The organism is Aliiglaciecola lipolytica, assembly GCF_018860635.1.
GTDB classification, from domain to species: domain Bacteria; phylum Pseudomonadota; class Gammaproteobacteria; order Enterobacterales; family Alteromonadaceae; genus Aliiglaciecola; species Aliiglaciecola lipolytica_A.
In genome coordinates this window covers 57672-100649 of sequence record NZ_JAHKPT010000012.1, presented here as the reverse complement: position 1 = coordinate 100649, position 42978 = coordinate 57672, and the positions used below count along the sequence as shown (strand labels likewise).

Below are 42978 nucleotides of genomic sequence, written 5' to 3'. Positions count from 1 at the left end.
AAAGGCACAGACTTCAATAGAAAAGACAGTGGACAAAAACAGTAACCTATCTTCAACCCATTGACGGCGATGCTCGAAACTTTTTCCTGTAAATTTATCTTCCCCGCACAAATAAGCACGGCGTACACAGCGAGAAACGCAGTGGTAGTAAGGTGTATCTGTCAAACAGATTTGACGCTTCCTTGCTAAGGGCATTGTTCTTCCTTATAAACCTTATACCTATAGCTTAGTTGATAGTGTCAAAGTGCTAGTCTAGTTTGTGGCTGTCTAAATTTTAGATACCTGTCTAAATACGAGATGTTGTGGCTGTCTAAATATTAGATATTACTAGTCTACTCCTTTACTGGAATGTCTTGGAGTAACTTTATAATTGCGCTGTTGTTGTTCAGGTTAGCTAAATCTATTAGGTAGCTTTTTTCGAGTTCTTGCATTGGATGTCCACAGATAAGATCTTTTATGGTTTGAACTTCACCATTTACAATTGCGGTTTTAAGGGCTGCAAAGTGGGCAATGCTATTATCATTTTGATTCGATGTGCTAGATGTCATTTGTTGTCCTCCAATTTATATTCAAATATTAACCTAGCATATCAATCTGTGTATTAACAATTTCCTCTTCATGCCTTACGACGCATATTCTCAAACAGAGATGGTTCCCAAGGTCGCATTGCCATCAGTATGCCCATGTGTTGACGCTTCGCTAGCGGTAACGCGGCATCTTCTTGGTTGAGGTCAGATGCTTCTTTCGTGAGTTGGTTTAATTTACGCTGAATTATTTCTATTGATGTTTGTGAATATCTACCACGGATATATAACCTAAAATTCCATTTTTCATCTTTTTTGGGAGCCATAAACTTAACCATGACTTCTTGTTCCATGAACTTTTCCAAAGGTCCACCCGGTATCCATCTGAAGTCTTGAGCGATTAAGGTCTTATAATGGTTATTGGGCAACAAACTGATAATTTTAAGCTTGTCCAATTTCGCTAATAGACGAGTGCATTCGAATTGATCAATATCGTAATGTTCAATTAACTCATTATAAGTCCACGAGTCCCGCACACAAACTGCCACTAACAATAGTTTAGGGTCAGCGAGTAATTGTTTTTCCTGCTCAACTGTTAGCTGACTGAGTTTGTCTGTTTGTTGTTGGGCAACAGAAAATAGATCGGATAGTGATATTTGTAGCACATCGCATATTTCTTCTAAACGCTCCAATGTAAAACTGTTGGTTGAAAATATACGTTTTATATTGGCCTCGCTCATGGCTAATTTCTGAGCTAGATCGCGATAGGTAACTTGTTGCTGTTTTAAAAGTTGCTTGAGTGTTTTGCTAACTAGTCCAATTTGACTCATGGTTACTCTTTAGTATTGAATTAATAAACTATTGGTTGAGTTTTAGTATACATAAAACAACTTTGTTTACATAGGGTATACCTTTTCACTATTGTTTATCTCGTTCACAACAAACAGGAAAAACAATATGAAACATTTAACAACTGCATTAATTATTATTTTATCGGCGTCATCGCTAAACGTATATGCAAATGGATCCGCTCACCATAGTGGTCAAGCGAGTAAACATTCTGCATTGGCAGCATCAGAAGGCGCAGCCTCTACAGCGAAAGTGGCAAGCGTTGTGATGGTAACGCCGGTGATTGTCGCCGGTGGCGTGAGCTTAGTCGCTGGAAGTGTTGTTGCCGAAGCCGGAGACGCATTGAGTGATAGCGCAAGAGCTTCACACGCGACTTCTCATCACCAGCATCAACATACGTTGGTTATAACAGAACATACAATCACCGCTGATCCTGCTCCAATCCAGGTGATTAACGAAAAATAAATTAAAACTAGCAATATGAGTCTTGTCATTAAAGTTATTAGGAGAGTAGGGAAATGAAAATTAGCGCATTGTATATATTCATCGTTGTTAGCATTTTTAGTTTTACCGTGCCCAGTGCTTTGGCGGGAAGCCAAAGTGATGCACCCAATCAGCATGAGCCCGAAGAAATTGTAAAGTTCGCTAAAGATGTTGAAAAATATGCGGCATCAAAAGGCGCTCGAGCATTTATCATCGCCAGAGTAGGCAGACCAGAGAAAGATTTGCCTAAAGGAATTAAGTTCACGCATACCGCCATTGCCTTGTATTCAAATATCACCTTAGATAGTGGTGAAGTTGTGCAAGGTTATGCAATTCATAACCTTTATCAACAAAACGGAAAAGCGGATAAAAGTGAGCTAGTCGTTGACTATCCCGTAGACTTCTTTTGGGGAGTACATGAGTTATCTGCAGGAATTTTAATTCCTAATATGGAAGTTCAACAGAAATTAATAGACTTGATCGGTTCAGGTAAAGATAAAACCTTGCATAACCCAAACTATTCGGTCATTGCTAATCCGTTCAATTCGATATTTCAAAATTGCACTGAGTATACACTCGATTTGCTTAACTCGGCTATTTACAACACTCAGGATGTCGCGCAATTAAAGGTCAACGCAAAAGCACACTTTCAAGCACAACGAGTGAGAACCAGTCCATTTAAATTACTATTAGGATCTATGTTTATGGATGGTGTCACCACCAAAGATCACAGTGGAAAAGTATATACCACTACGTTTACAACCATTGGTCAGTATCTACGTCAAAATGAACTCGCCAGCGAATTTGTTACTTATTCAGCATCTGGAGACATAAATACATTGTAAAGTATAATATTAATAAACTTTAAGGCTTGAAATAATCAACATTTTATAACTGGGTTTATCATTAGTGTTTTTGAAGGCAAACTGCATTCATACTTTCAGCAACACTCGAAACAAGTGAGAATAATCATGACAACACAAACGTTAAATACTGCATTACAAGCTCCAACTAAATCTTATACTTATGCCGCGGTTGCAGCATTAATCATTGGCATAGGGGCTTACGGTGTTGGACTTTTTAACGCACAAATGTTACTCAATGAAAAAGGCTACTATTTGATAACCTTACTTTATGGTTTGTTTTCAATAGTATCATTGCAAAAAAACGTGCGAGACAAAGCTGAAGGCATTAACACTTCTTCAATTTACGGAAGCCTATCTTGGATATCAACAGGGTTAGCCATAGCACTGTTGGTGATTGGGTTGATTAATGCTGATTTATTATTAAGTGAAAAGGGATTCTACGCTATGGCATATACATTGAGTTTGTTTGCTGCTGTTACGGTTCAGAAAAATGTTCGGGATAAACAAGCTGCGACAAATGAAGGAATTGAAAATACCGTGAAAAATAAACAAACCTCAGAATTAGCCGCAGAATAATCTGCGATCTAGCAAGGTATTAAAGCCTGTTTAGTCACTAAACAGGCTTTTTCAGTTTATAACTCTTCAACTCTATATGACGTGGTAATGTTCACATTGCCTGCTAACATCAACATCACTGAACAATATTTTTCACATGATAGCTGCACCGCGCGAGCTAAATGTTTATCACTTATTTTTTCACCGCTAACCACATATTCGGCATGAATATCTGTAAATACTTTCGGGGCTGATTCGGCGCGAGTGGCTTTGAGTTCACATCGACAACTACGTAAAGGCAGACGAGATTTTTTCATGATCTCCACCACATCAACTGAAGAACAAGCACCTACCGATAATAAGACAGTTTCCATCGGAGTTAATTGCTCGCCATTTCCGTCTAATTGAAGGGTTTTTCCTGAGTCGGTTTCACAATCAAACAGCATATCTTTTTGCCAGGTAACAGTCGCCTGCATTACATGTTCCTTATTCATATCGTAAGAGCTTTACTTTACGAGAGTGATTTTATTTTTGTCGATTAAAATTCGTTTTTGCTTAAACAATGAGCCCAGCGCTTTTTTATAAGCATTTTTACTGGCGCCAAAACGCTGAGTTATTTCATGAGGTGGGCTTTTGTCTGTTAAGGTTGAAAGACCGTCATGGGCAATCAAATCGTCGATGATCAAATCGGTTAACTCTTTTCTGGCGCGCTCACTATGGAATTGAAAACATAAATCGATTTTGCCATCTTCGCGAATGCGTTTCACAAAACCTTTCATCTTTTGGCCAGTACGAATTGGTTTAAAGACCTCATCTTTAAAAATCAAACCGAGATGGGTACCATTAATTACGGCTTTGTAGCCTAAATCAGTGCGGCCACAAATAATTAAATCTGCTTCTACGCCGGCTTTAAGGTCGTGGCCGTCCTCGGTTAAAAAATCACGAAGCTTGGTGGATGCAGCAAGTCGTCCAGTTTCCGGATCCTCAAAAACATATACAACGTATTCGATACCTTCTGACATTGGTCGTTCTTGTTCACTAAACGGCACCAATAGATCTTTTTCCAATCCCCAATCTAAAAATGCGCCAACACGGGTCAGGCTTTTTACTTTTAGTACCGCCACTTCATTTACTTGGGCGAAGGGAATTTTTGAGGTCGCAATAATACGATCTTCGCTGTCATGGTAGATAAACACATCGACCATTTGACCTACTTCACAGCCTTCAGGGGCAGAGCCATTTGGCAATAAAATACGCTCTACTTGCGAACCATCGAGATAAAATCCAAAGGGTAATTTGTCAACCACTTCTAAGTGATTCATTTTTCCAATTTGTAGCATACACCTGACTTTTTTTAAGAATGAAGTAAACTAGCGAATCTCGGTCGTGATCTTGGTGAAAATCTTCATTTGGAATTCGCCTTAGATCATCATTATATCTGAATTTACTAGGAGCAATAAGCGCTTGATCAAACTAAATTGTGACTTAGGCGAAAGTTATGGCGCGTGGCGCATGCCACATGATGATTTGATCATGCCATATGTTGATATGGCAAATATTGCCTGCGGTTTTCATAGTGGCGATCCGCAAGCCATTCAATCAGCCATACAATCCGCTAAAAAACATAATGTAAAAATAGGGGCACACCCTTCCTATCCAGACTTACAGGGTTTTGGCCGTCGGAGTATGGCGCTAACTGAAACTGAGCTTATTCCACTCATGCATTATCAAATAGCGGCATTAGAGGGCATGGCAAAACTACAATCTAAAACCGTTGATTATGTGAAACCTCATGGCGCTTTATACAATGACATGATGGCCAGTAAAGGTTTATTTGAGACAGTTTTAAAAGCGCTGAGCAGTTATTCCGAAAGATTAATATTAGTTATTCAAGCCGTGTCTAATTGGCAATCCTATCAACAATTAGCTGATCAATATAAAATTGAACTTCAATATGAAGCCTTTGCAGATAGGCGTTATGCAGACACGGGCTTACTGTTATCCCGCGCTAAACCTGGCGCAGTGTTGCAGTTAAATGATATGTTTTCGCAAGTGAGAAGAATGGTTGAGCGTCAAGAAGTGGTATCTGCTACTGGACAAATTTTACCATTAAAAATTGATACTCTGTGTGTACATGGTGATAGTGCAGGGGCAGCAGAGGCTGTTAAACACATACGTGAATTATTGTCCTAATGTTTCCGATTGAACCAATCAAAATAGATGTCGCCAGCGAAAATGCGCTTATCGTGTATTTTGCAGGGGCAACATTGAATCGTAAAAATCAACAGGTGAGTATGTTTGTGCATTTATTGGAACAAGCAAATTCGCCTTGGTTGTTAGATGTGACTCCTGCTTACCACTCTGTACTGATTACCTTTGATATTTTGCAAACCGATTATTTTGCAGTAAAAGCTCGAATAATCGAATTGGTGAAAGCTTTAAAAGATGGCCAAACAAAACAAATATTTGCGAACCAAGAGACGAACATTGTGGAGCTGCCCGTTTGTTATGGGTTGAGCGAAGATAACGATTTGCAGCGGATCGCGGACCACAATCAGATCACGGTCGAACAAGTTATTCAGTTGCATCAACAAAATAGTTATCGTGTTTATTGTTTAGGGTTTTCTCCTGGTTTTGCATTTCTAGGAGAAACCGATGAAAAAATCGCAACGCCTAGACTAACCACTCCTCGCAAACAAGTGCCTAAAGGTGCTGTGGCTATCGCTGACAGACAAACTGCTGTTTATCCAAATGTCTCACCGGGTGGATGGAATATCGTCGGTGTGTGTCCATTAGCGTTATTTGTTCCAGAGCGAGCTTCACCATCGCCTTTTAAAGTGGGTGATACGGTTAGATTTAAGGAAATTAGTGAACACAAGTATTACCAGTTGTTGGAGGCAAATAGGTGACTGACTTTGTTGAGGTAATAGCGACCGGATTGCAAAGCATATTAGTGGATTCAGGTCGCAGCGGTTATCAGCACCTTGGAATTACCACAGGCGGTCCAGCAGATCGTCGTAGTTGCTTGTGGGCTAATTGGCTTTGTAACAATCAAAATATAGCCGCCAGCATTGAAGTCATAGGTTGCGGGTTTAGCCTCAAAGCACATTCTTATTGTGAAGTGGCTATTACCGGCGCAGCAACACAGATCACGATTAATGGCCTAAGTTATAGTCCTTGGCGCAGTTTTGCATTAGGTGCTGGCGATTCTTTAACGATTAACAAAGCGGATAATGGACTGCGCAGCTATGTTGCAATCCAACAAGGTTTTCGAGTCCCAGAAACATTTGGGAGCTGTACAACAGTCACAAGAGATAGGTTAGGGGGATTAACTCAAGACGGGCAACCTTTGAAACAAGGCGATCGAATTGCATTCTATAGTCAAACTCATGCCATTCACCCCGTAACCGCAAAAATCGCTCCTCTTGAAGCACAAAGAAATGCTATTGTTGACCCTTACAGTGAATTGACCTTGCGTTTAATCGAGGGTTATCAAATTGATGATTTTACACCTACGGCACTTAAACAATTTTATCTTAATCAATATGTTGTAAGCCCTGACTCAAGTCGGATGGCTACCAAATTAACGGGTAATCCTATCAAAGCGCCGAACAAGCCTATGTTATCTGAAGGTATTACCCGAGGGGCTGTGCAAATTCCTCAACAAGGTTTACCAATTATAATGTTGGATGATCGGCAAACTGTGGGAGGCTACTTTAAAGTCGGTAGTGTGTTATCCATTGATTGTGATTTATTGTCACAAGCAACACCTGGTTGCAGAGTCACTTTTTCACCAATTGATATTCATACTGCGCACAACTTGGTTAATTTAGCTGAGGTTAAGCACACAAATCTGTTCACTCAAATTAATTTTAATTAATACATTTTTGGCCAGAATATGACGGAAACAATTGTATACCTAAACGGTACTTTTATGCCTCAAAGCGAGGCAATGATATCTCCATTAGATCGTGGATTTTTGTTTGGTGATGGGATTTACGAAGTCATACCTGCTTACGATCGCAAAATGGTCGGTTTCACTCCGCACATTGCACGTTTGCAAACGAGTTTATCCGCTATTGGCATTACACTAGATTGGTCTGTCGACAAGTGGCGTAAAGTACTGAATGAATTATTGGAGCACAATAGTGGAGATAGCCTAGCGGTTTATATCCAAGTGAGTCGTGGTGTCAGTCCAAAACGTCAGCATGGATTCCCAGATAATGTTAAGCCCACAATGTTTATGATGTGTTATGCCATAAAACCACCGGTTAACTATGATGATTCTGATAACAAAGGATTAGCCTTAGTCAGTCAACAGGATCTGCGTTGGCGTCAATGTCATATTAAGTCTACGTCTCTACTGGGTAACGTTTTGCATTATCAAAGTAGTCAAGATCATAAAGTAGATGAATGTTTACTTTATAATGAAAATAAGCAGATTACTGAAGCATCCTCATGTAATGTTTTTGTGGTGAAAGACAAACAAATTTTCACTCCGCCGTTAGACTCTCAATTATTACCCGGCATTACTCGCGCGATCGTACTAGATTTATTAACCACTCAAACTAACTACCAAGTTTTTGAGCAGAATATTAGTCTACAACAAGCCCGTTCAGCTGATGAAATATGGTTAACCAGCTCGACCAAAAATATCGCTCCAGCAGTGAGTTTAGATGGTGAAGCAATAGCAGATGGAAAAATTGGTGAAATATACAAAGAACTAAACCTGTTATTTAATAAATTTAAATACGATTACTGATTTCTAATTTTAATCGTTAGACATTCCCTTTGCTGTAGGACAGGTATACTTAATGAGTCGCCCCACCGAAATTACTATTGATTTGAACGCGTTAGTGGCTAATTGTAATTATGCAAAATCACTTTCTCCAGACAGTCAGACTGTCGCTGTAGTTAAAGCAGATGCCTATGGTCATGATGCTGTCGAAATCGCTAAAGCGCTGCAACAGCATGTGTCAATGTTTGCCGTTTCTAGCCTTGAAGAAGGTCTCGAATTGAGGCTGCAGGGCATCAAACTACCGATTCTGTTATTGGAGGGCTGTTTTCACCAAGAAGAACTATTTATTGCGTGTAAACAAGGGTTTAGTGTGGTTATGCATAACCAGTTGCAGTTGCAGATGTTACAAAATTTGAATGCTGAAGAAACGGTTGAAGTGTGGTTGAAAGTTGATACAGGTATGCATCGGCTTGGATTTCAACCTGAAAATGTAACTGCTATTTTTAGCCAGTTAAAAAGCACTAAGCAAGTTAACAACGTGGTGCTTATGACGCACTTGTCAGTGGCTGATGAAATCGATAACCACTTTACCAGCTCTCAACTAAAGAAATTTATTGCTTGTTGTGAACAATTAGAAGGTAAATTTTCAGAGACAATTTATACCAGCATAGCGAACTCGGCTGCGATAAAAGCATGGCCGTTAGCCAGAGGAACATGGAATCGTCCGGGGATTATGTTGTATGGCGTGTCGCCATTTATGTCTAATCACGATATGCAGCAACAACTAATACCAGTTATGACGTTAAAGTCAAAGGTCATTGCACTGCGAAATGTTTCGCAAGGTGAAAGTGTAGGCTATGGCAACACTTGGAAAGCCGAACAAGAGTCTGTAGTGGCAACAATCGCTGTGGGGTATGGTGATGGTTACCCCCGCACAGCTAAGCTTGGAACACCGGTACTGGTGAACGGTCAAAGGGCTAAGCTGTGTGGCAGAGTGTCTATGGATATGATCACGGTTGATGTTACCGGATTGCTAGATATAGAAGTTGATTCTGACGTTGAATTGTGGGGAAAAAGTTTATTGGCTAACGAAGTTGCAAGCTGGGCAGATACCATTGGTTATGAATTGGTAACACGGATGCCTAAACGAACTCGTCGCCGAATCATTAACCTATAGAAGATTGAATTTCTACTTCAATCTTCTAATTAAGATTACATGTCTTCGTCACAATTCCCATCGGTGCACTCACCATAAAGATACAAGCTGTGATGAGTTAACTTCATTTTGTTCTGACTAGCGACTTCGTCTTGACGTTTTTCAATAATCGGATCTTCAAATTCGATTACTTTGCCGCATTTTAAGCAGACTAAATGATCATGATGTTGTTTGTGGCTAATTTCAAATACAGACTTACCGCCTTCAAAGTGGTGTCTATTCAAAATTCCCGCATCATCAAACTGATTCAAAACACGGTAAACAGTCGCTAAACCTATTTCTTCACCTTGCTCAATCAATAACTTGTATACGTCTTCAGCACTAATATGTTGGTTCGCAGGTTCCTGCAAAACCTCGAGGATTTTAAGTCGTGGCAGGGTAATTTTTAGCCCTGCTTTTTTTAATTCTTTATTTTGATCCATCTGTTTTTCTAAACGATAATTGGTGGGTTCATTATAGGGAAGTAATTCAAATATGAAAGGGATAGCGAACAAACTAATCACTAAAGGGATTAAATATTTCAATTACATCAACATTTTTTTAACATAGCGTGCTTTCTGAACAGATTTACGAATTTAAACTCACAAACTGAGTGCTTGTCCAAATGTTCTATACTGAATTATTTCAAATTGAAAATTACGTCAAATTTAATATCCATTCTTGATTAGAAGGGATAAATCGTTTGGCTAAGTTTAGGATTCGATATGAGACTAAATGTAGTAGGTAAGATTATTGCTGGTTTCGTTTTGGTCGGTTGCGTGATGGTGGTCACCAATATAGTGTCTTATTTTGGATTGGCTGATATTCGTGATTCCGCGCAAAGTGTAGTGCAACAGAAAATGCCGGTGCAAGCCAGCATGTTGCAAGTTCAAACCGGAATTTTGTCACTGGCTACAATATCAACAAATGCTTATTTTGAACAATCCATAAAGCAATTGCAGAGTAATCAACAAACCTTCGATCGGTTGTCCACAGAGTTCACTGTTAACCTCAAAAACCTTAATCAAATAATTGGTGAAACAAATACTGCGTTTCAACTAGGCGCACAGCATGCATCCGCGTATGTTACACAGTCTAAGAATATGTACCAAGCGAGAGTTCAACAGCTGTTATTGACAGCAGAGATCGACCAAAATGCGGCTAATATTATTGCTGTGGCTGACGAAACTAGTGCGCTATTAGGTGACTTAACCTTCTTAGAAGGGGATGCTCCCAATCTCGATATCTTAATTGGTACGGCGATTAATGCAGACAATAAAATTATGCCGTTATTTAGTGCAATAAAAGAGTACATAACAACCAATAACACTGAAATAAGTGAAACGATTAAAGGGGATATTGAATTTACCTTAAGTAATGTAGCAGTCGATATTGACTATTTAAATAGATTATCAGAAACAGTAGACACCCAAGGTTACATTGACGGGCTGAATGCACAATTCTCACAATTACAAAAACTACTGTTACAAGATCCCGGTTTATTCTCAGCTCAACAGGAAAAAATTTCGTTACTTGTTAAAGCAAAAGATTTTAATGTTATTGCCAATCAACATTTAGATAGCGCTAAACAACACTTTTCGACGGTTTTTTCCGAAGTTAACCAAGATACTTTATTAGGGCAAAATGCCATTATCGAAACGGTTAACTCTAACATTTGGAAAGGTCTTATATTTTTAGGTATTGCTGTTGCTGCGGCAATAATCTTTGGAAGCATAACGACGCGCAGCATTGCAGCACCCATCGCAAGAATTAATCGTAGTTTAGGACTAATTAGTAGCGGAGATTTAACCCATAAGGCGTATTCAACCAATCAGGACGAATTTGCTATATTGGCAACCAACGTTAATAAAGTCACTGAAAGCTTGCGTGCGGTTGTTGAAAAAATTCTATTGCAAGAAGCGTCGTTAGAAAATGCCATGCAAACAACAGCCAATTTGAGTGAACAAACGTTAATTCAAGTTGAGCAGCAAAAACAACAACTCAATTTAACCGCCGCTGAAACCAATTCTATTCGACAAGCGAGCAAATCTAACACGCAACAAATTCAGCATGGTATGCATCAATTGCAACAGGTGAGTAAACAAAGTGCCAATGTGAGTAAATTAGTTTCTTCAACTCATAAGCAAATATCTGAACAAACTCAACAAGCAGAGCAATCCTCTACCATTATTCATCGATTAGACGAAAACAGTAAAAAAATTGGCAGTATATTAGACGTGATTAAAACAATTGCACAGCAGACCAATTTATTAGCATTAAATGCCGCAATTGAAGCTGCAAGGGCAGGTGAGCAAGGGCGTGGTTTTGCAGTCGTAGCAGATGAAGTGCGTACACTAGCAAATCGTACCCAAAACTCGACGGCCGAAATTGAAGCTATGATTGAAAGTTTGCAGCTTGATGCAGAGCAAGCTGTCAAAGCGATTAGCAGTGGTAATGAATTTGCCAAGCAAAGTGAGCAGCAAATTTTTGACGTGGCACAACAAGTAACACAAATAAATGAAACCATAGATAGTTTACGAAAAATGAATCAAGAAATTGTTAGCTCTACTTTGGAGCAGGATAGCTTGTTTGAGAAAATTGCAATTAAACTGAACAATGTCGTCGATTTGGCTGAGAAAAGTGCGGAATCTACGCATTCTTCAACCGCGGCAAACCAAACATTAACTGATTTGATGGTTGAAATGAAAAAGGCAGTTAGTCAGTTCAAGTTGTAAACGGGGTTGTTTAAACCCCTTGTTGTGCGAGGCACAACAAGGGGGCAACTTTACAAGTACATTCAACACTTTGTTGCCGTGTTGATAAAAGGATAAATAATTCTAGTAATTTATGCCAGCTCAGACAAACAAAGCTCTTCGTGAATCTGTTTGCACCAGTCTTTCACTCGCTGCTCGGTTAGCTCTGGTTGACGATCTTCATCGATGCCAAGCCCAACGAAGTGTTCGTCGTCTGCCATGCCTTTAGATGCTTCAAAATCATAACCTTCACACGGCCACTGTCCTACCAAAATCGCACCTTTGGCTTCCACAATATCCCGTATCATACCCATCGCATCTAGAAAGTATTCAGCGTAATCTTCTTGATCGCCACAACCGAAAATAGCGACTAGTTTGTCGTTAAAATCAATTTCTTCCAGCTCAGGAAAAAAATCATCCCAATCACATTGAGCTTCGCCGTAGTACCAGGTAGGGATCCCGAATAAAAGTAAATCGAATTCGGCAATGTCTTCTTTACTGCTTTTAGCAATATCATGAACATCAATGAGATTCTTACCCAGTTCTTTTTGGATCATTTTCGCAACATGTTCTGTGTTGCCTGTATCACTTCCAAAAAATAAACCTACACTTGCCATTCCAACTTTCCTTTACTTAACTAATTCGATGCCTAATTATATTAAATGCCACTGTTTTCCCAAAAGATCTGGATCAAACCTTTAGCAATAAATCCGGCTGCACCTAAAAATAAAACAAGATAAACAACTGCTCGACCAAGGAAGGGCACATTGTTCTTTTTTAATACATCGTGTATCGCAAACCCCATAAGGGCAAATAGCGCGACCAAAGTCAGGTTTAACACGATTGCCTCTATTTGCTCATAATATTCATTTAGCATCGCAAAACCTTCAGAATAAAAAAACGCGCAGAATATACCACACAAAGTGACGCAAGCGAATTACCCACAAGTATCATTTTGCAAAAAATCGCTGACTAAACGATTAAAGATGACTGGTTTTTGTGCATGTAACCAATGTCCAGCTGAACCAATCACTTTTGCACTGCTATTTGGAAACAATGCGCTAATGGCAGATTTGTGTTCAGGTAAAATATAGTCTGACTGACCACCTTTAATAAAAAGTACCGGTACCGAGCAAACATTATCACTGCTAATTCCTTTAGAAATTGCGGGGTAATCCCGTTGCAGTAACTGTAAGTTAAAGTCCCAGCGCCAGTTACCATCAACTTGTTTTAAACTTTTTAATAAAAATTGACTTACACCAGGCTCTTTTAAATATTCAGACATCACAGCATCAGCATCACCTCTTGACGTTATACTTTTTAAGTCAACGGCATTTAATGCTTTAAATACATTCTGGTGGCGAGGTGTATAGCTCACAGGAGCAATATCAGCAATGACCAACTTGTCAATTAGTTGCGGGTTATCGAGGGCTGTTTTCATGGCTATTTTGCCGCCTAAAGAATGCCCTAAAATGGATACTTTTGTTATGTTCACAGAAGCTATTAACTGTACAATTTTGTTAGCATAGCTAGTGAATGAAAATGCATCAGTAAAAGCCGATTTACCATGGTCAGGTAAATCGATACTCAAAACATTGTGACTGTCCTCAAGTGCTTTTCTTACCATAGACAAATTATCTAGGCTGCCAAATAGGCCATGTAAAAGCGCTAAATAAGGTTTTTCAGCTTGATTGCTGCTTAAATGATAATTAATAGATTGCATAAGTGTTTAGATAGGGATAATTGCTTGCTAAAACAAGCAATTTAATTGAATTAATTGCACATAGCCAGAAATTAGCCACATTCTGACTATGTGTTTAACAGATTACTTACATATTAGGGTAATTAGGTCCTCCTGCACCCTCAGGTGTTACCCAAACAATATTTTGCGTAGGATCTTTAATATCGCAGGTTTTACAATGCACACAATTCTGCGCATTAATTTGCAGCTTTTTGTCACCCTCAGGGCTGTCAATAATCTCGTAAACGCCAGCAGGACAGTATCGTTGCGCCGGTTCATCGTATTTCGGTAAGTTTATGACGATGGGAGTTGCCGGATCTTTTAAACGCAAATGGCAAGGCTGATCTTCTTCGTGATTGGTATTCGATAAAAATACTGATGAAAGTTTATCGAAACTAATTACGCCGTCAGGCTTAGGGTATTCAATTTTCGGAAATTCACTGGCTAAGCCTATAGCGCCATGATCAGTAGTCGTATCTTTAAGCTTAAAGAGGACTTTACCACCAAGGATATTTTGCTCAAACGTATTGTAAGCACCCCCTAAAAAGGTACCAAACTTGTGTAATGCAGCGCCGAAATTCTGTGAACTATAAAGTTCTTTGTACAACCATGAATTTTCGAATTTTTGTGCATAGTCGGTTAAATCTTGACCCACTTTATCTTGGCTGATTGCCTCAACAATGGTTTCAGCGGCAAGCATGCCCGATTTCATCGCTGTGTGATTTCCCTTTATTTTTGCAAAGTTAAGGGTGCCAGCATCACATCCTACAAGGATCCCCCCTGGAAATGTCATTTTGGGAAGGGAATTATATCCTCCTTTAGCAATTGCTCTGGCACCATAGGAAACCCGCTTACCACCTTCTAAATATTGCTTTAGCACTGGATGCTGTTTAACTCTTTGGAATTCGTCAAAAGGACTCAGGTGTGGATTCTTGTAGTTAAGATCAATAATGATCCCCACTAAAACTTGGTTATTCTCTGCGTGATATAAATAACTTCCACCGGTTTCGCTATTGAGTGGCCAGCCAGCAGTGTGAACCACCAAACCTTCTTGATGTTTGCTTGGGTCGATATCCCAGATCTCTTTAAAGCCAATACCATAATGTTGAGGTGCTTTGTCTTTATCGAGTTCAAACTTAGATATCAGTTGTTTGCCCAAGTGACCACGACACCCCTCGGCGAAAACTGTGTACTTTGCTCGTAATTCCATGCCAGGCATATAGCTGTCTTTGTGTTCGCCAGAAGCACTTATGCCCATATCGCCGGTGATAATTCCGCCCACGCTGCCATCTTCGTTGTATATTATTTCTGAAGCGGCAAAGCCTGGAAAAACCTCTACGCCCAATTGTTCCGCTTGATCGGCTAACCAACGGCATACATTCCCCATACTAACGATATAATTACCTTGGTTGTGCATGGTTTTTGGGGTCATGAAGTTAGGTAATTGCGTCGCTGAGCTTTGATTCTTTAAATAGTAAATGTGGTCCTCAGTGACTTTTGTGGTCAGAGGGGCCCCTCGGTCATTCCAATCAGGAAAAAGTTCGTCCATAGCTTGGGTTTCGAAAACCGCACCAGAGAGAATATGGGCACCAACTTCTGAACCTTTTTCAACTACACATACCATTAACTCTTGTTCATTTTGTTGAGCTAATTGCATAATTTTACAAGCAGTTGATAGTCCGGCTGGCCCAGCACCTACAACTACAACATCAAACTCCATCGATTCACGTTCCACGGGTTTCTCCCCTTATAGATATCTATTAATTAAAGAAATAAACAATTAAGTAACTATCACCCACAGTTACCAAAGTTGATTGATACTATTCATCAAGTATATAGTTTGCATCAACCAAAAAGCAGGTCCTGAAAGTACCTTTTAACCTGTCATTAAAGTCAATTAAATCAATATCTTACTTGGCAATTTAATCTTGGTTTTTGGGCGAAATTAAGCTTGAAAAATAGCGCTTTTTATTAACATTAACATAATAAAACTTAAGCTCAAATGGAAATAATGACCTACAATTTATAACCAAAATACGGGAAGCCAGATTTGTAACTTTGATAACACTTAGTTGACGCTTAGGTAAACAGCCAGTAAATTTACGCAACCTTACAAATACGCATAATTTGCGTTATAACTTCTCTACACTTTATATCTGATTAGAGGTAAACATGAAAATTTTAGTGCCGGTTAAACGTGCCATTGATTACAACGTAAAAGTACGCGTTAAAGCCGATAACACAGCGGTTGATTTGACCAACACAAAGATGTCTATTAATCCGTTCTGTGAAATCGCAGTCGAAGAAGCGGTTAGACTAAAAGAAAAGGGTATTGCCACTGAAATCGTGGTGGTTTCAATTGGTGATAAAGCCTGCCAAGAACAAATAAGAACCGCTTTAGCACTAGGTGCAGATCGTGGAATCCAAATTGATACCAGTGAAACGCTAGATTCTTTACAAGTTGCTAAACTTCTATCAAAAGTGGTTGAAGAAGAGCAACCAGGCTTAGTTATTCTAGGTAAACAGTCTATTGATTCGGATAATAATCAAACCGGTCAAATGTTAGCTGCGCTAACAGGTATGCCACAGGGTACTTTTGCATCTGTTGTGGATGTGGATGGTGATAAAGTAAAAGTGACCCGTGAAATTGACGGTGGTTTACAAACTGTTGAATTGAATCTTCCAGCGGTGGTGACTACAGATTTACGACTCAATGAGCCACGTTATGCAACGTTGCCTAATATTATGAAAGCAAAACGCAAACCTATCGATGTTAAAGCGGCTGATAGTTTTGGTGTAACGCTTACGTCGAACGTTAAAACGTTAAAAGTAATGCCGCCAGCACAACGTAAAGGTGGTATTAAAGTAGCTGATGTAGCAGAGCTCGTCGAGAAATTAAAAACAGAAGCGAAGGTGATCTAATGGCTGTTTTAGTATATGCAGAACACGACAATGAACAACTAAAATCTGAAACTCACAAGTTAGTTAATGCGGCCAGTAAAATGGGCGCAGATGTGGTTGTTTTGGTTGCAGGACAAAACTGCACAGGCGTAGCTGAACAAGCAGCTAAGATTGCAGGCGTAAGTAAGGTGCTATTGGCAGATAACGCTGAATACGCTCATCAGTTAGCTGAGAATATTGGCGATCTGGTCACAGAGTTAGCTGCTGATTATTCTCATGTGATTGCAGCCGCTACCACCACCGGCAAAAACTTTATTCCTCGTGTAGCTGCACTATTAGATGTCGCACAGATATCTGATGTTATTGCTGTTGAAAGCGAAGATACCTTTGTCCGTCCTATTTATGCCGGTAACGCAATTGCTACGGTACAAAGTAGCGACAGCAAAAAAATTCTCACAGTTCGAGCTTCAGCATTTGACGCTGCAGAAGAAACAGGCTCAGCTGCTGTCGAAGCAATTGATAATGTGAAGACTTCTGAAAAATCATCATTTGTTAGTGCTGAATTGACCAAATCTGAACGTCCTGAATTAACTGCCGCTGAGGTCATTATTTCAGGTGGTCGCGGAATGCAAAATGGTGAAAACTTCAAGTTACTTGAAGGTATCGCTGATAAATTAGGCGCTGCAATTGGTGCATCTCGTGCTGCTGTAGACGCTGGCTTCGTACCAAATGATATGCAAGTTGGGCAGACGGGTAAAATCGTTGCTCCTCAACTGTATATTGCGGTGGGCATTTCTGGTGCCATTCAACATTTGGCGGGTATGAAAGATTCAAAAGTCATTGTTGCTATCAACAAAGATGAAGAAGCGCCGATCTTCCAAGTTGCCGACTACGGTTTAGTGGGAGATTTGTTTGATGTGTTGCCTGAGCTAGAAGCGGCACTTTAGACTATATAAAAATTATAAAGGCAGTCTGCTGTGAAGCAAAACTGCCTTTTTTATGATTCGTTGTTAGTCGTTTTTTGTGCTGAAGATAGTTAGCAAAAATTACACAGATACGACAGAGTTCTCATCAAAGGAAATTGGTGATGTTACGTAAGCATCGGCGTTCCAATCATTTTCCCATTTTTCATCGTCTAATAAATATCGAAATTGATATTCTGCATCAGCTGGAAGATCTACGGTTGAAGAGAAAGAACCATTTTTCAGTTTCTTCATAGGAGCCGTAGCAGTATCCCAATCATTAAAGTCGCCCACTAAACGCACTGTCTCAGCATTCTTAGCTTCTTCCTTCGATAATTTGAAAGTTACTTTACACACTGGTTTCGATTTAAGATATTGTTTTTTGAAGCTCATAAGCTCCTCCTTTAGGTAATTAAATTACATTAATAGACTATTAATGCAGCAATATTACAGTTTTAATCTAATTTTGTGAAATATAATTACACCATTTCCCGATTTAATCAGTGCAATCTAAGTGGATACGCCCTCATAAGGTGCGAAATTAAGCTCCCGCTTAAATTTTGTGCACTGATTTGGCGTGAAATCACCTTTTTAAACGGTTTACCTGCTATTTATAAGTTATTAACTCATATATTGTGCCAATTTTCCTTAATCTAGATCAACAAGTATACAATCATCGTTGATTACAAAATTCATTGTCTTGACCAACATAATTTACTGCTTGATGTAACTACCGAAATTCAGATTAAACGATGGGTAATTATAGACTCATATTGTTTGGATTTTGTAGTTTCGAGGGGGAAATTTTTAGTTTAATGATGTGCAAAATGGCAAGTAAAAACAGCTGAAGTCTGTTTCTAATTGGAGATGAAATTATCTGCAGTTTCGCCCTTGCTAAGTATTAAAGCAGATAAAAAAAACGATCCTAAAAGGATCGTTTTTATATGTATATGAGGTATTTTTAAATTAATAGAAGCTTATTTTTGCTTCAATACCAAAGATACGTGGTTGGTTCATAATTCCAGTTAGGTTATTGAAATCTATTGCACCTTTTACATTATCTTCATCGGTAATATTTCTACCGAAAAGTGCGATAGTGTAGTTGTTTTGGTAGTTCTCATAACCAATACGCAGTCCACCTTCGTAATTACTATCGGTGGTGAATTCAACTGAATCATATAGGAATAAACTGGTTTCACCTTGGAAGGCCCAATCTGTGAATACAAATAATTCGCCATCATCGCCGATTGGTGCAGCGTATCTTGCGGTGAAGTTGAAAATTGTTTCAGGCGCTTGTGGGAAAGGGTTGCCATCGATGCTTGCGGCATAACCATCAGGACGTGGATCAAATACGGTGCAATTTCCTGTGAATGCAAAATCAGCATTGGCGCCACATGGTAGGATAGTCAAACCACTATCTTGAATTTCTGTGTGGTTATAACTGTAGCCTGCAGTTAATGTTAGATAGTCTGTTACCAAATATTCCACATCAATTTCAAAACCATATCCGACACCTTTGTCAGCATTGATCAGCGCAGTCGTATTTGCACCACCGCCAATTGCACTTAATTGCATGTCGTCAATTTCATAGTAAAAAGCAGCGGCATTGATGCGTAAGGTATTATCTAACAGGTCTTTTTTGATACCCAATTCAGCAGAATTAATGGTTTCTGCTTCTGCAACTGAAGGACTTGCTTCAAATGCAACATCGCGGCCTTGTATGGTTTGTGCTCTAAAACCATTCGCTAGTCGAGCAAACACTGAGGTGTCGTTATCTAGCTTATAATTTGCGCTTAGTTCCCAGCTTAATTGTCCATCATCAACATTGATGTCTTCGTACTCTTGGATTGATGCAGCACCAATTACTAACGCGAAGCCGTCAACATTCTGTTCGCCAACGATCAAAGATTTTTCATCATAGGTATAGCGAAGACCACCAGTTACCTCTAATTTTTGGTTAACTTGATAAGAGGTTTGACCAAAAACAGCCCAAGTCGTGTTTTCATGATAGACGGTGGTCGCGCCGTAAAATCCATCTATACTGGTTACGTTAAAAGATGAATCATAATAAAATGCGCCCACTTGCCAACTCATCGCTTCATCTGTTTCACTGGCTAGGCGAATTTCTTGAGTTAACTGTTCTAAATCATCCAACTTATCTTGTGTAACTGCAGAAAACGCAATGTTACCAGGGAAAGTGGTTTCTTCAGTACCATCACCATTTATATCTGCTGGTTCGTTTAATACTACACCACCATCAATATCACCTAAGCTATAACCTTCAGCTTGTTCGTATGCGGTAATGCTGGTTAAAGACATATTTTCAAGCGCAAATTCTAATTTTAGAGAGGCCCCATAATTGTTGTACTCTTGCGGATTATTGTCAGCACCATTACCATCAATATCGCCATCATAGTAAAGCACGTCACGATCATAATTTTCGTTTAGGTCGTTGCTACCTTTGGTAAATATGTTGGCGCGGAATATAGACGCTGTGCCATCTAACTCTCTGCCGTGAACGTTTAATAAGGCAGAAAAGTCTTCATTTGGTGAGAAGAGTAGTTGTCCACGCCAAGCTTTTTCATCGAAACCACCCATGGCGTCATTTTCGCCAGTATAGGCATTATCAATCCAATCGTCACGATTCTGCGATAAAACTGAAAAACGACCTGAAAGGTTATCGGTTAGACCACCGCCAACAGCACCTTCGAAGTTTAACGTACCTAAATTGCCGACTCCTAATTTCATATAAGCATCGAAGTCTTCAGTGGGCTTCACTGAATCAAATTTTACAATGCCGGCGGTGGTATTTCTACCAAATAGGGTGCCTTGCGGTCCTCGTATTACTTCTACTTGCGAAACATCAAATAATGGGAAGCTTTTTAATATGACGTTTTCTTTTACAACATCATCCATCACAATAGAAACAGGTTGAGATGCGGCTAAATCGAAATCTGAATTCCCCAATCCGCGAATATAAAACCGTGGAGCAACACGACCGTTAGATGTCTCGGCATATAGTCCAGGTACTCTCACTGCTAGTGCAATGATATCTTCACCACCGGAAAAGATACTTTCAAAACGTTCACCGTTTAATGTAGCAATTGAGATTGGAACATCTTGAATACTTTGCGTGCGTTTTTGTGCCGTCACGGTGATTTTTTCCAAACTACGCTCTGCGGCAACGGTATCTTGCTCTTGAGCGAAACTTAATTGGCTAAATAAGGCCGATTGTATGCACAGTGCAATCACTGTTTTATTAAGTGTTTTCATTATATTACCAAGTTGTTAATTTAAATTAGTTGTGTGTTTATCCTTTTGCTTTTTAACCTTGAGAAGAGATAAAAAGCGGATATATTTTTAGAATTGGGTCATGTTTTAAGCTGCAAACATTATTTGGGCGCTAGTGTAATTTTATATTCCAACAGAATCCAATATTTATAGCTCAGATACGAGCAATGCTTTAAAGATAGTCATAAATGCCGACATTATTCGGTTATTTTTCAGATTTTTCGTTTGTTATTTAGCGAGTTCGAATTTAACTATAAGTACGAAAGAATTTTTTGCGATATTGACTCGGAGATAAACCGGTTAGTGAGTTGAACAATCGTGTGAAAGAGCGAGGATCTTCATAACCTACTTTTGTCACTATGGCTTCCAACGAAGAGTTCTCGGTTTCTAACAGTTTCTTAGCCGCTTCGACGCGAATGGATTGCAAATATGAAAAAGGAGTTTGCTCTGTGGCAATTTTGAAACGTCGCAAAAAGGTACGATTGGTTAGGCTAACTTGATTCGCCAGTTGGTCTAATGAAATAGGTTGATGATAGTTACTTTCTAACCACTCTTGCGCACGCAAAATCTCAGCATCTTGATGATATTTTTTACTTCTTAATTGCGCGTAAGCGGCTTGATTTCCCCGAGAAATATCTAACACATGGGCTTTAGCTGTATTGGTAGCCACATCATGGCCGCAATATCGCTCAATCAATAGCAGGGCTAGATCGAACCAAGCCATGCCGCCACCGGAACAGTAAATATTACCATCTTGTGTAATGAGTTTGTTCGACAACAAATCAACTTGTGGGTAACGCTTAGCAAATGTCTCAGCATATCCCCAGTGTGTTGTCGCTTTTTTATTATTCAAAATGCCTGCTTCGGCGAGAAAAAAAGCGCCGCTACAATTACTGGCAATATCAGTTCCTTTGCTATTGAAATATTGTAAAAAAGGTAGCAGGTTACGATTTGCTGACAACACCTCTTCGAGTTTTCCGCCTATAGTTGGGATGATTAATATGTCAGTTTGGTCAACATCTTCAATGGCTACTTGGCTCTTTAAAGTGAGGTGGTTGATGCATTCAATATCACGTTTTCCCACTGATGCTAGCTGAACATTAAAAATTCGTTCAGGGGGTTTGCCTTGCATCCGTTGCCAAGTCACACCCGCTAACGCAAATATATCTAATGCGCCTGTTATTGCACTGGCATAAGCATGTTCATAACCTAAAATGGTGACATTGTGCACGTTAAAATGACTCTATATAAGTTGGGTTTTTAAAAGCTTATCACGATTATGAATGTGTGGCGATATTAGCCATAAAAGAGTCAATAATGACAGTTAGCGTACAGGTCTAAATATGTGATGCTAGGTGCATGATCTAACTAAGGATGCACCTAATGAATGATGAATTAATCCACCCTAAAGAATTACCGTTTCAATTATATGAAGTGCTTGATATTGAATCGTTATTGCAACGTGAACGTTTTGCTGAACACAATAAAGAAACCTTCGATGCCATTTTAGCAACAGCTAACAAAATCGCTTCTGAGAAGTTTGCCACCCATAATGCTATTGCTGATGCAGATGAACCCAAATTTGACGGCACAACAGTGCATATGATCCCACAAGTTAAAGAGGCATTTGATGCTTATAACGAGGCGGGATTCATGGCTGGACGTTATGATTTTGAAGAAGGTGGAATGCAACTTCCTGAAACCATAATGATGGCAACCTCTGGCTACTTTATGGCGGCTAACCCATCGACTTCAGGGTATGCCTTCTTAACCGTCGCCGCAGCCAATGTGATTGGTAATTTTGCTTCAGAATCGTTAAAGCAACAATTTATGCCAAGAATGCTCAGTGGCGAATTCACCGGCACTATGGCATTAACCGAACCCCACGCGGGTTCTTCACTGGCAGACATACGAACTAGTGCGGTTAAAGCCGAAGATGGTAGTTACCGTATTAAAGGCAGTAAATTATATATCTCTGCCGGTGAACATCAGTTATCTAACAATATTGTACATTTAGTGTTAGCCAAAATTCAGGGCGCTCCTCCTGGCGTTAAAGGTATTTCACTGTTTGTTGTACCTAAATATCGCTTAGATGAAGCGGGCGAGCCAAGTACTAAAAATGACGTTGCATTGGCCGGATTGATTCACAAAATGGGCTATCGCGGCACAACCTCTACCGCATTGAGTTTCGGTGAAAATGGGGATTGTCATGGGTATTTGTTAGGGGAAGCTCATCAAGGGCTTAAGTACATGTTCTTGATGATGAACGAGGCGCGAATCGGTGTTGGTTTTGGGGCCGCTATGATTGGTTATAGTGGCTATCAATATTCTTTAGCTTACGCAAAAGATCGCACTCAAGGCCGTATTCCTCCAAATAATGCACCTACAGATCCGGCGACCGAAATTATTAATCATGGTGACGTCAAACGTATGTTATTGGCCCAAAAAGCCTACGTTGAAGGTGCAATGTCCCTTTGTTTATATGCCGCTAGGTTAGTGGATGATGTGAAAACGTTGGAATCTTCAGAACAAAGAAAAGTGACTGAAGAGCTGTTGGATCTGCTCACGCCTGTGGTTAAAGCATGGCCATCTGAGTTTGGCGTGAAGGCAAATGATTTAGCTATTCAAGTCTTAGGAGGAGCAGGCTATACACGAGAATACCCAGTCGAACAGTGCTGGCGTGACAATCGCCTTAACCCTATCCATGAAGGGACCAATGGTATTCAAGCCTTAGATCTGCTCACACGCAAGTTGTGGCAAGCAAATGGCGCAGGTTTAAACACATTGCAAACCCGCATACTGGCAGATTTTAACACTGCGACGGGAGAGAGCTGTGCTCCTCTAGTGAAATCCACTTTGGACTATATGGCAAAAATGCAACCGCTAATTCCGGTGCTTGGAGAAGCATTGCGAAATGAAAAGCTGCCTAATTTATTGGCTAATGCCCAATGTTTCATGAATGTATTTTCGAGCATTGTGATGAGCTGGATTTGGATCCGTCAAGCAAACGTGGCGGAAAAAGCATTGGCAGAGTGCAAAGCTGAAGATAAGTCATATTACCTTGGCAAAATTCAAGCGGCAAAATATTACATCAATTGGGAACTCCCTTTGATAGATAGAGACTTAAAACTACTTCAAGCATTCGACAGTAGTTGCAGCGATATGCAACCCGAATGGTTTTAATCACAAAGAAATGGAAACAACAATTATGAAAAGCAGACAATTTCTTTTAGCTTCACGTCCGGTAGGGACGCCAACGGCAGCAAACTGGGATTTTGTGAAAACAGAATTACCCACACTTGGAGACAATCAGATAAAGGTAAAAGTCCTGTATATTTCTCTCGATCCCGCCATGCGTGGTTGGATGAATGAAGGTAAATCCTACATTCCTCCAGTTGGTATTGGCGAAGTCATGCGAGCCGGTGGTGTCGGTGAAGTGCTCGAATCAACTGATCCTAATTTTAGCGCTGGAGACTTTGTATACGGCGGTTTTGGTGTGACCGATTTCGCCGTTATTTCAACTCAGGGCGTGTATAAAGTTGATCCCAATTTAGCACCGTTAGAGCGCTATTTAGGTGTACTAGGCATGCCGGGTATGACTGCATATTTTGGTATTTTGGACACCGGTCAGCCTAAAGCTGGCGAAACTGTTGTGGTTTCAGGTGCTGCTGGCGCTGTAGGCACTGTTGTTGGACAAATCGCAAAAATCAAAGGTTGTCGCGTAGTGGGTATTGCCGGTGGCGAAGACAAGTGTCGCTACTTAGTTGATGAGCTCGGATTTGACGGTGTCGTTGATTATAAAAATTCAGACGTTAAAAAAGCCTTAAAAGAGCAGTGCCCAGATGGTGTTGATGTGTTTTTTGATAACGTCGGTGGCGACATTCTCGATGACGTATTAACTCAGATAAACATGAAAGCCAGAATTGTTATTTGTGGCGCAATCAGTCAATACAACAACACTACAGCAGTTAAAGGCCCTTCAAATTACTTAACATTATTAGTCAATCGAGCTCGTATGGAAGGCATTGTGGTGTTTGATAATATTGAAAATTACGGCAAAGCAGCAGCTGAAATGTCAGGTTGGATCGCTGAAGGTAAACTGATTGCCAAAGAACACGTAGTAGAAGGATTAGAAACTTTTCCTGATACCTTACTGATGCTTTTCAGAGGGGAAAATTTTGGTAAGTTGGTGATTAAAGTGGACCATACATCATGAAAGCTGCAGACGTAGAAAATAAACATATAGTGGTTACAGGCGGGGCATCAGGGATTGGCGCTAAAACTACCGAGTTATTGGCGTCTCGGGGAGCTAAAGTGTTTTTTGGCGATCGTAATGTCGAGGGTGGAAAGGCCCTGAGTGAAGCGCTACAAGCGCAGGGATACGCTGTAGAGTTTTTTGCATTAGATGTTACTCAAAATGATTCTGTTAAAGCCTTTTACGCAGCAGCCATCGCTAAATTTGGACAAATTAATGTGGCCCTCAATAACGCTGGTGTCGACCATACACCGGCACGCATGTTGGATGTTCCAGATGAAGAGTTTCATCGCAATATTGCAATCAATTTGACAGGCGTCTGGTACTGCATGAAACAAGCTATTCAGCATATGCTGGAAGTGGGTGGTGGCCATGTAATTAATTTGGCCTCAGTCGCTGGAGTATCGGGGGCACCGACTATATCCGCTTATGGCGCATCGAAACATGGTGTGATTGGACTGACTAAATCAGTCGCTATTGAGTATGCTCGGGCCAATATTCGGGTTAATGCGGTATGTCCTAGTTTTGTTAAAACTCCCATGGTTGAAACTGTGTTGGCGAATTTTAATGAAAAGCAACAGAACTCTCTGATTGGTGCTAACCCAATGAAACGCCTTGGTGAAGCAGAAGAAATTGCCTATGCAATAGCATGGCTGTGCAGTGATGAATCAAGCTTCATGACAGGCCATTCAATGGTGTTAGATGGCGGATTAACTGCTTAATTAAATTATCCTTAGGCTCTTAGTCGTAAGGGCAATTAATTTCCAGAGCGCTTAAATGCAAAGCTCTTTATTTACAGGAACAAAAAATGAACAAAAATTTATTCGATTTAACTGGGAAAGTGGCATTAGTAACAGGTGCTAGTAGAGGCATCGGAGAGTCGATTGCACGATTACTCGCTGCTTATGGCGCTGAGGTGATTGTTTCAAGCCGCAAAATTGATGGCTGTGAAGTTATTGCGCAAAGTATTCGAGACAATGGCGGTAAAGCCCATGCTATGGCTTGCCACGTTGGCGAAATAGCACAAATAGATGCTACCTTTGCGCAAATCAAAGAACAGTTTGGTCAACTAGATATTTTGGTGAATAACGCTGCGGCCAATCCCTTTTTCGGACACATTTTAGATACTGATCTTGCCGCCTACGATAAAACTGTAGATGTGAATATTCGCGGTTATTTCTTTATGTCAGTGGCTGCCGGTAAAATGATGAAAGAGCAGGGCGGTGGCGTGATCTTAAATACCGCTTCTGTGAATGCATTGTCACCAGGCGATATGCAAGGTATTTACTCTATATCAAAAGCTGCCGTAGTGAGCATGACCAAAGCTTTCGCCAAGGAATGTGGCAGTTTGAACATTCGAGTAAATGCATTATTGCCAGGATTGACAGACACCAAATTTGCGTCGGCGTTAACTACTAACGATAAGATCCTAAAACAAGCTCTGCAAATTATTCCATTAGGCCGAGTAGCTGATCCTGATGAAATGGCGGGGACTGTGTTGTATTTAGTCTCTGATGCATCAAGTTACACAACCGGCACAACGGTTGTCGTTGATGGTGGTATGATGGCTTAAACACAGCCGTTATTACAGGAAATACCATGCAACATCAGTTAGTTGTTTGCTCCGATATTTTTGGACAAACCGAGTCATTTAAATCGTGGTGCAAACAGATTTTACCTGCGGACTGGCAACTTACCATTGTCAGTCCGTATATCTCTTCGGTGAACTTTACTGATGAAGCCTTGGCTTATTCCGCATTTCAACAGGCTGGCGGAATACAACGTTATACTTTACGAATTGCGGCAGCTTTGGCTGCTAGCCTCGCGGACAAAACCGTCATAGGCTTTAGTGCTGGGGCAGCTTCACTATATAAGTTGTTGAGTGAAAAAGACTATTCGCAAAGTATCGATAATTTTTATGGTTTTTATCCAGGCCAAATACGTTTTTTTACTAAACTCAAGCCTTCTCTACCAACCCAACTTTATTTTCCCCATAAAGAACCGAATTTCAACATAGATACTGTGATTGACGAATTAGCTATACATGACAATGTGAAGTGCCAAAAGACGGAATTCGAGCATGGTTTTATGAACTTGGCATCAAGGGGATACAATAAAGACGCTGAGCTAATTTTTACGCAAGAAATTAATCAGATATTATCGCTCCAAGCGGCTATTTAACCAACTTGGAACGATAAACATGGTGTAGATGAGGGTTATGCTGTGATTTTTTCAACCAAAGCAATTGCATCGCCAATATAATTTGCGGGTGAAATTTGCTTCAATTCAGTTTTCACATTATTGGGTAAATCTAAATTATCAATAAATTCAGCTATCGCAGCCTGATCGACTTTTTTACCTCGAGTAAGCTCTTTTAACTTCTCATAAGGTTTTTCAATACCATAACGTCGCATTACTGTTTGAATGGGCTCAGCCAACAATTCCCAATTGCTATCAAGTTCGTTTCTTAGACTTTGCTCGTTAACCTGTAACTTACTAATACCTTTTAAGGTCGATTCATATGCAATTACAGAGTAGCCCATACCCACACCGAGATTTCTCAAGACAGTAGAGTCAGTTAAATCACGTTGCCATCTTGAGATAGGTAACTTAGTGGCTAAATGATTAAACATTGCATTGGCTAAACCCAGATTACCTTCAGAGTTTTCAAAATCAATAGGGTTGACTTTATGGGGCATGGTTGAAGAACCAATTTCGCCGGCAATGGTTTTTTGTTTAAAGTGACCTAGGGCAATATATCCCCAAATATCTCGATCGAAGTCGATCAAAATAGTGTTGAAACGGGCCATTGCATCATAAAGCTCAGCAATATAGTCATGGGGTTCAATTTGAGTTGTGTATTGGTTCCAATTTAACCCTAGACTTTCCACAAAAGACTGTGAAAAAGCATTCCAGTCTATATCTGGATAAGCACTTATGTGAGCATTATAGTTACCCACTGCTCCATTTATTTTACCCAAAATAGTGACGTCTTTAATTTGCTCGCGCTGACGTTGTAAACGATGCATGACGTTAGCCATCTCTTTACCCATAGTGGTAGGAGAAGCTGGTTGCCCATGGGTTCTTGCCATCATAGGGATACTTTTATAATCAATGGCTAAGCGTTTAGTCTCAGCAATTAATTTGTCACAGTAAGGCAATATAACTTGTTCTCTTGCTTCACTTAACATTAGTCCATGAGACAAGTTATTGATGTCTTCAGAGGTACAGGCAAAATGAATAAATTCACTGACACTATTTAGCTCTTGGTTATTTTCAACTTTTTCTTTTAAAAAATACTCAACGGCTTTGACATCATGATTGGTTGTTTTTTCAATGGCTTTGATACGCAGGGCATCTTGTTCACAAAAATTATCAACGATATTATTGAGTAAAGTCATCGCTTCCGCTGAAAATGCCGGTACTTCGGTAATTTCGGCGGTGGTAGACAATTTTTGTAACCAGCGTACCTCGACTAGAACACGATATTTTAGCAAACCGTATTCACTGAAATAGTGTCGTAAGGCTGAACTTTTCGAGCCGTAACGGCCATCAACGGGGGAAACTGCAGTTAGTGCAGACAATTCCATGAATTACTCCTATTGAGATTGGTGAATACTGTGTTGTAACGTCAATGCGTTTGCCACAATGCTTTTTCGGTTAAATAAAATTTGTCGTCTTTTACCGCCTAATTGGCGCCATAAAACGGCAGAACGTAGACCACTTAATAAAAGCGCTCGGACTCTATGTTGGTTAGCGTCTTTCTTTAATTGATTAGGGGTGCCGGCTATTTGGATTTTTGCGCCCAAAGGGCTTATTACATCTGAATAAACACTGGCTAAATTACTGATCATTTGTTCATCGAATAAATCTAAATGTAAAGTTTGACGTTGAATTTGCTCTATGCGTTTTGATAGCTCATCTAACTTTTTCGATGATTTTTTGAGTTTGCGCTCTAAGCCTAAGATGCTGGCGATATAACGGGTGATTTCAGCGTCTTTTTGCATAGGTGTATTACCTAACTGACCAATTAACGTACCCAGTCCAAGCTTTAAGTTTTCGATACTACCATACACTTCAATTGTGCTTTGGGCATCAGTAAGAACTATGCTATTGATACTTGCCTTGAATGCATCGATGTCGGCTTCGCCTTTTCGGGCTACTGACTGCACTAAGGATGCGGCCTGACATACACCGGCTAAGGCTAAGGTTTTTTCTTTTTCATTGTCTATGTTCAACGCAAATAACTCTCTATAATTCCGCCACCTAGACATTCATCTTGTTGATAAAATACCGCGGATTGCCCAGGTGTCACTGCTTTTTGCGGATCATCAAAAAGCACTTTAATGTGGCCGTTAGGCTGAGGCGTAATAGTACAGGGAATATCTTCCTGACGATAACGTGTTTTTACTGCACAACGTATTTCTTGTTGCGGACCTAAGCGGTCAACCCAATGCAGTTGGTTTGCGATTAAGCCTACAGAGTAGAGGGCGGGGTGATCTGCGCCTTGGCCAACAATTAACACATTACGTTTGACGTCTTTGTCGACGACATACCAAGGTTCATCACCAAATTCTTTTTTACCACCAATGTGCAAGCCTTTACGCTGACCAAGAGTATGGAACATCAGTCCATCATGTTGACCTATTTCAATACCTTCAGCGGTTTCAATCACGCCAGGTTGAGCAGGTAAATACTGTCCTAAAAAGTCTTTGAACTTTCGTTCACCAATAAAACAAATACCCGTACTGTCTTTTTTATCGTGAGTAATAAGATCTTGCTGCTCAGCAATTCTGCGTACTTCAGGTTTTTCGATATTGCCAACAGGAAAGAGGGTTTTGGCAATATGTTCTTCCCCTAATGTGTACAGGAAGTAACTTTGGTCTTTATTTGAGTCCAAACCACGCAACATTTTCCAGTGACCATTTCTCATTTCACGACGCACGTAGTGCCCTGTGGCAATATAGTCAGCACCTAAATCTTCAGCTGCAAACTCTAAAAAAGCTTTAAATTTGATTTCCTTGTTACACATAATATCTGGGTTCGGGGTACGCCCAGCCCGATATTCTTCAAGAAAATATTCAAAAACGTTGTCCCAGTATTCGGCAGCAAAATTGATTGTATGTAACTCGATGCCAAGTTTGTCAGCTACTGCTTGCGCATCTGCTAAATCTTCAGCAGCTAAACAATATTCATCACTGTCATCTTCCTCCCAGTTTTTCATAAACAGGCCTTCAACTTGATAACCCTGTTGCTGAAGAAGATAAGCGGCCACAGACGAATCCACACCACCAGACATTCCAACGATGACTTTTATGTTAGCGTTTTGTAAATTTGTGGTCGTGTTCGTATTTGACATATTTGCTGGCGAATTCTTGGCTGCTAAATTGGGCGGCAAGTCTAGCAAAATAAAGCCTTTAGATAAATACGCAGGATTACAAAAAAGAACTAATTTATAACCAAATAATTAAACCATAATGGTTTTCTGAACTCCCTATAAAATCCGATATTTTCCGTTCTCTATGCCGTCAATTGTCCACTGCCCAATTTGATAACGAATAAGGCGTAGAGTGGGGAAGCCGACGGCTGCAGTCATTCTTCGAACTTGTCGATTACGCCCTTCAGAAATGGTTAACGATATCCAACTGGTTGGAATATTGGCTCTAAATCTTACCGGCGGTACACGTTCCCATACATCTGGAGGTGGGATTTTTTTAACTAGGGCGGGCATCGTTGGACCATCTTTCAATTCGATGCCTTTACTTAATTTACTAATAGCTTCCGGCGTAATATCACCATCTACCTGTGCCCAATAAGTTTTGGCAGTCTTCTGTTTTGGGTTGGCAATTTGATGTTGCAGTCTACCGTCATTGGTTAATACCAATAAACCTTCACTATCCCGATCTAATCGCCCAGCAGCATAAACATCAGGTACATTTATAAAGTGTTTAAGAGTTTTACGATTTTGCTCATCGGTAAATTGGGTAAGCACATCAAAGGGTTTATTAAATAAAAGTACGGTTCTTTTTTGAGCAGTTGGTTTCTTTTTTATGTGTTTTTTTTGATTCATTTTGAATAACTATTCACTTTTTTATGGTTTTCGTGTGCTTGGATCTAGTAAACGGAGTTTAGCCCATATATCATTGTTTGTTAGCATCTATAACCTTTCGTGATGAACTATTTATTGTCGTTGTACACGAAGACTCAATCTAATTTATGCATAAATAATGTAATAAAATACTGGTTATAATAGCTATATTGATTAGAATCTGTGCTCAAATTTTTAAGTTTTTTGATAAATTTTTTAATTATCAGCGCTTTCGTCTGAGTAATTTGGATTAACCAGGCGGTTACGCCGCCACCACTGAGGTATATAATGACTACATCAAAGTCTAAGATTATTTACACAAAAACTGATGAAGCCCCTGCGTTGGCTACATACTCACTTTTACCCATTGTACGTAAATTTGCTACTGCAGCGGATATAGAAGTTGAAGTGAGTGATATATCGTTAGCTGCCAGGATTTTGGCTATCTTCCCTGACTACCTAACCGATGAGCAAAAAGTCCCTGATGCATTATCTATCTTAGGGGATCTTACCCAGTCACCAGAAACAAATATTATTAAACTGCCGAACATCAGTGCTTCAATCCCTCAATTAAAAGCTGCGATTAAAGAGCTACAAGATAATGGTTTCGCGTTACCTGAATTTCCAGAAAATCCGCAAACAGACGAAGAAAAAGAAATTAGAAACCAATACGGTAAAGTGCTAGGTAGTTCAGTAAACCCAGTACTTCGTGAAGGGAACTCTGATCGTAGAGCACCTACAGCGGTTAAAAACTATGCGAAAAAACATCCTCATTCAATGGGGCCATGGAGCCAAGCTTCTCGCACCCACGTTGCCCACATGCATGGTGGTGATTTCTACTCAGGTGAGAAGTCAGTCACGGTAGAGAAGGCGGGTCATGTTCGTATCGAATTCACCGACACTGCTGGTAATAAAACGACGCTAAAGCCGCGTGTTGATTTACTTGCTGGTGAAGTGATTGACGGCATGTGCATGAGCAAAAAAGCATTGTGTAAATTCTTTGAAGAACAAATTCAAGATGCCAAAGAAACGGGTATTTTGTTTTCTTTACACGTTAAAGCAACCATGATGAAAGTGTCTCACCCAATTGTATTTGGACACTGTGTTAAGGTTTTCTACAAAGAATTGTTCGATAAGTACCAAGACTTGTTTGATGAGCTAGGTGTTAATCCTAACAATGGTCTGGGCAGTGTTTACGATAAAATCGCAACCTTACCTGCTTCTCAGCGTGCCGAAATTGAAAAAGATATTAACCGTTGTTATCAAGACCGTCCGCCGCTAGCGATGGTTAATTCAGACAAAGGTATTTCTAACTTGCACGTACCAAGCGATGTTATTGTTGATGCGTCTATGCCTGCAATGATTCGTAGCTCTGGTCAAATGTGGGGTCCAGATGGAAAACCTCAGGATACTAAGGCTGTTATCCCAGAAAGTACTTATGCAACGATTTATCAAGAAGTGATTAACTTCTGTAAAACTCATGGTGCATTTGATCCAACTACTATGGGTACAGTTCCAAACGTCGGTTTGATGGCGCAAAAAGCTGAAGAATACGGTTCTCACGATAAAACATTTGAAATGACCGGTGACGGTAAAGTACAAATAATCGATCAAGATGACAATGTACTTATCGAGCACGCTGTTGAAGAGGGTGATATCTGGCGTATGTGTCAGGCCAAAGATGCGCCTATTCGCGATTGGGTGAAACTTGCGGTTACTCGTGCAAGACTTTCAGGTATGCCAGCAATTTTTTGGTTAGATGATGAACGTGCTCATGATGTTCAACTAATCAACAAAGTAACTGAGTACTTAAAAGAGCATGATACTGAAGGTTTACACATTGAAATAATGGCGCCAGTTCGTGCTATTCGTTACACCATGGAGCGCGCTATTCGTGGTTTGGATACGATTTCTGTTACCGGCAACGTATTGCGTGACTACCTAACTGACTTATTCCCAATTTTGGAACTAGGTACCAGTGCAAAAATGTTGTCTATCGTGCCACTAATGGCCGGTGGCGGATTGTTTGAAACGGGGGCTGGCGGTTCTGCGCCAAAACACGTTCAACAATTTGTTGAAGAAGGGCATTTGCGTTGGGATTCGTTAGGTGAGTTTCTTGCTATCGCCGTATCTCTTGAAGATTTAGCGATTAAAAATGACAATGGTAAAGCTAAGGTATTGGCAGCAGAGTTAGATAAAGCTACTGAAACCCTGCTGAATAATGGTAAGTCACCATTACGTAAAGCGGGACAACTTGATAACCGTGGTAGCCATTTCTACTTGGCTATGTATTGGGCACAAGGGCTTGCTAGCCAAACTGAAGATGCTGAATTGGCAGAGTATTTTGCACCAATTGCAAAAGCATTAAGTGACAATGAAGAAAGTATTGTTGCGGAAATTGATGCAACTCAAGCTAAACCAGCAGATATTGGTGGATATTATTATCCAAATGAAAGCTTAATTACTAAAGCAATGTGTCCAAGCTCTACACTAAATTCAATTATTTCTTAATTGTATTTGGACTTTATCGATCGCATCCATTAGGGGCGGTCGATAAACAAGACACACAAAAAAGCAGGCAATGTATGCCTGCTTTTTTATTTGAAAAGTAGTATTAAGTCTAGCTTAACTATCTTTCAGGTTCGTCGCTTATGCCTATGTTCTCTGCATGTAAGCCTTTTGGGCCTTGCTGAACTTCATAGGTCACTTCTTGACCTGCTTTTAAAGAACGATAACCGTCCATCTTAATCGTGGAGTAATGTGCGAAAATATCTTCTCCACCATCATCAGGGACAATAAAACCGAACCCCTTTGCATTGTTAAACCATTTGACTTTTCCGACCGCCATACATCTGCTTCCTTTTAATCCCTTGAACTGACACTGCTTAATCCCCACTATAAGTATAGTAAAGATAGGGCAAATCGACTGCATAACGTTTTACCCTATTTAAAATGTAGATATTTTAACCTACAAATGTCAAGGTCAAATTAATTTAATCGACAAAAATTGTAAAAAACAGCACAATTTAAGTCAAAACGGCACTATTATTTGAATATGAGCAAAGATAATACGATAAGCATAGATCACAACAAGCACTTAGAAGCGGTTAAAAAGAAAGTTGAACCGCCTCCGATGTACAAAGTTTTGATCAATAACGATGATTACACACCGATGGATTTTGTTATCGAAGTGTTGATGCGCTTTTTTAATATGGACTCAGAAAAGGCCAGTCAGCTAATGTTAACTGTCCATTACCGTGGTCGCGCTGTTTGCGGTGTTTATACAGCTCAGATCGCCGAAACCAAGGTGATGCAGGTCAATCAGTATGCCAGAAAGCATCAGCATCCATTGATGTGCAGTATGGAACAAGCATAAACGAACTTAACTACGGTTAAATGTCTTTAGCTAAAGTTTTTATGCCGCTGATCGCACAAAACATTTGATTTTAACCTTTGAATCAGAGAGTCTGATTACGAAGAAAGATGTGAAAATGGAGGCTTTAACCACTGAAATGTTAGTTTCTAAACAGCGTTTTTGTGGCTAATAAACTGATCAATAAGGTTTTATCCGTATTCCAGATAAAAATCAGCGTCAGTTTACTTCAGGGTTAACTAACCAACCCGATTTTAGGAGGGTATAAGTATGTTGAATAAAGATTTAGAGCAGACCCTTAACGAAGCGTTTATATTTGCCAGAGAGCATCGTCATGAGTTTATGACGGTGGAACATCTGTTACTAGCGCTTTTAGATAACAAAGCCGCCAGAGAAGCTCTCAAAGCTTGTGGAGCAAATATTGAGTCAATAAAAGCTGAGTTGGTCGATTTTGTCAAAGACACGACTCCGCTAATCTTAGAAGATGACACTAGCGACCGTGAAACGCAGCCCACTTTAGGGTTTCAGCGAGTGCTTCAGCGCGCGGTTTTTCATGTGCAGTCATCTGGCAAAGAAGAAGTGACAGGTGCCAATGTTCTGGTAGCGATTTTCAGTGAACAAGAATCTCAAGCGGTTTATATTTTGAAAAAAACCGATGTCACACGCTTGGATGTGGTTAATTTCATATCCCATGGTGTGAGTAAAAATGATGAAGAATCCAGTATTGAAAACCAAGAAGAGACTGTCGAAGGTGAAGAAAATACCTCGGTGCTTGAAAAATATTCTTCCAATTTAAATGTTCTGGCCAAAGCGGGTAAAATTGATCCTCTTATCGGTCGAGATGCTGAATTAGAAAGAACCATTCAAATTCTATGCAGACGACGCAAGAATAATCCACTACTAGTGGGCGAAGCTGGCGTCGGTAAAACCGCCATTGCAGAAGGTTTAGCGTATCGCATAGTGAATAACGAAGTACCTGAAGTAATAGCTTCATCAACAGTCTACTCATTAGATTTAGGTGGATTATTAGCGGGAACTAAATACCGTGGTGACTTCGAAAAACGCTTGAAAGGTATTCTTAAAGAGCTGAGTAAAGATGACGATGCGATATTATTTATCGATGAAATTCATACCATCATAGGTGCAGGTGCCGCATCAGGTGGTGTTATGGATGCATCTAATTTGTTGAAACCTAAGCTTAGCAGTGGCGAGCTGCGCTGCATCGGCTCTACTACTTATCAGGAATACCAGGGTATTTTTGAAAAGGACAGGGCGCTTGCACGACGTTTCCAAAAAATTGATGTGGCAGAACCCAGTGTGGCTGATACCACGAAAATTCTTATGGGGTTAAAAAGTCGCTATGAGAAACACCATAGTGTGCGCTTTACTAATCAAGCGATTAAAGCGGCCTCAGAGCTCTCTGCTAAGTATATAAACGAGCGTCACTTGCCTGATAAGGCTATTGACGTGATCGATGAAGCAGGGGCTTCACAGCGCTTATTACCCGTTTCTAAGCGACGTAAAACTATTGGTGTAGGTGAAATAGAGCACATTATTGCCAAAATGGCCCGTATTCCTGAAAAGTCAGTATCAGCTTCTGACAAAGAAACACTGAAAAATCTGACACGGGATTTGAAATTAGTCGTGTTTGGACAAGACCAAGCCATTGAAACCTTATCTGATGCGATTCGTTTGTCTCGTTCAGGTTTGGGAATTGAAACTAAACCTATTGGTAATTTCATGTTCGCTGGTCCTACAGGTGTCGGTAAAACAGAAGTTACTCAACAATTAGCCAAAATTATGGGTGTAGAGTTGGTCCGCTTTGACATGTCTGAATATATGGAACGCCATGCGGTCAGTCGATTGATTGGTGCTCCCCCAGGCTATGTAGGCTTCGATCAGGGGGGCTTGTTAACGGATGCCGTGATTAAAAATCCTTACTGTGTTGTGTTGCTTGATGAAATTGAAAAAGCCCACAGTGATATTTACAACATTTTGCTACAAGTGATGGATCACGGAACCTTGACCGATAACAACGGACGCAAAGTTGATTTCCGTAACGTGGTTTTAGTTATGACCACGAATGCTGGTGTGCAAGAAACCATTAGAACGTCGATTGGTTTCAAACAGCAAGATCACAGCTTTGATGCAATCAGTGAAATTAATAAAATATTTACGCCGGAATTTAGAAACCGTTTAGATGGGATCATTTGGTTTAATCACCTTGAGTCAGATGTCATTCTTCAAGTGGTGGATAAATTTATTATTGAGCTGCAAGTACAGCTGGATAACAAAGGTGTGTCTATGGAGATTGACGATGCAGCTCGTAATTGGATTGCAGAAAAAGGTTACGACAGAGCAATGGGCGCGCGTCCAATGGCCAGAACTATGCAAGAGTATGTGAAGAAAAATCTAGCTAACGAATTGCTATTTGGTGAGTTGGTGAATGGTGGTAGTGTTAAAATCACCATGAAAGACGATAAGCTTAAGTTTGATTATTCTAATCAAAGCTCTAAACAAGCCAGTAAAGTGTAATCGTTTAAGTTACTAGTTGTTGCTAGTCCAGATAAACAAAAACCCAGCTAGGCTGGGTTTTTTTATGCTCAATTAGCAAAAGGAACGTCTCTTATCTGGCGCGATAAATGATACGGCCTTTTGTTAGGTCGTAAGGAGTCATCTCAACTGTTACTTTGTCGCCAGTTAATATACGTATATAGTTTTTGCGCATCTTTCCTGAGATGTGCGCAGTGACGACGTGTCCGTTTTCTAATTCAACCCGGAACATAGTATTAGGAAGTGTGTCCAATACGGTACCTTCCATTTCAATACAGTCTTCTTTCGCCATGTAAGTTGTTTACCTCAATTAATAAGTGTCAAAAATGCCGCGCAGATTTTGCCCAATATAAGAGCAAGAGTAAAGGACCTAAGTGCTTTTTTTTGTGATTAATTGCCATTTATTGTCAATAAAGCGCTGGTGAGGGTAAAAATTAGCCTTGTAGCTCATTTTTTGACAGGCATCTATCTGATATCCCAAATACAAAAATGTTTTATTATTGAGCTTGGCTTGTTCAATTTGTTTGATAATTGCGTAAGTTCCAATGGACCGATTGGTGAATTCAGGTTTGAAAAATGTATAAAGAGCGGAAAAACCGTCACTCAAAACATCGGTAACAGCAACACCTATTAAAGTGTCATCTAAGTGGAATTCAATAAAAAGAGTGTCTAACCAATCACAGTCGATGAATCCATCATATTGATTTTTGCTTGCAGGAAACATGCTACCGTCGTTATGGCGTTGATTAATATATTGGGCGTAAATTGGATAATACTCAGGTTTATTTTTCGAGCTGGTAAACACTTGAATACCGGAATTCTTATTTATAATTCGCCGTTGGCTTTTCGACGGTAAAAAGTTATTAGCTGGAATTCTAATTGATTGGCATGCGTTACATTGGCGACAATGAGGGCGGTAAATTTGATCACCGCTACGGCGAAAACCCTGCCCAAGTAAATAATTGTATTGGTTATCCAGTTCATCATCAGTGTCTGTCACTAGCACTAGCAACTGTTCTTTCTGCTCGGCTAAATAACTGCATGGAAATTGTTGAGTTAGTCCAAATTTCATGTTCATACCGACAACATCCGAGGAGTCCACGAGTTAGATGTTTGTTTTTCTGCCGCAGAGGATAATAATCTTAAAAAAGTCGCTCTGGGTATCTCTTCACAACCTAAAGTGGCTAAGTGGGGGTTTTGCATTTGGCAATCTATAAGTTCTACACTATTCGTTCTCATCAGATTAACTAAATAGTGAAATGCGACTTTAGAAGCATTGGTTTGTAGGCTAAACATGGATTCCCCGCAAAAAACATTATTGACGAAAACACCATATAAACCACCAATGAGTTGTTTATCATTCCACACCTCAATAGAGTGGGCGTAACCGGCCTTATGCAGCGCTTTGTATGCGTTTATCATATGCGCTGTTATCCACGTACCACTGTCTTTACGAGGCGCATTGGAGCAAGCATCGATAACATCATTGAAGCGTTCATTAACTGTTACCTTTGGATTGGTCTTGCGGATATGTTTGAGTAAGCTTTTGCTGCTTTTGTATTTTTCAGTGAAAACAACCCCTCTAGGATCTGGGCTCCACCAAAGAATAGGTTCTCCTTCAGAGAACCACGGGAAAATTCCGTGCTGATATGCGCTGACTAAACGTGCAACACTCAGATCCCCTCCAAATGCCAGTAATCCATTAGGATCAGCTAGTGCCTCGTGAGGGGAAGGAAAGGTGACGCAAGCGTCAAGCTTATGCAGCGAAATCATTTACTATATATTCTCATACACAAGCTTGACGTGTTTTCCTTAATTTTCTAATGCATCCAAGAATTTTTCTGCATCTAACGCGGCCATACATCCTGTACCGGCAGATGTAATTGCTTGACGGTAAACATGGTCGCATACGTCTCCAGCGGCAAATACACCTTCAACGCTAGTCTGCGTTGCATTACCATCAAGACCGCTCTTAATCTTAATGTAGCCATCTTTCATATCCAATTCACCTTCGAATATGTCGGTGTTAGGTTTGTGTCCAATGGCAACGAACAAGCCCATAATATCAATTTCTTCAGTCGCACCAGAATTGACATCTTTGATACGCACGCCGGTTACGCCCATTTCATCACCTAGCACTTCATCAAGGGTTTTGTCGAGATGCATTACTACGTTGCCGTTTTTCGCTTTTTCAAACAAACGATCAGACAATATTTTTTCACTTCTAAATGAATCACGTCTGTGAATAACATGAACTTCTGACGCAATATTAGATAAATATAAAGCTTCTTCAACGGCAGTATTACCACCGCCGATAACCGCTACTTTCTGGTTACGATAAAAGAAACCATCACAAGTAGCACAGGCTGAAACCCCTTTACCCATAAATGCCGTCTCAGATTCCATACCCAAATATTTGGCTGATGCGCCAGTTGCAATAATCAGAGCGTCACAAGTATAAGTGCCGTTATCACCTTGAAGTGTGTAAGGGCGTTTAGACAGGTCAGTTTTATTAATGTGATCGAAAATGATTTCAGTATCAAATTTTTCAGCATGTTTTTGCATTCTAACCATAAGGTCAGGACCGGTTAATCCCTCAGGATCGCCGGGCCAGTTTTCAACTTCTGTTGTAGTGGTAAGTTGTCCGCCTTGCTGAATCCCTGTAAGTAGTACCGGATTTAAGTTTGCTCGTGCAGCATAAACCGCAGCAGAATAACCTGCTGGTCCAGATCCCAAAATCAAAAGACGTACGTGTCTAACATCAGACATATTTAGTTCTCCAAAAGTAGTCAGGATTGAACCAATCCATCTGACCAAAAAATTAAATAAAAAGTGTTTCTAAACATATGGATTTTTTAACTAGATTCAACGGTCAAAAAATTATTTAGATCAAATATTTTAAGTTTTAAGCAAACCTTAATAAAAAGTTCTGATTAATATTCACTTAATGGGCAAATAAATAATCATCGTTTTTATATTATTTATCTATTTTACGTGGTTTTGCCCGTTGTTTTATCCTGAATTCTACTATTTCGTTAATTTATTTTGGTAAAATTAGCGATTAAAGATTATTCTTATAGTTACCAGTAGTTAATCAATCTGCAAGGATTCAAATGTCCCAGAGCATGACCGGAATTTTCAAAGATGGTCAAGAGTATATGAAAACTTGGCCGATGGAAAAGCAGCTGAATGCACTTTTTCCAGAGTATCGTGTGATTAGCGCTACTAAATTGTCGATTACAATTATGCCCCCCATCGCTGTATTGAGTGCGTTTTCTATTATTAATTTTTATGGTGATATTTTCATACCTCAGGGAATCGCCATTGGTGCATTTTTTCTTAGTCTTCCTCTGCAAGGATTAATGTGGCTTGGTCATCGTTCTAACCAAACTCTTCCTCCTGCCTTACGGGCGTGGTATCAAGAAATTCATCATAAGATGCAATTACAAGGGGTGACCGTTAGCCAACAACGGGCTAAACCTCGTTATAAAGAACTGGCGAAATTATTAAAAACTGCCTTTAAAGAGCTTGATAAAGTGTTTACAAAGCAGTGGTTTTAGTAGCTTTTGGATTATTAATTTAATTGAAAATCAGGTTATTTCTAGCAACTCTTGTTGGCACTTCCGGCAACAATAAATCTGTTGTTTGTTAACCACCTTGTTATGCCTTCTCAACGTCAGCTTAACTGTCCCGCACTGACACTTATAGTCAAACATTTTACCTTGGGTCTTGGTTGTGTCCATTTTATGTCTTACCGTTGCGGGTAAGTTGAACACATTATTCATAATTGATTGCCATTCAATACCATGGGGTTTCACACGTTTGAATAACTGGAATGTAATGATGTGAGCAACTTCGTGAGGAATCACAGTAACAAGAAACTCGTCAAAATTATCCATCAATAAAGTGCTATTGAGCTTTATCAGGTTTTTTTGTAAGTGAGCCGTTCCTGCTATATTTCCCCGTTGATTAAACATCAGAGTAGGGGCTACAAACTTTCGATGAAAATAAACTTCAGCCATTTGAATACAGTCTAATACTCGCTGCTGAATTATTTTTTGTTGTGCAAAACTGATCATTTAATTGAAATTGTTTTTAGGTGCTTATTTGAGTGTAGAGGTGATGATTAATGGCCTAACTAGACCATTAATCATCGAGAGGATAATAGAGGTTAGTTTATTTCACAAGCTAAACAATGAGCATAAACACCATTAGGATCATTCAATTTTGTGACGGCATCTACCTCTTCAACTAGTTGTTTAACAAAGCCAGCTAGCGCAGAATCTTTTTTGGCGAAGCTGCCATGTCCAATTGTTTGAGAAGCTTGCCCTAAGAATTCTTTCCAGAATTTTTCACTAGGGCTTAAATCTCGTTCGACATATTTGGTTTCGTAGTTTTCCAGTTTCGCTAAATCTGCCGCAGCGGAAACGGCATCATCTAAAAACCCTAGGTTATCGACTAAACCCAATTCTTTCGCCGTTTCCCCAATCCAAACTCTACCTTGGGCAATTTTGTCGACAGCTTCCACCGTCATGTTTCTTTCCTTGGCAACTAAGTTAAGAAAATCTTGATAACCATGATTTATGCTCATTTGAATAACTCGGCCAACTCTTGGGTCAAGCGCTCTTGTCACGTTCAATCCAGAGAAGTCCGTGGTACCCACACCATCAGAGTGAATGCCTAAATAATCAAGGGTATTTTCAAAGGTCATAAACATGCCAAAGATACCAATAGAGCCAGTAACAGTGCTAGGCGCTGCCCAAATCTCATCCGCAGCAGCTGAAATCCAATAGCCACCTGAGGCACCATAAGTACTCATCAAAGCAACGACAGGTTTATTTGCAGTTTTTAGGTTTTCAACTTCTTGGCGGATAATTTCAGAGGCAAATGCGCTGCCCCCAGGGGAGTCTACATACAATACTACTGCTTTGACCGAGTCATCTAATCGGGCTTTACGAAGCAACTCAGCAGTACTGTCACCGCCGATGTCTCCGGCTTTTTGAGTGCCGTTTAAAATCGTCCCTTTGGCGACCACGATTGCAACATGATCAACATCAACTTGTGGAAGATGATAAATGGGTTTAATTACTTTTAAGTAATTATTTAGGCTTATTTGACTAAAACTCTTATGGTTTTTGTCTTCGCCGACAATATCAATTATTTCTTGTCTTATAGCTTCACGAGTAGGCAATCCATCTACCCAACCGTTTTCCATTGCGTAGGCTGCAAAATCACCATCAACTTGTTCAAATTTGAGTAAAAATTGATCTAGATCTTCATCAAAAGCGCTAGTTGATAGATTACGTGCTGCAGCAACATCTGCTTTGTATTGATTCCAAAGTACTGTCAACCAAGCTTTATTTGCCTCTTTTGCAGGCTCAGACATGTCATCGCGAATGTAAGGCTCCACAGCCGATTTATATGTGCCTACTTTAAACACATGAGTTGTCACTTTTAACTTTTCTAAGGCTGCTTTGTAATAGGTTGGGTAACGTCCATAACCTTCAAACATCATCGCGCCCATAGGGTTCATGTAAACTTTGTCGGCTTTACTGGCCAGGTAGTACTGACTTTGAGTATAGTAGTCTGCTATGGCATAAACAGGCTTTCCACTTTCTTTAAAGTCGTCAATGGCCATTGCCACTTGCTTCATTTTATCCATGCCTACATTGCCCATACCTTGAAGTTGCAGAATCAAGGTTTTAACGCGATTATCATGTTTGGCATTTTCTAACGCGAACAGCACATCCTTTAATAACACTTCTGGATTTTCTGGCTCTTGACCAAAAGCTTCTTCCAAAAATTTGTTCATTGGATCAACATAGCGTTTCTCAATCACAATATCGCCTTC

The 42978-nt window shown here is 40.0% G+C and carries 43 protein-coding genes and 1 pseudogene (1 of these 44 cut by a window edge); 20 read left to right on the top strand and 24 right to left on the bottom strand.

Annotated features, from left to right (window positions below; genetic code table 11):
- From KO530_RS06105 to KO530_RS06095, 3 genes and pseudogenes are all read right to left on the bottom strand, one after another.
- Positions 1-195, bottom strand: a pseudogene (locus KO530_RS06105) (transposase); the annotation flags it as partial.
- Positions 196-332: 137 nt separating this feature from the next.
- Positions 333-548, bottom strand: a complete 216-nt coding sequence (locus KO530_RS06100; RefSeq protein ID WP_216047526.1) for a hypothetical protein — start codon at positions 546-548, stop codon at positions 333-335.
- Between the two features lie 68 nt (positions 549-616).
- Positions 617-1354 carry a helix-turn-helix domain-containing protein gene (locus KO530_RS06095; RefSeq protein WP_216047525.1) on the bottom strand — a complete coding sequence of 246 codons (738 nt, stop codon included), beginning with the start codon at positions 1352-1354 and terminating at the stop codon, positions 617-619.
- Positions 1355-1481: 127 nt separating this feature from the next.
- Here KO530_RS06095 and KO530_RS06090 point away from each other — a divergent pair, with 127 nt between their 5' ends.
- From KO530_RS06090 to yiaA, 3 genes are all read left to right on the top strand, one after another.
- Positions 1482-1838, top strand: a complete 357-nt coding sequence (locus KO530_RS06090) for a hypothetical protein (RefSeq protein WP_216047524.1) — start codon at positions 1482-1484, stop codon at positions 1836-1838.
- Between the two features lie 53 nt (positions 1839-1891).
- Positions 1892-2701, top strand: coding sequence for a DUF2145 domain-containing protein (locus tag KO530_RS06085; protein WP_216047523.1), 810 nt, complete (start codon positions 1892-1894; stop codon positions 2699-2701).
- Between the two features lie 126 nt (positions 2702-2827).
- Positions 2828-3298 carry an inner membrane protein YiaA gene (yiaA, locus tag KO530_RS06080; protein WP_216047522.1) on the top strand — a complete coding sequence of 157 codons (471 nt, stop codon included), beginning with the start codon at positions 2828-2830 and terminating at the stop codon, positions 3296-3298.
- Positions 3299-3354: 56 nt separating this feature from the next.
- On the opposite strand, the gene KO530_RS06075 is transcribed toward yiaA, so the two are convergent.
- Positions 3355-3753: an OsmC family protein gene (locus KO530_RS06075; RefSeq protein WP_216047521.1), complete on the bottom strand. Its 399-nt coding sequence runs from the start codon at positions 3751-3753 to the stop codon at positions 3355-3357.
- A gap of 30 nt (positions 3754-3783) precedes the next feature.
- Positions 3784-4599 (bottom strand): CvfB family protein, encoded by an 816-nt coding sequence (locus KO530_RS06070; RefSeq protein ID WP_252728904.1) that lies wholly within the window; start codon positions 4597-4599, stop codon positions 3784-3786.
- Positions 4600-4744: 145 nt separating this feature from the next.
- Here KO530_RS06070 and KO530_RS06065 point away from each other — a divergent pair, with 145 nt between their 5' ends.
- Genes KO530_RS06065 through alr form a run of 5 tightly spaced genes read left to right on the top strand, consistent with a single transcriptional unit; the run spans position 4745 to position 9192 of the window.
- The gene (locus KO530_RS06065) at positions 4745-5470 is read left to right on the top strand and encodes a 5-oxoprolinase subunit PxpA (protein ID WP_216047531.1); all 726 of its coding nucleotides are present in this window, start codon (positions 4745-4747) and stop codon (positions 5468-5470) included.
- Positions 5470-6186 carry a 5-oxoprolinase subunit PxpB gene (gene pxpB / locus KO530_RS06060; RefSeq protein WP_216047519.1) on the top strand — a complete coding sequence of 239 codons (717 nt, stop codon included), beginning with the start codon at positions 5470-5472 and terminating at the stop codon, positions 6184-6186. The genes KO530_RS06065 and pxpB overlap by 1 nt, the downstream gene beginning before the upstream one ends.
- A complete protein-coding gene (locus KO530_RS06055; RefSeq protein WP_216047518.1) occupies positions 6183-7157 on the top strand; it encodes a biotin-dependent carboxyltransferase family protein in 975 nt (324 codons plus the stop codon). Before pxpB ends, KO530_RS06055 begins: the two co-directional genes overlap by 4 nt.
- A gap of 18 nt (positions 7158-7175) precedes the next feature.
- Complete coding sequence (locus tag KO530_RS06050; protein ID WP_216047517.1) at positions 7176-8039, top strand: aminotransferase class IV; 864 nt, start codon at positions 7176-7178, stop codon at positions 8037-8039.
- Positions 8040-8091: 52 nt separating this feature from the next.
- A complete protein-coding gene (alr, locus tag KO530_RS06045; protein WP_216047516.1) occupies positions 8092-9192 on the top strand; it encodes an alanine racemase in 1101 nt (366 codons plus the stop codon).
- Between the two features lie 35 nt (positions 9193-9227).
- Here alr and fur read toward each other — a convergent pair whose 3' ends face one another.
- A complete protein-coding gene (gene fur / locus KO530_RS06040) occupies positions 9228-9653 on the bottom strand; it encodes a ferric iron uptake transcriptional regulator (RefSeq protein WP_216047515.1) in 426 nt (141 codons plus the stop codon).
- 282 nt (positions 9654-9935) lie between these two features.
- Here fur and KO530_RS06035 point away from each other — a divergent pair, with 282 nt between their 5' ends.
- Positions 9936-11945 carry a methyl-accepting chemotaxis protein gene (locus KO530_RS06035; protein ID WP_216047514.1) on the top strand — a complete coding sequence of 670 codons (2010 nt, stop codon included), beginning with the start codon at positions 9936-9938 and terminating at the stop codon, positions 11943-11945.
- 110 nt (positions 11946-12055) lie between these two features.
- On the opposite strand, the gene fldA is transcribed toward KO530_RS06035, so the two are convergent.
- From fldA to KO530_RS06015, 4 genes are all read right to left on the bottom strand, one after another.
- Positions 12056-12580, bottom strand: a complete 525-nt coding sequence (gene fldA / locus KO530_RS06030; RefSeq protein ID WP_216047513.1) for a flavodoxin FldA — start codon at positions 12578-12580, stop codon at positions 12056-12058.
- 41 nt (positions 12581-12621) lie between these two features.
- A complete protein-coding gene (locus KO530_RS06025) occupies positions 12622-12840 on the bottom strand; it encodes a DUF2788 domain-containing protein (RefSeq protein WP_216047512.1) in 219 nt (72 codons plus the stop codon).
- A gap of 60 nt (positions 12841-12900) precedes the next feature.
- Positions 12901-13686: an alpha/beta fold hydrolase gene (locus tag KO530_RS06020; RefSeq protein ID WP_216047511.1), complete on the bottom strand. Its 786-nt coding sequence runs from the start codon at positions 13684-13686 to the stop codon at positions 12901-12903.
- Positions 13687-13792: 106 nt separating this feature from the next.
- Complete coding sequence (locus KO530_RS06015) at positions 13793-15439, bottom strand: electron transfer flavoprotein-ubiquinone oxidoreductase (protein WP_354667866.1); 1647 nt, start codon at positions 15437-15439, stop codon at positions 13793-13795.
- Positions 15440-15876: 437 nt separating this feature from the next.
- Between KO530_RS06015 and KO530_RS06010 the strand changes: the two genes are divergently transcribed.
- Positions 15877-16626 carry an electron transfer flavoprotein subunit beta/FixA family protein gene (locus KO530_RS06010; RefSeq protein WP_216047510.1) on the top strand — a complete coding sequence of 250 codons (750 nt, stop codon included), beginning with the start codon at positions 15877-15879 and terminating at the stop codon, positions 16624-16626.
- Positions 16626-17552, top strand: coding sequence for an electron transfer flavoprotein subunit alpha/FixB family protein (locus KO530_RS06005; RefSeq protein ID WP_216047509.1), 927 nt, complete (start codon positions 16626-16628; stop codon positions 17550-17552). Before KO530_RS06010 ends, KO530_RS06005 begins: the two co-directional genes overlap by 1 nt.
- A gap of 99 nt (positions 17553-17651) precedes the next feature.
- On the opposite strand, the gene KO530_RS06000 is transcribed toward KO530_RS06005, so the two are convergent.
- The 3 genes from KO530_RS06000 to KO530_RS05990 all read right to left on the bottom strand — a co-directional run bounded on the left by KO530_RS06000 (position 17652) and on the right by KO530_RS05990 (position 22089).
- Positions 17652-17960, bottom strand: a complete 309-nt coding sequence (locus KO530_RS06000) for an isoamylase early set domain-containing protein (RefSeq protein ID WP_216047508.1) — start codon at positions 17958-17960, stop codon at positions 17652-17654.
- 573 nt (positions 17961-18533) lie between these two features.
- On the bottom strand, positions 18534-20840 hold the full coding sequence (locus tag KO530_RS05995) for a TonB-dependent receptor (protein WP_216047507.1): 2307 nt from the start codon (positions 20838-20840) through the stop codon (positions 18534-18536).
- Between the two features lie 265 nt (positions 20841-21105).
- Positions 21106-22089 (bottom strand): GlxA family transcriptional regulator, encoded by a 984-nt coding sequence (locus KO530_RS05990; protein WP_216047506.1) that lies wholly within the window; start codon positions 22087-22089, stop codon positions 21106-21108.
- Positions 22090-22241: 152 nt separating this feature from the next.
- Between KO530_RS05990 and KO530_RS05985 the strand changes: the two genes are divergently transcribed.
- The 5 genes from KO530_RS05985 to KO530_RS05965 all read left to right on the top strand — a co-directional run bounded on the left by KO530_RS05985 (position 22242) and on the right by KO530_RS05965 (position 27294).
- Positions 22242-24041, top strand: a complete 1800-nt coding sequence (locus KO530_RS05985) for an acyl-CoA dehydrogenase (protein WP_216047505.1) — start codon at positions 22242-22244, stop codon at positions 24039-24041.
- Positions 24042-24066: 25 nt separating this feature from the next.
- Entirely contained in the window at positions 24067-25074 is a 1008-nt protein-coding gene (locus KO530_RS05980; protein ID WP_216047504.1) for an NADP-dependent oxidoreductase, read from the top strand.
- A complete protein-coding gene (locus KO530_RS05975; protein WP_216047503.1) occupies positions 25071-25835 on the top strand; it encodes an SDR family NAD(P)-dependent oxidoreductase in 765 nt (254 codons plus the stop codon). The genes KO530_RS05980 and KO530_RS05975 overlap by 4 nt, the downstream gene beginning before the upstream one ends.
- Positions 25836-25921: 86 nt before the next feature.
- Positions 25922-26686 carry an SDR family oxidoreductase gene (locus tag KO530_RS05970; RefSeq protein WP_216047502.1) on the top strand — a complete coding sequence of 255 codons (765 nt, stop codon included), beginning with the start codon at positions 25922-25924 and terminating at the stop codon, positions 26684-26686.
- Positions 26687-26712: 26 nt separating this feature from the next.
- Positions 26713-27294, top strand: a complete 582-nt coding sequence (locus tag KO530_RS05965; RefSeq protein ID WP_216047501.1) for a hypothetical protein — start codon at positions 26713-26715, stop codon at positions 27292-27294.
- A 35-nt stretch (positions 27295-27329) separates the two neighbouring features.
- On the opposite strand, the gene purB is transcribed toward KO530_RS05965, so the two are convergent.
- The 4 genes from purB to KO530_RS05945 form a co-directional block, all read right to left on the bottom strand.
- Positions 27330-28703, bottom strand: coding sequence for an adenylosuccinate lyase (purB, locus tag KO530_RS05960; protein WP_216047500.1), 1374 nt, complete (start codon positions 28701-28703; stop codon positions 27330-27332).
- 9 nt (positions 28704-28712) lie between these two features.
- Positions 28713-29351 (bottom strand): high frequency lysogenization protein HflD, encoded by a 639-nt coding sequence (gene hflD / locus KO530_RS05955; RefSeq protein ID WP_436792294.1) that lies wholly within the window; start codon positions 29349-29351, stop codon positions 28713-28715.
- Entirely contained in the window at positions 29348-30472 is a 1125-nt protein-coding gene (gene mnmA, locus KO530_RS05950; protein ID WP_216047498.1) for a tRNA 2-thiouridine(34) synthase MnmA, read from the bottom strand. Before mnmA ends, hflD begins: the two co-directional genes overlap by 4 nt.
- Before the next feature lie 135 nt (positions 30473-30607).
- Complete coding sequence (locus KO530_RS05945) at positions 30608-31183, bottom strand: pseudouridine synthase (RefSeq protein ID WP_216047497.1); 576 nt, start codon at positions 31181-31183, stop codon at positions 30608-30610.
- A 306-nt stretch (positions 31184-31489) separates the two neighbouring features.
- Here KO530_RS05945 and KO530_RS05940 point away from each other — a divergent pair, with 306 nt between their 5' ends.
- The gene (locus KO530_RS05940; RefSeq protein ID WP_216047496.1) at positions 31490-33712 is read left to right on the top strand and encodes an NADP-dependent isocitrate dehydrogenase; all 2223 of its coding nucleotides are present in this window, start codon (positions 31490-31492) and stop codon (positions 33710-33712) included.
- Between the two features lie 118 nt (positions 33713-33830).
- On the opposite strand, the gene cspD is transcribed toward KO530_RS05940, so the two are convergent.
- The gene (gene cspD / locus KO530_RS05935) at positions 33831-34049 is read right to left on the bottom strand and encodes a cold shock domain-containing protein CspD (protein WP_216047495.1); all 219 of its coding nucleotides are present in this window, start codon (positions 34047-34049) and stop codon (positions 33831-33833) included.
- A gap of 207 nt (positions 34050-34256) precedes the next feature.
- On the opposite strand from cspD, the gene clpS reads away from it, so the two are divergent.
- Positions 34257-34577 carry an ATP-dependent Clp protease adapter ClpS gene (gene clpS / locus KO530_RS05930; protein ID WP_216047494.1) on the top strand — a complete coding sequence of 107 codons (321 nt, stop codon included), beginning with the start codon at positions 34257-34259 and terminating at the stop codon, positions 34575-34577.
- A 267-nt stretch (positions 34578-34844) separates the two neighbouring features.
- Positions 34845-37109 carry an ATP-dependent Clp protease ATP-binding subunit ClpA gene (gene clpA, locus KO530_RS05925; RefSeq protein ID WP_216047493.1) on the top strand — a complete coding sequence of 755 codons (2265 nt, stop codon included), beginning with the start codon at positions 34845-34847 and terminating at the stop codon, positions 37107-37109.
- A 91-nt stretch (positions 37110-37200) separates the two neighbouring features.
- Here the strand turns inward: clpA and infA are convergent, their stop codons facing one another.
- The 4 genes from infA to trxB all read right to left on the bottom strand — a co-directional run bounded on the left by infA (position 37201) and on the right by trxB (position 39896).
- Entirely contained in the window at positions 37201-37419 is a 219-nt protein-coding gene (gene infA, locus KO530_RS05920; protein ID WP_008844395.1) for a translation initiation factor IF-1, read from the bottom strand.
- A gap of 78 nt (positions 37420-37497) precedes the next feature.
- Positions 37498-38199: an arginyltransferase gene (locus KO530_RS05915; RefSeq protein ID WP_216047492.1), complete on the bottom strand. Its 702-nt coding sequence runs from the start codon at positions 38197-38199 to the stop codon at positions 37498-37500.
- A gap of 2 nt (positions 38200-38201) precedes the next feature.
- Complete coding sequence (gene aat, locus KO530_RS05910; RefSeq protein WP_216047491.1) at positions 38202-38900, bottom strand: leucyl/phenylalanyl-tRNA--protein transferase; 699 nt, start codon at positions 38898-38900, stop codon at positions 38202-38204.
- A 39-nt stretch (positions 38901-38939) separates the two neighbouring features.
- The gene (gene trxB, locus KO530_RS05905; RefSeq protein WP_216047490.1) at positions 38940-39896 is read right to left on the bottom strand and encodes a thioredoxin-disulfide reductase; all 957 of its coding nucleotides are present in this window, start codon (positions 39894-39896) and stop codon (positions 38940-38942) included.
- Between the two features lie 344 nt (positions 39897-40240).
- Here trxB and yfbV point away from each other — a divergent pair, with 344 nt between their 5' ends.
- Positions 40241-40687: a terminus macrodomain insulation protein YfbV gene (gene yfbV / locus KO530_RS05900; protein ID WP_216047489.1), complete on the top strand. Its 447-nt coding sequence runs from the start codon at positions 40241-40243 to the stop codon at positions 40685-40687.
- A gap of 30 nt (positions 40688-40717) precedes the next feature.
- On the opposite strand, the gene KO530_RS05895 is transcribed toward yfbV, so the two are convergent.
- Together KO530_RS05895 and sppA are read right to left on the bottom strand one after the other, a co-directional pair.
- On the bottom strand, positions 40718-41206 hold the full coding sequence (locus KO530_RS05895) for a SprT family zinc-dependent metalloprotease (protein ID WP_216047488.1): 489 nt from the start codon (positions 41204-41206) through the stop codon (positions 40718-40720).
- A gap of 92 nt (positions 41207-41298) precedes the next feature.
- Positions 41299-42978: the 3' portion of a signal peptide peptidase SppA gene (gene sppA, locus KO530_RS05890; protein WP_216047487.1), read on the bottom strand. Its footprint extends 183 nt past the window's final position; 1680 of the gene's 1863 nt are visible here — the last part of the coding sequence; its start codon lies off the right edge, out of view — the gene reads right to left on this strand; the stop codon is at positions 41299-41301.

What these genes read in the sequence shown, in the direction of transcription:
- KO530_RS06100 (WP_216047526.1), bottom strand. Translation starts at nt 548, where the DNA reads ATGACATCTAGCACATCGAATCAAAATGATAATAGCATTGCCCACTTT.
- KO530_RS06095 (WP_216047525.1), bottom strand. Translation starts at nt 1,354, where the DNA reads ATGAGTCAAATTGGACTAGTTAGCAAAACACTCAAGCAACTTTTAAAA.
- KO530_RS06090 (WP_216047524.1), top strand. Translation starts at nt 1,482, where the DNA reads ATGAAACATTTAACAACTGCATTAATTATTATTTTATCGGCGTCATCG.
- KO530_RS06085 (WP_216047523.1), top strand. Translation starts at nt 1,892, where the DNA reads ATGAAAATTAGCGCATTGTATATATTCATCGTTGTTAGCATTTTTAGT.
- yiaA (WP_216047522.1), top strand. Translation starts at nt 2,828, where the DNA reads ATGACAACACAAACGTTAAATACTGCATTACAAGCTCCAACTAAATCT.
- KO530_RS06075 (WP_216047521.1), bottom strand. Translation starts at nt 3,753, where the DNA reads ATGCAGGCGACTGTTACCTGGCAAAAAGATATGCTGTTTGATTGTGAA.
- KO530_RS06070 (WP_252728904.1), bottom strand. Translation starts at nt 4,599, where the DNA reads ATGAATCACTTAGAAGTGGTTGACAAATTACCCTTTGGATTTTATCTC.
- pxpB (WP_216047519.1), top strand. Translation starts at nt 5,470, where the DNA reads ATGTTTCCGATTGAACCAATCAAAATAGATGTCGCCAGCGAAAATGCG.
- KO530_RS06050 (WP_216047517.1), top strand. Translation starts at nt 7,176, where the DNA reads ATGACGGAAACAATTGTATACCTAAACGGTACTTTTATGCCTCAAAGC.
- alr (WP_216047516.1), top strand. Translation starts at nt 8,092, where the DNA reads ATGAGTCGCCCCACCGAAATTACTATTGATTTGAACGCGTTAGTGGCT.
- fur (WP_216047515.1), bottom strand. Translation starts at nt 9,653, where the DNA reads ATGGATCAAAATAAAGAATTAAAAAAAGCAGGGCTAAAAATTACCCTG.
- KO530_RS06035 (WP_216047514.1), top strand. Translation starts at nt 9,936, where the DNA reads ATGAGACTAAATGTAGTAGGTAAGATTATTGCTGGTTTCGTTTTGGTC.
- fldA (WP_216047513.1), bottom strand. Translation starts at nt 12,580, where the DNA reads ATGGCAAGTGTAGGTTTATTTTTTGGAAGTGATACAGGCAACACAGAA.
- KO530_RS06025 (WP_216047512.1), bottom strand. Translation starts at nt 12,840, where the DNA reads ATGCTAAATGAATATTATGAGCAAATAGAGGCAATCGTGTTAAACCTG.
- KO530_RS06020 (WP_216047511.1), bottom strand. Translation starts at nt 13,686, where the DNA reads ATGCAATCTATTAATTATCATTTAAGCAGCAATCAAGCTGAAAAACCT.
- KO530_RS06010 (WP_216047510.1), top strand. Translation starts at nt 15,877, where the DNA reads ATGAAAATTTTAGTGCCGGTTAAACGTGCCATTGATTACAACGTAAAA.
- KO530_RS06005 (WP_216047509.1), top strand. Translation starts at nt 16,626, where the DNA reads ATGGCTGTTTTAGTATATGCAGAACACGACAATGAACAACTAAAATCT.
- KO530_RS06000 (WP_216047508.1), bottom strand. Translation starts at nt 17,960, where the DNA reads ATGAGCTTCAAAAAACAATATCTTAAATCGAAACCAGTGTGTAAAGTA.
- KO530_RS05995 (WP_216047507.1), bottom strand. Translation starts at nt 20,840, where the DNA reads ATGAAAACACTTAATAAAACAGTGATTGCACTGTGCATACAATCGGCC.
- KO530_RS05985 (WP_216047505.1), top strand. Translation starts at nt 22,242, where the DNA reads ATGAATGATGAATTAATCCACCCTAAAGAATTACCGTTTCAATTATAT.
- KO530_RS05980 (WP_216047504.1), top strand. Translation starts at nt 24,067, where the DNA reads ATGAAAAGCAGACAATTTCTTTTAGCTTCACGTCCGGTAGGGACGCCA.
- KO530_RS05975 (WP_216047503.1), top strand. Translation starts at nt 25,071, where the DNA reads ATGAAAGCTGCAGACGTAGAAAATAAACATATAGTGGTTACAGGCGGG.
- KO530_RS05970 (WP_216047502.1), top strand. Translation starts at nt 25,922, where the DNA reads ATGAACAAAAATTTATTCGATTTAACTGGGAAAGTGGCATTAGTAACA.
- KO530_RS05965 (WP_216047501.1), top strand. Translation starts at nt 26,713, where the DNA reads ATGCAACATCAGTTAGTTGTTTGCTCCGATATTTTTGGACAAACCGAG.
- purB (WP_216047500.1), bottom strand. Translation starts at nt 28,703, where the DNA reads ATGGAATTGTCTGCACTAACTGCAGTTTCCCCCGTTGATGGCCGTTAC.
- mnmA (WP_216047498.1), bottom strand. Translation starts at nt 30,472, where the DNA reads ATGTCAAATACGAACACGACCACAAATTTACAAAACGCTAACATAAAA.
- KO530_RS05945 (WP_216047497.1), bottom strand. Translation starts at nt 31,183, where the DNA reads ATGAATCAAAAAAAACACATAAAAAAGAAACCAACTGCTCAAAAAAGA.
- KO530_RS05940 (WP_216047496.1), top strand. Translation starts at nt 31,490, where the DNA reads ATGACTACATCAAAGTCTAAGATTATTTACACAAAAACTGATGAAGCC.
- cspD (WP_216047495.1), bottom strand. Translation starts at nt 34,049, where the DNA reads ATGGCGGTCGGAAAAGTCAAATGGTTTAACAATGCAAAGGGGTTCGGT.
- clpS (WP_216047494.1), top strand. Translation starts at nt 34,257, where the DNA reads ATGAGCAAAGATAATACGATAAGCATAGATCACAACAAGCACTTAGAA.
- clpA (WP_216047493.1), top strand. Translation starts at nt 34,845, where the DNA reads ATGTTGAATAAAGATTTAGAGCAGACCCTTAACGAAGCGTTTATATTT.
- infA (WP_008844395.1), bottom strand. Translation starts at nt 37,419, where the DNA reads ATGGCGAAAGAAGACTGTATTGAAATGGAAGGTACCGTATTGGACACA.
- KO530_RS05915 (WP_216047492.1), bottom strand. Translation starts at nt 38,199, where the DNA reads ATGAAATTTGGACTAACTCAACAATTTCCATGCAGTTATTTAGCCGAG.
- aat (WP_216047491.1), bottom strand. Translation starts at nt 38,900, where the DNA reads ATGATTTCGCTGCATAAGCTTGACGCTTGCGTCACCTTTCCTTCCCCT.
- trxB (WP_216047490.1), bottom strand. Translation starts at nt 39,896, where the DNA reads ATGTCTGATGTTAGACACGTACGTCTTTTGATTTTGGGATCTGGACCA.
- yfbV (WP_216047489.1), top strand. Translation starts at nt 40,241, where the DNA reads ATGTCCCAGAGCATGACCGGAATTTTCAAAGATGGTCAAGAGTATATG.
- KO530_RS05895 (WP_216047488.1), bottom strand. Translation starts at nt 41,206, where the DNA reads ATGATCAGTTTTGCACAACAAAAAATAATTCAGCAGCGAGTATTAGAC.